The organism is Vibrio sp. 10N.261.46.E11 (assembly GCF_041472735.1).
Lineage (GTDB): Bacteria > Pseudomonadota > Gammaproteobacteria > Enterobacterales > Vibrionaceae > Vibrio.
This window is the reverse complement of sequence record NZ_JBFRQW010000003.1, coordinates 1-47,683: the sequence shown is the minus strand read 5'-3', so window position 1 is coordinate 47,683 and position 47,683 is coordinate 1. Positions and strand designations below refer to the sequence as shown.

General features: G+C 43.0%; 44 protein-coding genes and 1 pseudogene. 23 read left to right on the top strand and 22 right to left on the bottom strand.

Annotation, left to right across the window (positions count from 1 at the left end; all coding sequences use genetic code 11):
* Positions 1-131: 131 nt before the first annotated feature.
* On the bottom strand, positions 132-1,664 hold the full coding sequence (locus AB4407_RS02060; protein ID WP_017097047.1) for a DUF3612 domain-containing protein: 1,533 nt from the start codon (positions 1,662-1,664) through the stop codon (positions 132-134).
* 170 nt (positions 1,665-1,834) lie between these two features.
* Here AB4407_RS02060 and AB4407_RS02055 point away from each other — a divergent pair, with 170 nt between their 5' ends.
* The gene (locus AB4407_RS02055) at positions 1,835-2,437 is read left to right on the top strand and encodes a hypothetical protein (protein ID WP_372118121.1); all 603 of its coding nucleotides are present in this window, start codon (positions 1,835-1,837) and stop codon (positions 2,435-2,437) included.
* 218 nt (positions 2,438-2,655) lie between these two features.
* Here AB4407_RS02055 and AB4407_RS02050 read toward each other — a convergent pair whose 3' ends face one another.
* From AB4407_RS02050 to AB4407_RS02030, 5 genes are all read right to left on the bottom strand, one after another.
* Positions 2,656-3,672, bottom strand: coding sequence for a GGDEF domain-containing protein (locus tag AB4407_RS02050; RefSeq protein ID WP_372118119.1), 1,017 nt, complete (start codon positions 3,670-3,672; stop codon positions 2,656-2,658).
* Positions 3,673-4,128: 456 nt separating this feature from the next.
* Positions 4,129-4,341: a cold-shock protein gene (locus AB4407_RS02045; RefSeq protein WP_004730009.1), complete on the bottom strand. Its 213-nt coding sequence runs from the start codon at positions 4,339-4,341 to the stop codon at positions 4,129-4,131.
* Between the two features lie 360 nt (positions 4,342-4,701).
* Positions 4,702-4,854: a hypothetical protein gene (locus AB4407_RS02040; protein ID WP_372118127.1), complete on the bottom strand. Its 153-nt coding sequence runs from the start codon at positions 4,852-4,854 to the stop codon at positions 4,702-4,704.
* A 495-nt stretch (positions 4,855-5,349) separates the two neighbouring features.
* A complete protein-coding gene (locus AB4407_RS02035) occupies positions 5,350-5,814 on the bottom strand; it encodes an urea transporter (RefSeq protein ID WP_372118118.1) in 465 nt (154 codons plus the stop codon).
* A gap of 118 nt (positions 5,815-5,932) precedes the next feature.
* Complete coding sequence (locus tag AB4407_RS02030; protein ID WP_372118115.1) at positions 5,933-6,592, bottom strand: pyridoxamine 5'-phosphate oxidase family protein; 660 nt, start codon at positions 6,590-6,592, stop codon at positions 5,933-5,935.
* Positions 6,593-6,682: 90 nt separating this feature from the next.
* On the opposite strand from AB4407_RS02030, the gene AB4407_RS02025 reads away from it, so the two are divergent.
* A complete protein-coding gene (locus tag AB4407_RS02025) occupies positions 6,683-8,140 on the top strand; it encodes a PLP-dependent aminotransferase family protein (protein ID WP_372118112.1) in 1,458 nt (485 codons plus the stop codon).
* Positions 8,141-8,186: 46 nt separating this feature from the next.
* Here the strand turns inward: AB4407_RS02025 and yjeH are convergent, their stop codons facing one another.
* Positions 8,187-9,452: an L-methionine/branched-chain amino acid transporter gene (gene yjeH, locus AB4407_RS02020; protein WP_372118109.1), complete on the bottom strand. Its 1,266-nt coding sequence runs from the start codon at positions 9,450-9,452 to the stop codon at positions 8,187-8,189.
* Positions 9,453-9,695: 243 nt separating this feature from the next.
* On the opposite strand from yjeH, the gene AB4407_RS02015 reads away from it, so the two are divergent.
* From AB4407_RS02015 to AB4407_RS02005, 3 genes are all read left to right on the top strand, one after another.
* On the top strand, positions 9,696-10,157 hold the full coding sequence (locus tag AB4407_RS02015; protein WP_372118106.1) for an Lrp/AsnC family transcriptional regulator: 462 nt from the start codon (positions 9,696-9,698) through the stop codon (positions 10,155-10,157).
* Positions 10,151-11,098: a LysR family transcriptional regulator gene (locus tag AB4407_RS02010; RefSeq protein ID WP_372118103.1), complete on the top strand. Its 948-nt coding sequence runs from the start codon at positions 10,151-10,153 to the stop codon at positions 11,096-11,098. The genes AB4407_RS02015 and AB4407_RS02010 overlap by 7 nt, the downstream gene beginning before the upstream one ends.
* A gap of 100 nt (positions 11,099-11,198) precedes the next feature.
* Positions 11,199-11,813: a LysE family translocator gene (locus AB4407_RS02005; protein WP_009845685.1), complete on the top strand. Its 615-nt coding sequence runs from the start codon at positions 11,199-11,201 to the stop codon at positions 11,811-11,813.
* 108 nt (positions 11,814-11,921) lie between these two features.
* Here AB4407_RS02005 and AB4407_RS02000 read toward each other — a convergent pair whose 3' ends face one another.
* Both AB4407_RS02000 and AB4407_RS01995 read right to left on the bottom strand, forming a co-directional pair.
* Positions 11,922-13,085: an alpha/beta hydrolase gene (locus AB4407_RS02000; protein WP_372118101.1), complete on the bottom strand. Its 1,164-nt coding sequence runs from the start codon at positions 13,083-13,085 to the stop codon at positions 11,922-11,924.
* 53 nt (positions 13,086-13,138) lie between these two features.
* Positions 13,139-13,369, bottom strand: a complete 231-nt coding sequence (locus tag AB4407_RS01995) for a hypothetical protein (RefSeq protein ID WP_029222888.1) — start codon at positions 13,367-13,369, stop codon at positions 13,139-13,141.
* Positions 13,370-13,645: 276 nt separating this feature from the next.
* Between AB4407_RS01995 and hcp the strand changes: the two genes are divergently transcribed.
* Together hcp and AB4407_RS01985 are read left to right on the top strand one after the other, a co-directional pair.
* Positions 13,646-15,307: a hydroxylamine reductase gene (gene hcp / locus AB4407_RS01990; RefSeq protein ID WP_102360941.1), complete on the top strand. Its 1,662-nt coding sequence runs from the start codon at positions 13,646-13,648 to the stop codon at positions 15,305-15,307.
* A gap of 119 nt (positions 15,308-15,426) precedes the next feature.
* Positions 15,427-16,506, top strand: a complete 1,080-nt coding sequence (locus AB4407_RS01985) for a 2Fe-2S iron-sulfur cluster-binding protein (protein ID WP_372118098.1) — start codon at positions 15,427-15,429, stop codon at positions 16,504-16,506.
* 244 nt (positions 16,507-16,750) lie between these two features.
* Here the strand turns inward: AB4407_RS01985 and AB4407_RS01980 are convergent, their stop codons facing one another.
* Entirely contained in the window at positions 16,751-18,187 is a 1,437-nt protein-coding gene (locus AB4407_RS01980) for a glyceraldehyde-3-phosphate dehydrogenase (RefSeq protein ID WP_009845680.1), read from the bottom strand.
* 814 nt (positions 18,188-19,001) lie between these two features.
* Here AB4407_RS01980 and AB4407_RS01975 point away from each other — a divergent pair.
* Complete coding sequence (locus AB4407_RS01975; protein WP_372118124.1) at positions 19,002-21,593, top strand: ATP-binding protein; 2,592 nt, start codon at positions 19,002-19,004, stop codon at positions 21,591-21,593.
* A gap of 367 nt (positions 21,594-21,960) precedes the next feature.
* On the opposite strand, the gene AB4407_RS01970 is transcribed toward AB4407_RS01975, so the two are convergent.
* Entirely contained in the window at positions 21,961-22,275 is a 315-nt protein-coding gene (locus AB4407_RS01970) for a DUF496 family protein (protein WP_004730049.1), read from the bottom strand.
* A gap of 195 nt (positions 22,276-22,470) precedes the next feature.
* Here AB4407_RS01970 and AB4407_RS01965 point away from each other — a divergent pair, with 195 nt between their 5' ends.
* The 6 genes from AB4407_RS01965 to AB4407_RS01940 all read left to right on the top strand — a co-directional run bounded on the left by AB4407_RS01965 (position 22,471) and on the right by AB4407_RS01940 (position 28,134).
* Positions 22,471-22,671, top strand: a complete 201-nt coding sequence (locus AB4407_RS01965; RefSeq protein ID WP_009845676.1) for a hypothetical protein — start codon at positions 22,471-22,473, stop codon at positions 22,669-22,671.
* A gap of 63 nt (positions 22,672-22,734) precedes the next feature.
* Positions 22,735-23,391 (top strand): YceH family protein, encoded by a 657-nt coding sequence (locus tag AB4407_RS01960; RefSeq protein WP_139684368.1) that lies wholly within the window; start codon positions 22,735-22,737, stop codon positions 23,389-23,391.
* Entirely contained in the window at positions 23,392-23,706 is a 315-nt protein-coding gene (locus AB4407_RS01955; protein WP_372118095.1) for a GIY-YIG nuclease family protein, read from the top strand.
* A 306-nt stretch (positions 23,707-24,012) separates the two neighbouring features.
* Positions 24,013-25,107, top strand: a complete 1,095-nt coding sequence (locus AB4407_RS01950) for a substrate-binding domain-containing protein (protein WP_372118092.1) — start codon at positions 24,013-24,015, stop codon at positions 25,105-25,107.
* A complete protein-coding gene (gene luxQ, locus AB4407_RS01945; protein ID WP_372118089.1) occupies positions 25,107-27,680 on the top strand; it encodes a quorum-sensing autoinducer 2 sensor kinase/phosphatase LuxQ in 2,574 nt (857 codons plus the stop codon). Before AB4407_RS01950 ends, luxQ begins: the two co-directional genes overlap by 1 nt.
* Positions 27,681-27,783: 103 nt before the next feature.
* Entirely contained in the window at positions 27,784-28,134 is a 351-nt protein-coding gene (locus AB4407_RS01940) for a HopJ type III effector protein (protein ID WP_372118086.1), read from the top strand.
* A gap of 123 nt (positions 28,135-28,257) precedes the next feature.
* On the opposite strand, the gene AB4407_RS01935 is transcribed toward AB4407_RS01940, so the two are convergent.
* Complete coding sequence (locus AB4407_RS01935; protein ID WP_372118085.1) at positions 28,258-28,566, bottom strand: DUF1289 domain-containing protein; 309 nt, start codon at positions 28,564-28,566, stop codon at positions 28,258-28,260.
* Positions 28,567-28,725: 159 nt separating this feature from the next.
* Between AB4407_RS01935 and yegD the strand changes: the two genes are divergently transcribed.
* The 4 genes from yegD (at position 28,726) to AB4407_RS01915 (ending at position 33,622) form a co-directional block, all read left to right on the top strand.
* Positions 28,726-30,078, top strand: coding sequence for a molecular chaperone (yegD, locus tag AB4407_RS01930; RefSeq protein WP_372118082.1), 1,353 nt, complete (start codon positions 28,726-28,728; stop codon positions 30,076-30,078).
* Positions 30,079-30,746: 668 nt separating this feature from the next.
* Positions 30,747-31,802 carry a porin gene (locus AB4407_RS01925; RefSeq protein WP_372118079.1) on the top strand — a complete coding sequence of 352 codons (1,056 nt, stop codon included), beginning with the start codon at positions 30,747-30,749 and terminating at the stop codon, positions 31,800-31,802.
* Positions 31,803-32,206: 404 nt separating this feature from the next.
* A complete protein-coding gene (locus AB4407_RS01920; RefSeq protein WP_372118077.1) occupies positions 32,207-32,839 on the top strand; it encodes a fumarylacetoacetate hydrolase family protein in 633 nt (210 codons plus the stop codon).
* 150 nt (positions 32,840-32,989) lie between these two features.
* A complete protein-coding gene (locus tag AB4407_RS01915; protein WP_009845666.1) occupies positions 32,990-33,622 on the top strand; it encodes a LysE family translocator in 633 nt (210 codons plus the stop codon).
* A gap of 127 nt (positions 33,623-33,749) precedes the next feature.
* Here the strand turns inward: AB4407_RS01915 and AB4407_RS01910 are convergent, their stop codons facing one another.
* Complete coding sequence (locus tag AB4407_RS01910; protein WP_372118075.1) at positions 33,750-35,474, bottom strand: phospho-sugar mutase; 1,725 nt, start codon at positions 35,472-35,474, stop codon at positions 33,750-33,752.
* A 540-nt stretch (positions 35,475-36,014) separates the two neighbouring features.
* Between AB4407_RS01910 and coxB the strand changes: the two genes are divergently transcribed.
* Genes coxB through AB4407_RS01890 form a run of 4 tightly spaced genes read left to right on the top strand, consistent with a single transcriptional unit; the run spans position 36,015 to position 40,424 of the window.
* Positions 36,015-37,232: a cytochrome c oxidase subunit II gene (coxB, locus tag AB4407_RS01905; protein WP_372118072.1), complete on the top strand. Its 1,218-nt coding sequence runs from the start codon at positions 36,015-36,017 to the stop codon at positions 37,230-37,232.
* Positions 37,229-38,890, top strand: a complete 1,662-nt coding sequence (gene ctaD / locus AB4407_RS01900; RefSeq protein WP_048659081.1) for a cytochrome c oxidase subunit I — start codon at positions 37,229-37,231, stop codon at positions 38,888-38,890. Before coxB ends, ctaD begins: the two co-directional genes overlap by 4 nt.
* Positions 38,891-38,901: 11 nt before the next feature.
* Entirely contained in the window at positions 38,902-39,510 is a 609-nt protein-coding gene (locus AB4407_RS01895; RefSeq protein ID WP_372118069.1) for a cytochrome c oxidase assembly protein, read from the top strand.
* A gap of 29 nt (positions 39,511-39,539) precedes the next feature.
* On the top strand, positions 39,540-40,424 hold the full coding sequence (locus AB4407_RS01890) for a cytochrome c oxidase subunit 3 (RefSeq protein ID WP_372118067.1): 885 nt from the start codon (positions 39,540-39,542) through the stop codon (positions 40,422-40,424).
* Between the two features lie 19 nt (positions 40,425-40,443).
* On the opposite strand, the gene AB4407_RS01885 is transcribed toward AB4407_RS01890, so the two are convergent.
* Positions 40,444-40,674, bottom strand: a complete 231-nt coding sequence (locus tag AB4407_RS01885; RefSeq protein ID WP_372118064.1) for a DUF2909 family protein — start codon at positions 40,672-40,674, stop codon at positions 40,444-40,446.
* A gap of 1 nt (position 40,675) precedes the next feature.
* On the opposite strand from AB4407_RS01885, the pseudogene AB4407_RS01880 reads away from it, so the two are divergent.
* Positions 40,676-41,257: pseudogene (locus tag AB4407_RS01880) on the top strand (SURF1 family cytochrome oxidase biogenesis protein); the annotation flags it as partial.
* Positions 41,258-41,262: 5 nt separating this feature from the next.
* Here AB4407_RS01880 and AB4407_RS01875 read toward each other — a convergent pair.
* The 8 genes from AB4407_RS01875 to AB4407_RS01840 form a co-directional block, all read right to left on the bottom strand.
* Complete coding sequence (locus tag AB4407_RS01875) at positions 41,263-42,945, bottom strand: tape measure protein (RefSeq protein WP_372118062.1); 1,683 nt, start codon at positions 42,943-42,945, stop codon at positions 41,263-41,265.
* A 50-nt stretch (positions 42,946-42,995) separates the two neighbouring features.
* Positions 42,996-43,898 carry a Mu-like prophage major head subunit gpT family protein gene (locus tag AB4407_RS01870; RefSeq protein ID WP_282387390.1) on the bottom strand — a complete coding sequence of 301 codons (903 nt, stop codon included), beginning with the start codon at positions 43,896-43,898 and terminating at the stop codon, positions 42,996-42,998.
* A 2-nt stretch (positions 43,899-43,900) separates the two neighbouring features.
* The gene (locus AB4407_RS01865; protein WP_372118058.1) at positions 43,901-44,725 is read right to left on the bottom strand and encodes a phage protease; all 825 of its coding nucleotides are present in this window, start codon (positions 44,723-44,725) and stop codon (positions 43,901-43,903) included.
* 110 nt (positions 44,726-44,835) lie between these two features.
* Positions 44,836-45,207, bottom strand: coding sequence for a 6-phospho-beta-glucosidase (locus tag AB4407_RS01860; RefSeq protein WP_102558703.1), 372 nt, complete (start codon positions 45,205-45,207; stop codon positions 44,836-44,838).
* Positions 45,208-45,591, bottom strand: a complete 384-nt coding sequence (locus AB4407_RS01855; RefSeq protein ID WP_102558702.1) for a Mor transcription activator family protein — start codon at positions 45,589-45,591, stop codon at positions 45,208-45,210.
* 2 nt (positions 45,592-45,593) lie between these two features.
* Positions 45,594-46,064 carry a hypothetical protein gene (locus tag AB4407_RS01850; RefSeq protein ID WP_372118055.1) on the bottom strand — a complete coding sequence of 157 codons (471 nt, stop codon included), beginning with the start codon at positions 46,062-46,064 and terminating at the stop codon, positions 45,594-45,596.
* A gap of 193 nt (positions 46,065-46,257) precedes the next feature.
* Positions 46,258-46,587, bottom strand: coding sequence for a phage protein Gp27 family protein (locus AB4407_RS01845; protein ID WP_372118052.1), 330 nt, complete (start codon positions 46,585-46,587; stop codon positions 46,258-46,260).
* A 1-nt stretch (position 46,588) separates the two neighbouring features.
* On the bottom strand, positions 46,589-47,041 hold the full coding sequence (locus AB4407_RS01840; RefSeq protein ID WP_372118049.1) for a hypothetical protein: 453 nt from the start codon (positions 47,039-47,041) through the stop codon (positions 46,589-46,591).
* Between the last annotated feature and the right edge of the window lie 642 nt (positions 47,042-47,683).

The following is a 47,683-nucleotide window of genomic DNA, read 5'->3' as shown; positions in this document are numbered from 1 at the left end:
CCGCGATGAACCTTTTTTTTGCCTGAATTTTGAGTTCTACTTGTTGGTATTACTTATTATTAAGTGCAGTTAGATCAAGCAAAACAAGCAGAGCACGACAATTTATTAATCATGCTCATACCATTCTTGCGCTAACACTCACCACACTTTGAGTAACAGCTTGGTTGGCGCGGGCATTCTCCACCTCGGGAGCAGATAAGCCTAGCCTCTGTCTCAATCCCACGTTCAATCCAATTTATATTTAGAATCTTGGCTATTGTCGTGAGATCTTTCTTGATGTTACGCGGGATTACCACCGAGCCACCATTGTTAACGCATGATGCTTTAAGTTGCTCTGCAATGTCTCTTGAATTACCGCCTTGTGCATCAATTGCAGGGTTAAGGTCTATGCCTGCACACAATACGCGATTGTTACCTGCAGGATCCGTCATATTGATTGATTCACAGCAGTAGATTCTTGGCTCATCACCCACATTTAAAATAGATATTTGAGCCGAACTCCCTGCGCGAGGTTCTGATAATCGACGGAACACTGCCCAATGTTGACATGGGTCGGCGACCGTTCTCATATTCCCCCAAGGCAGTGGAATCCCGTTCCCGCGGTATACCGCCTTGAGTTTCCCAGGCCCATAAGCATCAAAGTAGTGCCAGTGAGGGTAGGGCGATACTACCGTCATTCGACGCATAGCAACAGAGGGGGAAACCCCCGCTCTTTTGTGAACGTCGATTTCGTAACCAGTGCGGTCAAGCAACTGTCTAAATGGAACTTTCGGGCAAAGAAGTGCGCCAGCAAAGAAGCTAGATTCAAAGTCTCGCCATGCTTGAAGAATATCTTGAGAATTAAGTTGCGAAGAGCCTGAAACCTGGTTGTCGTCCCATGTGTTGTTGTTGCCGACCGACAACACACTCTTTAAGCCTTCTTTGCTATGCAGAATACAATGGCCAATATAGACCGATAAATCGTATTTCAGACGAGTGGGGTACTCTTTCAGGATTTCATTTAAGAAGATTGTGCTAGGAGGTTCAAAGAACGAAGTGACTAGCTGTTTGGCATTAATTCCGAGTTCATCAACAACGTCTTTCGGTGTGCGTGTTACCCAACGGATGTTAATTCCTAGGCTTCTAGCGATGTCTATAAGGTCTTCTACGCTCAGGTTAAGACGTTTCAAGCCAACTTCTTCCGCTGCGCGCTCAAGGTCAGGGAAGTGGTTCTGATTGCTTTCTTGGTGTGCTCGAATTAAGAGGTGTGCAAACTGGCGGCCTGAGATCCCCGTTTGCGATAGCATCTCTGGAATTGCAATTTGCAGGATGTCGTTGGAGAAAAGAAAGCTAGGCTCGAGTGCCATGCCACTTATCCCACCACGATTCCCTTTATCAGGAGCAATGGCTTGTTGTTCAGATTCGTCGTCAAGGAACCAGGTTGGGTTCTTCTGAAAGACCTGCGCGATTACTTCTAGCATATCGATGCTTGGGACGCGCTTTCCACGTTCAATCATTGAAAGGTAAGAAACGGAAGGTGCGTATTCTGGGTTGATTCTAATACAACGCGCAGACAGATCTTCCATCGTTAAATGGTTACGTTTTCTTAGGTTACGTATTTTCGTACCTAGGAAATGAGACTGACGAACTAAACTTTTTGACAAGGCCATATTTGTAAAATTCACATTGTAAAATTTTTGTTGTGAAATTGTAGGCAAAAAAGCGCTAGTCTACAAACTAAGCAATTCACAAAATGACAAATAAGTTAAACGTTAGTTTGGAATAATTGCTCTAGGACACATTTTTGCTATAAAAATCGGTGAATGTTCACCGGGTTGGTCAAGAGGGAAAGACTATGAATATGCTGACATTCGATAAAACAGAAATCCAAAAACAAACAAAACCATTTATCGCTGAAGCTGTCTTTGCCGTGGAGACTATCAGTGCCAAACAGCAAACTGAGAAGCAACTCAAAGCGAAACAACTGCTAGATAGATTGTTTCCATTAGAGAACGGATCACATCAAGATGTAACGAGCTATGTAGTTGATTACCGTCATATCATGGCTTATTTCAAAGATGGCCAACACAGTGGTCTAAAGCATCCTAAGCAGTTTGTAGCTTACATGGGAGAGAAGAATGACCCAGACTCAATCTTGTTTCGAGATAGCAGTGGAAGCCATTTAGAAGTGATGTTTGGTTGTCATAAAGGGACGGGGTGTATTGAATTGGTCGATATCGATGATATTCAGTTAGAGTCGTGCACCACGTTTGGCCAGTTGCCAATGGAAGCGGTACAAACGAATACTGAGCGTCAAGGAATCACTACAGCAATACGTCACTGGATCAGCTTAGTTCAAGGTGATGAGAAGGGTAAACCAAAAGCATGCAGCGAAGACAAAGAGTTCAGAGCAAAGAGTGGTGAAGATTACTGTCTTAACTATTGCTACGCCCTTTAATGCAACCGCTACATCTTTGGTATTTATGAAGGATGTAGAACCAGTGTAGTGTTAAACACTCTGAATGTATTTAGCATTAAACACTGACGACTATACATAAACGACAAAGCCCCAAAGTTTAACTCGTGAGTGAGTCTTTGGGGCTTTTAGCTTTCTTTACCAACGTGCATCGACTTATGTTTTACCCGCTCTAATGGAGCTAAGTCTGTGATGAAGCGTTACAGAGGCATTACACGGTTACGACCCAGTGACTTCGCTTCGTAAAGTAGCTTATCAGCGCGTTCGATCAGTGATTGTGCCGATTCACCGGGTTCAAGTTCAGCTACCCCAAATGATGCTGTGATATTGCCAACCTGTTGCCCGCTACGACGATCTTTAATCGATAGCTTTTCTAGAGAGCGGCGGTTGGTGTCTGCAAGCTGGCGTGCAATGCGTAATGATTTGTTTGGCACGATTATCGCGAACTCTTCACCACCAAATCGGTAAGCAGAAATACCTTCACGGCACATTTGTTTTAATTTGCGCGCAATGCCTTTAAGGACCATGTCGCCAAATAGGTGGCCATAAGTGTCGTTGAAGTTTTTGAAATGATCGATATCGAGAAGAATTAAACACAGAGATTGTTTCGCTTCACATAAGGTCTCTATATCAAGGTCAAAAGAGCGGCGGTTATAGAGTGTCGTTGTACTGTCAAAGAGCGCGTCTTTCTGCACTTCTATCAGCTGAGATTTTAGCTTGGTGATTTCTGATGTTGCAGAGTTCAACTGAGAGTTCAAAAATTGAGTAGAGTGACGAATATGACGAGATTCCGAAACTAACTGACGAACTAAAGACATGACTTCGTCGATCGATAAACTTTCATTATCAACGCGAGCCAAGTCCTCGAAGTTTTTATCGATCATGTCGGAAAAAGCGGAGGTATCGGTCAATGTATCATTCATCGAATTTGAAACTTCCGAGACTAACAATTCTAAATTGGCGCGGAGGTCATTGATATTCGTTTCAGATTTACTCGCAACATAATTATTGTAAAGTTGCTCACCAACGGCTGGGGGACAAATGCCATAGTGTTCCAAAATACCATCCATGTCTTTAGTCAGCTGTGGGATAGCATTATCAACATAGGTATACCAAAGTGCGTAATTCGCAGGTGTGGTAGACACTCTGTTCTTCATCATAAGAGGCACCGCTTTTTTTAGATTTGCGGTGGATTTTTGAAATTCGTCTTTGTTCATTATTTTTACTACAGATACCAAACTAACTTAAGCTACTGTGAGTAAGATTAGCGGATTTTACCGAACTTTGCTTTAAAAATTATATAATTAATGGATGAGGGTTGGGTAAATAACTCATTTTCATTATGGAAATCGATTGCATATTTATATCGAATAATAAATAGGGTGTTATTTGACCAAAGAGGAGAGATCCTGTTTGGGGGGAATACGGCTGTTGGTGAGGGTTGGCTGTAATACCAATCGCGGTCAATAATGGGTTAGCCAAGCTAGTTCAAACACTGAGCTTGTTAAAGCATTTAGTCTGTTAAAACGCTTAGCTTGTTAAAACACGCAGCCGAAAAATGGGTAATACGGGTGAGTGTGGAAGCGATAGTAACTCAGTGGAAGTTTTATTTCAGGCATAAAAAAGCGCCGATAAAAATCAGCGCTTTAAAATTCTTTTTAGCTAAAAGCTAATTATTGAGCAACAACGTTTGCTGCTTGTAGGCCTTTTTGACCATTTTCAACTTCGAAAGAAACCTTTTGGCCTTCTTTCAGAGTTTTGAAACCTTCTGAAGCGATTGCACGGAAGTGTACGAATACGTCAGCACCGCCGTTGTCTTGAGAAATGAAGCCGAAACCTTTCTCTTCGTTAAACCATTTTACAGTGCCAGTATTTGTGTTAGACATAATTTGTCCCTTATTCATAAATTTTCTAAATTGTTGATTGCATTACAGCAATGCGCTGATAATTGAATTATTTAATATTGCTAAGAAATAAGGAAAAACTACTTACAAAAACGGGTAACGATTTTACATGTCATTTTTTACTATTTATCTAACTTAAATAACTCCGGCTAACAGAGCGAGTGCATGTTAACACAGTCTTTCCGGTTGTACACTCATTGATTGAGAAATCAGCGAGTTTTTTTGTCATGTTGTGCTCGTTAACAAAACCAGCCTTAATAGCTGATAGTTTTATAAAGTTACACACCATGTCAAAGTAAAAAGGAAGCCTAAGCCTTCTTTTCTTCATTAGTATAGACGATATTATCGTTTGAAGTTGATCTCTTCTGTCTTATCTAAATTAATTTTAGTCTTAGCTGGTTGCGTTTCAGCGATTATTTTTCCGTGGCGAATAGAGTACTGCACTGGAACTTGAAGCATATTCGCTGTACCTAGTGGGTACCATGGGTCAAACACATCACCGTGGCGACACACACATTGATTATTAAGTGCGTGAGTGGATGTCTGTATATTGGATGGACGATGTTTCTTAAATTTCAGGTAAAAAAATGGCCAATCGCAATACTTGCAATTGGCCTATATATATCGTGAACAAGAAAGGTTCACTAACAACGTCAGTTGGCTAGGTGACCCTCGGCTTAAGAAGGGTCAATATGTACAATGCAGTTAGTGTGCCAACTTTTAAGATCGCGTAAAATGGTAGTTTTATAGCAATTCGGTGCGTATTTGAACGGTTTTTTTTGCATTTTGGAAGTTAATGGTTGCGTTTTGCAATTGCATTTTGCGATTTGTGGTGGTTGTTATTAAGGAATAAACGATAAAAGTGAATACTGAATGTTGCTTAGTTTTTTGATTTTTGCTGCTCTGTCTGCAACTAACGGTAAAATAGATAAAAAGCCCGTGCGATCTCAGTTCACACAAGGGCTTTGTCTTGTTTACCTATCAGGCGTATTAGATAGAGTAGAAGAAGTACAGCTGAGACTTCATTCGAATGATGATCCCGCGTATTACGTCTAGGAACGCCATAAATCTGATAGGCTTATGACCGCTTACCCAAGCTAACCCTACAGAGCCGACGGGAATATCGTAACCTTCCGCTTCGTCAATAAAAGGGGCGGTAAGTAGGGCACCGAAGACTGTCACAGCGGCCAGTATTGGGGTGACCCCAAAGACGTTACCAATGAACAAACCGATCAGTGCGCCATTCAACGCATACATACCACTATTAAGATCATAAGTTGTTTTGCTGTTGCTGTTAATGCTGTTATGGGTATAGCGAGCTAATGTGTAACTGCAACTGGCACCAAGTAAAGTGAGACAAGCCAGTGGAATGGATTCAACAGAGATAGCTAACAGTAATAGAAGGGACGTTACGACAGATGGTGTGAAATAGACTTGCCCAATACCATTGAGCAAGCCTTGAAATGGTGGAATATCCTTATTCGTTCTGATCGTCTGACTACATTATTTTGCTATGTTGAATCTTTGTAGCTCAGATTATATGAAATTTTATAAAGTTGACCATCTTTGCGTATCAATTCTGATACCAGCGCTCACCATAGGCTTGTTGGTAATCTGGCTTTTCAATGAGCCCTTCCTGTTCTGGCACGGTTTCTAGTGGCCCAACAACGGTTCGGTAAGGCAATACGCCTGCCCAAACGGGAACGTCCATATCAGCTTTGTCATCATTCACACCATGCTTACCAATTTTTACCGATGCTTCGGTTAACGGAATCGCCAGTAACTCAGTGGCGGTGAGTTCTTTTTCGTTACTCAGCCTAACCTCATCGGTTCTCCCGGGTGCTATCTGCTCAATGAAGATGTTCAACAAGCGATCCTTTTCTTGATTGTCATCGATGACTGAAAAAGAGCCGAGTACCACTGCAGAACGATAATGCGCACTGTGATGAAATGCCGAACGAGCCAATACCCAACCATCGAATAGAGTGAAGGTTAAACAGGTTGGTTCTCCTTTCTTCAAGCTCTTCAGCAAGCGGCTGTTTTTGGCGCCATGAATATAGACCATGTCATCCACTCGCCACGCGAGCATCGGGATAACCATCGGACCGTGTTCGCCTTGCAATGCAATGTGCGCTATTAAGCTTTCATCAATGATCTGATGCAATTTCTCTTGTTCAAATACGGCTTTGTGAGCCCCTTTCTTAATCGTGGTTCTTTTCGTGTTAGATAACATAATCGCTCCTTAATCATTGCCTTTTGATTAATGTAGCGATTAACTGGTCTATTAAATATAGCCACTTTCAAACACTATTTGGATCCAGTTATGCAGCCTATTGATGTCGGTGACCTACAGTTAGATGATCAACACGACACGCGTCAAACTGCCTTGTTTCATGCGATCCGAGAGAAGAACGTTCAAGGTTTATGGAGTAAAGGCAGTAAGTTACCTTCAACACGCAAGCTGGCCGTAGAACTGACAGTAAGTCGAAACACAGTGATCTATGCGTATGAACAGTTGGTCACGGAAGGCTACATCGAGAGCAAGAAAAGTTCAGGCTTTTACGTGTCGGTTGAACAGCCGGAGCATTTTCTTAGTTTGTCTCAGCCAAACAGTGTTCAGGGTACACAGGTTAAGCACGTAATAAGTAAGTCGAGCGCAAATATAGTGACACCTAACGACATTAACCGCAGCTTTGCCCCCGGAGTCCCTGACTTAGATGCGTTTCCTTTCTCTAAATGGCATAGACTGCTGCAACGTCACTCTACACGTCAGAACATTGCGGGCAATCAAGAGGTTCAAGGAAGCTCAGCCTTGAGGGAAGCGTTGAGTGGGTATCTGGCAAGCAGTCGTTCAGTTCACTGCAGTGCCGACAGAATCATCATCACCGCAGGTGCGCAGCAAGCCATCTCAATTGGTTTGATGGCGACGTTAGCTATGGGGGACAAAATCCTTGTGGAAGAACCCGGCTATCGACAAGTGCATAAAATCATCGATCTGTTGAGGCTAGAGCTAGACGGTGTGAGTGTGCGTGAAAAGGTTGGATTAGATATTAAAAAAGTGTTGTCCAGTAATGCTAAGGCTCTGTACGTCACCCCAAGCAATCAATACCCAATGGGGACAACACTCAATACTGAGCAACGACTTAAACTGATCGATTGGGCCAATCAACATCAGTCGTGGATTATTGAAGATGACTACGACAGTGAGTTCCAGTTTGCTCATCGCCCTTATACCAGCATGCAAGGGTTAGCGGGTAAGTTAGGGTTCGATGATCGCATCATCTATGTCGGATCCCTGAGTAAGGTGATGTTCAATGGCTTGCGACTAGGTTATTTGGTGGTGCCAGAAAGTCTGGTCGCGAAGTGTCTTGAGATCAAAGACGCGCTCACTGGAGACACGGCGTCCCACACACAGGAAGCTTTGGCAGATTTTGTTCGAGAAGGCGATTTATTGCGTCATATTAGAAAGATGCGCCGGTCATACAAACTCAAGTATGAAGCGATGATAGAAGCGATTGAAAGCGAGTTTAACGGTGATCTTGAAGTGATCAGTCAGGCTGCAGGGCTACATGTGACAGTGAAGTGGTATCAAGGGATATCTGAGCATGAGTGGAGCCGTAGGGCAGAGCTTGAAAATATCATCATTCGTCCTTTTGACTTTTATGAATATGGATCAAGTGATGCTCGTGATTGGAGTGGTGCAGTGCTGGGGTTTGGTAATATCCGACTGGCTGACATAAAGCCGAAGATCAAACAGATCGCTCGGCTTTTTTATCAGTAATATTGGTAGGGCTTGTTTACAATTTTCTGATTCATCACTAATCGAGTTACAACTTGTCGATAGAGACGGTGGGTTTACCCAACCATTTGCGCCAAGGAAGTGACAATGTCACAAAAATAGTCACAGCATACAGCATCGACCAGCTTAGGCAGATAAACACCAAGGTACAGATCACCAGTGAGAGCATGGCAATGTATTTAGATGCGCCAGTCAATAATCGGCAAGCCGCTAACATCGCAAGCAGATAAACCAGAACGAAAATACCGTTGGCAAGTTTAAGAAAGAATTCGAGATCCAAGTTAGATAACTCGCCAATCACACATGAGATAAGCGCGATAAAGCCAATCGCTAAAGTTGGGTAAAGAGGCACACCACGGCTATTAAGTTGTGCCATTTTACTTGTTGGGCTGTGCTGGCGAGCTTGAGCCCAAATCATGCGAGACAAGCTTTGGGTGTAAAGGTTTAGGCTAGCAAAACAAGCAAAGAAGCCAAGTACACTGATGACGGCTTTAAAGCCATTGCCAAACAATTGCTCTGTCACCCATGGGATAGAGGCAGCATCAAATTCTGGTGAACCATAAGCGCCTAGCTTTATAATGACCACCGAACAAGCCCAATACACCAAGCCTGCGACGAAACACCCGGCAATGATGGCGATGGGGAAGTCACGCTGTGGATTCTTAAATTCCTCTCCCATGTGAGCAAAGGCTTCGATTCCTACAAAGCACCAAAACATAACCGCCAGTGCTGCACCAATAGACCACATTGAATCGGATGTCATAGTCGGAACTGCGATGTCAGCTGCTGTGATGTCGGCTTTCCAGACAAAAGCGCTGACTAAAGCAAAAATCGACAAGGCAATCACGGTTTGCAAGCGGCCTGAAGACTTACTGCCCATCAAATTGACGGCAATAAGCAGAGCGATGGTAAAGGATTGAGCACCTAATGGTGTGTCGAGTGGTGCTGGTAACAGTTGTTGAGCAAAGCCTCCTGCCAATGCAATCGCAGCTGGAATACCGACAGGAATAACACTCACAAACAACCAAGCCACACTGGTTTCTAATCGCTCGCTGAATGCTTGGCGCACAAAATAGGCCGTGCCTCCTGCATTGGGGTAGCGTTTCCCTAATGCTGCGAAGGTTAGTGCAATCGGGCAAATGGCGATAAACAGGATTAACCATGCTAATAGCGATAACTGCCCTGCAATGCCTGCTGCGATCGCAGGGATCATAAACAATCCTGTGCCAAGCAAGGTCGTAGAGAGTTGTCCAATTCCTGAAATAAGCGTGATTTCTTGTTTGAGTTGCGTCATTCGCTGTCCTTGCTATTGGCTTTGATATTGGTTTTATGGTGCAGTCTTGTGGGGCTGAGATTGAAAGCATACATTGTCGACATCAATAATACAGCTAGCGAAACGTCTTAAGACACCGTCAATTTAACGGTATTAATTTGATTAAGCGTGAAAGTGTCGGCTGTCATAATGGCTGTTATAAGTAAGAAAGTTGTGTCAAATTAGGCGTTATAAATAGAACAATAAATGGAAAGAATCAGAAGCATGGATAAATTTGATCGCCAAATTTTAGATATTCTAAAAATTAACGCTCGATGCTCAGTGAGCGATATCGCAAGAGATGTCAGCCTGTCTCGCTCTGCAGTGAACGCCAGAATCAAGAAACTGGAAAGCGACAAAGTGATTACGGGTTATTGTGCTCAAGTGGCAGAGCCCAACCAAACGAAGAATGTGTGCGCTTACATCTTGTTGAAGTTCGACATGTCGAGCAGCGACCATAATTGTGAGTCTTACGCGACACGAATCCAGAGTATTGATGAGGTGCAATGGTGCCACTCTATTAGCGGTGAGACAGACATGATGCTTTATGTTGAAGTTGAAAGCATGGAACGTTTGAATCAAATCCGCGACCATCTGCAAAGCTACCCAGAACTTCGACACCTCATGACTCATACGGTTTTGACGGAGTTTTTTAACAAACAGAATGCGAAGGTGCATTCATGCTAGGCAACATCAACTTAAACCTACTGCGCTCTCTGCATGTGCTTCTTGAAGAGTGTCATGTCAGTCGAACAGCTCAGCGTTTGCACATCACGCAGTCGGCGGTGAGCCGTCAACTGGCTCAGCTTAGAGATCTATGCGGTGATCCTCTTCTGGTTCGTGATGGGAACAAACTGGTTCCAACCAACCGTGCTTTGTTGCTTAAAGGCAAGCTTGACGACTTGCTGGGCGAGTTTGACCACCTATTAGATGATAAGCCATTTGATCCACAAGACTGGCAAGGTGAATTGGTGTTGGCTTCGAGTGATTATGTTGCTCAGTATATCTTGCCCATTATTGTGTCCGAGGTGTCGAAGGACGCGCCTCATATCAACTTGGCTTATCGTCTATGGCAGCCTAACTTCCTTGAAACGCTCAATGAATCGGGTATTCACTTGGCGTCGAGTATGTTCCCTAAAAAGCCGGAACATGTCTCAAGTATCAAGCTCGGAGAGGATAAGTCCGTGTGTTTGATGAGAGCCTCTCATCCGCTGGCTAAGCAATCAGCCATAAGCTCGGAAGACATCGTGAATTACTCACATATCAAAGTCACGGGTGGGGGAGACAAAGATAGCTATTCAGATATTGCGTTAAAGAAACAGGGACATAAACGCAGAATCGCATTGCAGGTACCGTTCTTTTCATCGGCGGGAAACGTGTTAATGCAAGACGACTACTTGATGATTGTGCCGGAGCATATTGCTTATAACTTGGGTCGACATCTCGATGTCGCTTACTTTTCGTTGCCGTTTGAGACAGAACTGCATACCTATTGGCTGATGTGGCATCCTAAGTATGACAACGACTCTGCCCATAAATGGGCTCGAGAGAAAGCGTTTAAAGCCATTCAAAAGTCGAGTTACAATATAAGTATGATTTCAAATCATACTAGTAATGATAATCTTTGATTTCAAATAATACCTGCTGCGGCATATTGTAAGCGCTAAGTATTGAGTATTAATTGTAGAGTGTTCAGTTGGAACGCTTTGTTTTACTAGGAATGGAATGATGACAGTAACAATTTGGTTTTCTTTATTAGCTATCTGCTTGTTGGGTGCAATGTCTCCGGGCCCAAGCTTGGCGATGATCGCTAAGCATAGTTTGGCTGGTGGCCGTATGAACGGACTTATCGCAGCTTGGTCACACGCTGCGGGCATAGGTATTTACGCGTTCGCAACCATTGTCGGTTTAGCCGTTGTGCTTGAGCAATCACCAATGCTGTTCAAAGGGATCAGTTTAGCGGGTGCAGCGTATCTGCTTTACCTTGGTGTAAACGCGTTGCGTTCGAAAGGTGGTGTTGCCGCGAAATTGGAAGCGGGTGAACAGATGAGCTACATGCAGTCTGCTCGCGAGGCTTTCTTGATCTCAATCTTGAGCCCTAAGATCGCGCTGTTCTTTATCGCTCTATTTAGCCAATTTGTGGCGTTAGGTAATGAACTGAGCAATCAAGTGATTATTGTCTCAACGCCACTGATTGTTGATGGCCTTTGGTATACCTTTATCACTTTAGTGCTCTCTAGTCCGTTGATCGTAGAGCGCATTCGAGCAAAAGCGCAGTTGATCGATCGATTATCAGGCGTGGTTTTAATCCTCCTTGCCGTTCGTGTGGTGTGGACGATATAGCGGTAGTCGATATACCGGCAAGAAACGACATTCATTAAAAAGGCTCACTAGACGTTATCTAGTGAGCCTTTTGACTTCTATGGATTGGCATCGACAGACTTGAGCTTGTTAGCCTTCCGAATTCAGAACCGCATCGAGCTTTTCCATCGAGATGGAGAAGTGTGGGTTGTAGGTCAAACGCGCATGGTTTTTACCTTCTTCACGATATCCCCATGCTGAGTACCACACTTCACTTGTCGCGTTGCACTGTGCTTCAAAACCTTCCTCTTGACCATTGGAGCAGATCTTCTCGCTACCATTGATTCCGTAGTAAGGGTTGCTTGGTGAGAACAGTAAGCCCATGTGAGAGCCGTTCGAGATACGCTGATCTGGAATTTTCATGCTGTACTGAACAGCGCGAGGATCCTCGAGTGTCGTTTCTCCTTGCCAAACCAACACATTGTTTGGATTCGGCATCGATTCAGTAAATGCTTGCTGAACGAAGTGGGTATCAATCACGCTGTCGCCTTCACTCATCATAATAAACACCGGCTTATCGAAGTGCTTATCTTCCAAGTCATTGCGAACCACTTCTGAGGTTTGGTAGTAAACCGAAGCACCATTCATTGGCAGTGAGTTATAGCGAAGTACATTGTCTTCAGGATCTTGATCCGCCCAAGTGACAAAATAGCCTGCTAGCTCCGCATATTGAACTGCAGAAGAGCTCGGTTGAAACGCTGGAGAGAACAACAGTAACCCAGAGATCTTAGGATCGTTCATCGCCTGTGAAGTCACGAGGTTTGCGCCGGTCGAATAACCGCCAAGCCACACAGAATCATACTCTTGCTCAAGTAACTTCGTATGATGAGCTACAACACCTTGCCAATCTTCTAAGCTTGGCTGCATTAAGTCACCGACACGACTGCCGTGGCCCGGTAGCAATACCGTTCTCACTAGGTAGCCTTGTTCTGCTAAGTGTGTTGCGATGTCTTTAAATGAGTAGGGTGAATCACCTAACCCATGTACCAATAAAACTGCCTTACCGTTAGGTGTCGCAGGTTTGTATTCGGTGGGTGAATTGAGTCGAATCTCTAGCTGCTTGTCTTTGGTCATGAATACACGGTTTTTCAATAACCAATCTTGAGTTTCATTGACGTAGGCATCAAAGCTGTCTTGCTGATATTCAGGCAAGTTTGGAGATGTTTCGTAAGCAGGTATCGATGTCTCGTTGGAACAACCAACGAGACTTAAAGTCGTTAAGGCGAGCAGCGTTAGAATGGTATTTCTATGCATTTTTTGATGTTGTCTCTGTTGTTCTTTTACTATGTCTGAAACTGAAGTTTAGATTACTTTCTGCTTGAAAGGTCTTCGTATTCACCTTCAATAACACCGGCATCACTGGTAGATGATTGACGTGTGTTCATGTGAGCTCCGAAACCCTGTTTTTTCATTTGATTCTGAATGCGCTTGCCAGTGATTAAAGCTGCAATAGCTAAAGGAATAGCAAGAATCAAGCTCGTGAATAACGCCAATAGGCCAGTAAACAACGCAACAATCGTAACTAATATATTTTTCATATTCATTCCTCTTTTCTCTATGTTGTTACTATATCGCTTCCATTCTGAACGAAACATGAACACCGTTAATAAATATCAGAGAGTCACTATGACACAGGTGTGTGTGGATTGAGAGTTTATATGTAGTCATAATCACGCACTAAAATTATGGAATAACAGTAAGTTCCATAAAATCAATAACTTAAAAGTTGGCACGCTTGATGCTCTATAGGGGTTGGAATAAGTCACTGTAAGCAAAGTACTTACAGCTAATAAAAAATTACTGGAGCCCCTTATATGTTCTGTATTCAATGTGAACAAACAATTCAAACCCCAACCGTAAAAGGCTGTTCTTTCGCACAAGGCATGTGTGGAAAAACCTCGGAAGTATCCGACCTTCAAGACGTGTTGGTGCATTCTCTTCAAGGCGTTTCTTTTTGGGCAAGCCTAGGTCGCGCTTGCGATGTTATTGATACAGAAGTTGATGAGTGGGCGCCAAAAGCGTTCTTCGCAACACTGACTAACGTTAACTTCGACCCTGCTCGTATTATCGAATTCGCACAACAGTCTCATGAATTCAAGCAGCGTTTAGAGCAAAAAGTTCGTGCAGCAGCAACATTGATTGGTTTTGAAATTCCAGAGCTTTCTGCAGCAGCACAGTTCGATCTTCCAACAGATTCTTCAGAGCTATTGGCACTTGCGCCTCAAGCTGCTGTAAACCGTGGTCACGACTCTCAACACGAAGATGTGATTGGTCTTCGTCTTCTTTGCCTATACGGCTTAAAAGGTGCGGCAGCCTACATGGAGCACGCTCGTGTTCTTGGTCAAACTGATGACGCTATTTTTGCTGAATACCATGAAATCATGGCGTTCCTAGGAACAGATCCATCAGATCTAAAACAGTTACTTGATACATCAATGCAGATTGGCTTGATGAACTACAAAGTAATGGAAATGCTAGACAAAGGCGAGACAGATACCTTCGGTCACCCGCAACCAACAACCGTGAATGTGAAGACTAAAAAAGGTCACTGTATTCTTGTTTCTGGTCACGACTTGCATGATCTAGAAAAGATCCTTCAACAAACCGAAGGCAAGGGCATCAACGTTTACACTAACGGTGAGATGCTACCAGCACACGGTTACCCAGAGCTAAACAAGTACCCACACCTTGCGGGTAACTACGGTAGCGCTTGGCAGAACCAGCAAAAAGAATTCGCTAACTTCCCTGGCGCAATTGTAATGACGTCTAACTGCCTGCTTAACCCTGATGTAGGTTCTTACGCAGACCGTCTATTTACACGCAGCATCGTGGGCTGGCCGGGTGTTGATCACCTTGAAGGCGATGATTTCAGCGCAGTAATTGACTGTGCACTGGCGCAAGAAGGTTTCAAACACGACGAGATCGAGCAGATGATCACTGTTGGCTTCGGTCGTAACGCACTGATGGAAGCGGCTCCAGCGGTCATCGAGCAAGTGAAAGAAGGCAACATCAAACACTTCTTCCTAGTGGGTGGTTGTGACGGTGACAAATCTGAACGTAGCTACTACACAGACTTCACAGCTCAAGCGCCAGAAGATTCAGTAATCTTAACGCTGGCATGTGGTAAATTCCGTTTCAACAAAAACCAATTCGGCGACATTAACGGTATCCCACGTCTGTTAGATGTTGGCCAATGTAACGATGCTTACTCTGCGATTCAACTTGCTATCGCACTGTCTCAAGAGTTTGATTGTGGCATCAACGAACTTCCGTTAACGCTGGTTCTATCTTGGTTCGAGCAAAAAGCGATCGTTATCCTGCTTACTCTGTTCGCTCTTGGTGTGAAAGGTATTTACACGGGCCCAACAGCGCCAGCTTTCCTAACAGAAAATCTACTAAAGATTATGCAAGACGAGTTCGATATGCGTTCTATCTCAACGCCAGAGCAAGATCTTAAAACAATCTTAGCGGCTTAATCTAAGCCCACTTTAAGCCCCGTTGTTGTGACGTTTTTCTAAAACAGACAACGGCGGGGCTTTTTCGATTTAAATCTTTAGTCATTTAATCATCTAGTCATTAGCAAGGTACACGAACTATGTATGCATGGTCGGATAGCGATTCAATCAATTTAGTGTGTTTAAAGAAATGGTATGAGACGCCAGATACGGTCAGCTTTGAGCTTGGCAGCGTTCCACAAGACTTACATTTCAATTTTAAGCCTGGCCAGTTCATCACGTTGGGTTTGGATATGCCGACGAAAACGGATTACCGTGCTTATTCTGTAGCGTCTTGTCCTGAAGATAACCGCCTGAAACTGACGGTAAAGCGTGTGGAAGGTGGCTTGGTTTCGAACTTTATTGTTGATGAACTTGATGAAGGTGATGAGGTTTCTGTATTGAAGCCGGCTGGTGCATTTAACTGTATTGATTGCATGCCAACGGAAACAAAGAAAGTGACGCTAGTGAGCGCAGGTTGCGGTATTACACCTGTGATGGCGATGGCAAAATATTGGTTGGCTCAAGGCAGTGATATTGAGATCGACTTCGTCCACATGGCACGCAATAAGCGTGAGACCATTTACTTTCAAGAACTGCATCAATTAGATGATGCGCACAGCAACTTCAATCTTAAATTGCTGCTGAAAGATAACGAAGGAACAACAGTACCTCAAGGTCGTCTAGATAAGAACTGGTTGGTCACACTCAGCCCAGATATCTTAGAAAGAACGGTTTATCTGTGTGGGCCTGTAGGCTTCATGCAAGACATAGAAAACTACCTGAAAGAACTTGAGTTCAACATGGATAACTTTTATCAAGAAAGTTTTACTCCAGCAACTCAAAGTAATAATTCACTAGCCAATAGCAATACTGCTTCAGAAGAATCACAAGCGGAAGCGTCTGCAGATTCAAATGGTGCCGTTAAGGTGTTTGTTCCTGCCTTTGGCGCAGAAGTAGAAGCGGAGGCGGGTACACCACTTGCTGATTCATTAGAGAAAGCTGGTGTTCCGATTATTATTGCTTGTCGTAGCGGTATTTGCGGTTCATGTAAGTGCAAAGTAACCAAAGGTTCTGTGGAATCAAGTAGCCAAGAGACTTTAACGGCAGAACAAATTGAGCAAGGTTATGTCCTTGCGTGTTCAAGCACGATTCAGTCAGATGTTGAGGTAGAGCTGTAACAGATGTGAAGTCTAGCTTTGTTAGAACGGTAAAAACAAAGTTGGCGTAATAGAGACCAAAATAAAAGTAACAGATGTAAAAAGGCCACTTAGATCAGATAGAGAGAGCAGATCTAAGTGGCAACCTTCCTGTTTATACGGGGGAGTAAAACAAGAAGGGTTGCGAAGCCCATAATAGACTTCGCAGATATAATTATTATGTTGTGGAGCCGTTTGCGCTGAGTTAGTTACAAGATCGAAGTCGTTAAACTTCAGGGTATGTCTTGTAACGAACACCCATCATCTGTTCCATACAGTGAACAACTTGGCAGCTGTAGCCAAACTCGTTGTCGTACCAAATGTAAAGAACAGCGCGGTTGTCTTGCGCGATAGTTGCAACACCGTCAACCACACCTGGGTGGCGAGAACCAACCAAATCGGTAGATACAATCTCGGTTGAGTCGGTGTAATCAATCTGTGCAGATAAAGTCGAAGATAGCGCCATCTCACGCAGGTATTCGTTCAACTCTTCTTTGTTTGTGCCTTTCTCAAGGTTTAGGTTTGCTACTGCCATTGAAACGTTTGGCGTAGGTACGCGAATCGCATTACCTGTTAGCTTACCTTCCATTTCTGGCATCGCTTTTGATACCGCTTTAGCAGCACCAGTCGATGTCAGTACCATGTTCAATGACGCAGCACGACCACGACGATCACCTGAGTGGAAGTTGTCGATAAGGTTTTGGTCATTGGTAAATGAGTGAACCGTTTCGATGTGACCTGATAGGACACCAAACTTGTCGTGAACCGCTTTTAATACTGGCGTAATTGCGTTTGTTGTACAGCTTGCAGCAGAGATGATCGTGTCTTCTGGTTGAATGTCATTTTGGTTTACACCAAATACAACGTTCTTGATTTCACCTTTGCCTGGCGCAGTCAGTAGAACCTTCTTCGCACCATTACACGCAACGTGTTGGCTTAGGCCTTCAGCGTCACGCCACACACCTGTGTTATCAACCACAAGTGCATTCTCGATACCGTAAGATGTGTAATCCACTTCTGCTGGCTTGTTTGCGTAGATAACTTGGATGAAGTTACCGTTAACAATGATCGCTTTACGTTCTTGATCTACAACGATGCTGCCGTTGAATTGGCCATGAACAGAGTCACGACGTAGCAAGCTTGCACGTTTTTCTAAGTCACCATCTTTGCCGCCACGAACAACAATTGCACGTAAACGCAGTGGGTAACCTGGGCCACTTTTCTCGATCAATAGACGAGTGAGCAAGCGGCCAATACGACCAAAACCATACAAGACAACATCGCGAGGTTCTGTCATCGCCTCGCCTTCAAGCGATTCTAAAAGTGCAGTTTGTAGGAAATCATCCAACCCGTGTGTGTCTTCGCGATCTTGCCAGAATGTATGAGCAAGGCGACCAACATCGATACGACATGGAGACAAGTCCATAGAGAGAAGGTGTTGAATGATGGGTTGAGTCTGTTCTGCGGTAAGCGGAGAACCTGTGTAACGTTTTGCGATGCGGTGAGCTTTGATGATGTCGATAGTTGTTGCGTTAACCAGTGTTTTACCGAAGAGGATAACTTCAACGCCTTTTTGGCGATACAACTGACCTAAAGTAGGAGCGATTGATTCAGCAATAGTTTGACTAGTTTGCCAGTCTAGGAGGTGCTTTTCGGGACTCATCTTTACTCGGGACCTTTCACGTTAATTTCTGCAATCATAGCGAATGTAGGGTAGCCATGAGTGCATGGGGGAGTTGAGCTATCTAAGCTTTGGTGGTCTTTAACGCCACTTAAATTTGCTTGATATGCCTTGTGTGTAATTTGTAATTTTTATGTGGCAGGATTGTAAGGTACGACGAGTTATTCTGCTAGGAAAAATAAACATAGACTAATTGTCTGAAAATTGGCTTTTAATTGGTCATAAATTAAGGTTTTAGTGTCAAGAAAGGCTATTGACTTTAACAGTCTGTAGCACTTAATTTTCGCCAAAAAATACTCAGATCAAAACATGATGTGTAATAAAGGGAATTGCGATCATTGAAGATGTGATCATTAGCACTAGTTACACTTAAAAAGTAAACGACAGATAAGGTATTCAGCGAGTTTTCTTGTTCGACCTTTGAATAAGCTGAGTTTGAGTACAGAAAGTTCGTTACGCAAACGATTAGATCTCACAAATTTGACTTAACTTTGGTGTTTATTGGTTTCTAGAGCCGTGACTTGCTGGCATCTAGAGGCATAACCTTATCCTTTCACTTGTTTAAAACAGATCTTCCTCCTTAAATCCTGTATGTGGATAACGACTGACGCCAATTCCCTATGATTAGCTCATAATGTCATTTGTTAATATTCAATTTGATCAATAACTCCTGTTAATGTCCTATTCTTATATTGGGCTAGGTAAAAATACTATCGGGAAAGGAGTCGTTATAAAAATGATAAATATGTCAATTAGATGGCGTCTTATTTTTCTTTCAACAGTTTCTGTATTCATCATGTTTGGGTTTACAGTCAATGAAGTGCTCAAGAACGATAAGAAGATGAATCACCTTGAAGCAACGCGAATTAAGGTGGAAGCGCTTCAATCTTTTAATGCTGTTTCAAGTAGTGCTTATCAATGGTTAGTGCTGTCTAAAGACTCGCCAGAGAAAGGTCCGTTGTTTTTAGAGCTGCAAGCGGAAGTGGATAGGCTTGCTCATTACGAAATACAACTTCAACAGTTCGACAACAGTTGGACTGTCGAGCCGCAGTTGATTGAGTTAAAGAGTGTGTTAAAGAATCTCACGCGGGTAACCACTAGTATTGACAGCGACGCATCACAGATTACTGTCAGCAACGCACAGCAAACGGAACGAGCCTTTGACCTGTTAAAAGGCGTGTTAATGGAGCTGTCTGAATATCGTGCCAATATAGTGGACGAAAAGATCAACCAAACAGATGCGATGTTTATCAATCTTACTCACTACGTGTTCTGGACTCAGCGAGAAGCGTGGCTGAGTTACCGCTTGTATCGTTCTCCAGAGCTGATCGATAAATATTTATTGAGCTATGTTGGTGCTTTAGAAAGGCAACAACAGCTGTTAGGTACGTTTTTACGATCAGACAACCACTCGCTGGAAATTAGCAAACTGTTAAACATGTTCTCCCAAGATGAATTTCAAGACCGATTTACTGCTCGGCTTCTCAAAGGTGACTTCTCGGCACCTGAAATATATGAACATGTGGAAAACTTAGAGCGAAAGAAACTGGCGATCTCAAAGGCGGTTGGTGCTTATACCGATCAATTAAAGTTTGATTTGACAAAAAATATAGCGCTACAGAAAAGGCAAACGGCGGTTGTGACATTGCTTATCCTTGTTGTTTCAGGTGCTTTGTTATGGCTTGGTGTCGCGACATCTTTGCGCTTAAATAGAAACTTATCGATTATCTTGAAAGGGGTGTCTGAATGCGCGGATAGTTACGGCAAGCCTAAGGTGATTCATATTCAAGGTAACGATGAACTTGCCGAGTTCACTGAAACCCTCAATCGAGTGATGGAACGTAACTATCATCACAACAAAGAGTTGATAGAAGCAAAAGAAGATGCGATTTCTGCGAATAAAGCCAAGACTGCATTTTTAGCGAACATGTCCCATGAAATACGTACGCCGCTTAACGGAATTATCGGTATGGCGGAAATTTTATCTCAGAGCCAACTGAGCGCTAACCAACAAGAGGTACTTGAAGATATCGAGTCGTCTTCACATTCGTTGTTGGTGTTGCTCAATGACATTCTCGATCTTTCTAAGATAGAGTCGGGTAACTTAATGTTGTCGCCGCATAATGCCGATTTGCGAGAAGCGGTTTACGACTCTGTGAGCGTAATTTTGTCGAAAGCGATCAGTAAAGATATTGAACTCGATATCAACATTGATGCTCAAACCCCAACACAGCTGTTTTTCGATGAGTATCGTGTTCGACAAGTGCTGACCAATTTGCTGTCAAATGCTATTAAATTTACCTCAAAAGGCACGATTACAACGGATATTGCTTATACACCGATGTCTTTGGGGCGAGGTAAGCTTGAATGCAGTGTGTCTGATACCGGTATTGGGATTGAGCCAGAGAAGCTAGAGTCCATTTTTGAACCCTTCACTCAAGAAGATGGCAGTATTACTCGCCAATTTGGCGGTACAGGGCTAGGGCTTGCGATTTGTCGGCAGCTTGTTGACTTGATGGGCGGCTATATTACCGCGCGCTCAATGAAAGGAGGAGGCTCTACATTCACCTTTTGTTTGTACGTAGACACGGTCGAGGCTCACGCTGAAACGTTCGATAATCTAAGCCGTGCGACAATTATTTCCAATTCTTTCAATTACCTTGAGCAGTTGGTGAAAGAGTGTGAACGCTTGAATATTCGCTCCGACGTTGTTTCATCCGTTAGTACCGTTGATGAAAGTTTAACGGAGAGTGACTTAGTACTTTATTGTCACACGCTGCATCATTCTATGAGGAAAGATCTTGAGGCGTTAAAGGCGTTGTATCCGCTGACTCGCGTTATTGTGTGCCAGCATCACCTATTTAAAACCAATCTAATCACAGAAACGGTTCACTCGATTCATACATTACCATTTTTGGGTAGACGCTTCTTAAACAGCCTACGATCGCTTGATGCCGGTGAAGTACAATCACCGACTGTGGAAGTAAAAGATGAAGAAGTTCGTTCTCTGAATCGACGTATTCTGATTGTTGAAGACAACCTGATGAATCAGAAGATAGCGAGCTTCATCCTTGAGCAAGCGGGCTATGAATATTTGATTGCCAGCAATGGCCAAGAGGCGGTAGATGTCATCACCCAGGGCGCTCAGTTTGATGCCATTCTAATGGACTGCATGATGCCAGTTATGGATGGTATAACGGCGACTCGTGTGATTCGAGAGTGGGAGACAGATCAACAAGCCCCACCACTACCCATTATTGCTTTAACCGCTAGTGTCTTAGAAGAGGACATCAAAAATTGCTTTGAAGCAGGCATGAACGCCTACTTGCCGAAACCTTATAAATCCCACCAACTTTACGACTTGTTTAACAGCTTAGATATTGTGTGAGGGAAGCTAATTTTAAAGCTAAATCACTCTGCTAGGCACAAAAAAACCCACTACAAAGAGTGGGTTATGATGGCGTGTTGACCTTTCGAGCTGGTTTTTGCAGAGAGTTGCTGGGTATTTATACAAGACAGAGGCGTCGATGTGTAGCTAGCCTACATGAGAAGCCGATAACGCAGTAGAAATGACCAGCAAACGCTGCCAGAAGGGTTCGGCTAAAAGCGCTTTACTCTTTGTTGAGGGAGATTTGCTTAGAGTGACTAGGCTATTTCCCCCTCGCCGCGATTAAAACGCTTTTATCTCGAACAAAATTTAACCTCGAAAGGTCAACACGCCCTAACATTGTTACAAGTAAATTCGTTAGGTTAGATTACTTCTTACCTTGAGTTTGCTTGTCTTCTTCTGTTAGTTCACGAATACGACGGCTGATGTCGCGACGAGCTTTAGAGATCTCTGCACTCTTGATGATGTGATCATCAACGCGGTCTTCGTAGTCAGCTTTCATGTTTTTGATAATGCCTAGGATCTCGTCGTGAGTCATCTCTGGCTTGATGTAATCAAGTAGGTTATCAAGAAGGTCGACACGCTTGCGGTTGTCACGAACTTTCTTTTCGTTGTCTAAAAGTTCACGCTTAAGTTTGTTCTTACGTCGTGCTTGGTTAACAATTTCAAATACGCTGCTCATAGATTCCTTTTCCTAATCGTCAAATACGTTGTCTGGTTCTGATTAAAGCACATCAATTGATGATGTAACAGTATTTAGATCAAAGGAAAAGTAAGGTTGTTTAATTATTCGTCACTCTCTCTAACGTGTGATTGTTTTTATCTTACCGTTCAAGTTAGTATCCCATCTAGATACTGCATTGATACGACATGTGAAATGAATCAACAACAATTGGAAACAGAAGATTTGGGCGACGATGTCGTTGAATCTTCGGCAGAACAAAACAAGCTTCGTGATGCGTATGTACAAGAGCGCACTAATTTGGAAGTCGTGGAAATAGAGCTAAATCGTTCTAAGATCATAATGATTGATGAACAAGGCAGAAAGAAACGAGTACCGATTTTGTCTGAGCATTAGCCATAACTGGCTGCATTGTTAAATGTTGAGATGGAATTATCAAAATAATAAAAAGGAAAAACGATGAACACAGTACTTTCCCCAATTGAAGCGAGAATTATCGGTTGTTTGATCGAGAAAGAAGTGACGACTCCAGATCATTACCCACTGACACTAAATAGCTTAACAACGGCTTGTAATCAAAAGAGTAACCGTGAACCTGTGCTCTCTCTGTCTGAGTCAGACGTTTTAGATGCTGTTGATGGTTTGATCGGACGTCGTATGGTGAGCGATGAAAGCAGCTTCAACAGCCGAGTTAATAAGTATCAGCACCGTTTCTGCAACACTGAATTTGGTGATCTGCAATTTACAGAGCAAGAGCGTGCAATCATCTGCTGCATGCTGCTTCGTGGGGCCCAAACCCCAGGTGAACTTCGCACTCGAACTGGTCGCCTAGCGAATTTCAGCGATGTAAAAGAGGTGGAAGCGACACTTGATAAGCTAGCTGCAAGAGAAGCGGGCGCATTAGTGGTGAAGCTACCTCGTGAAGCGGGTAAGCGTGAGTCACGTTATCAACATCTGTTGAGCGGTGAAGTGGATGTTGAAGCGTTTGCGACGGCATCGATAAGTGCGGCAGCACCTTCTGCATCGAATGAAAAGTTTGAAGAGCTTGAGTCAGAAGTCGCGAGCCTACGTGAAGAAGTGGCAGAGCTTAAGGCTCTGGTTGAATCACTGCTTTAAATGTCTAAACCTGATAAAAGTGCGGATTGGGTCGTGTATTTGATCCGCAATCGACATAACGCCCTTTATTGTGGAGTGACGAATAACTTAGAACGTCGACTCGAACAACATCAAACGGGCAAAGGTGCAAAAGCCTTAAAAGGTAAAGGCCCACTTAAGTTGGTTTGGAGTATTGGTGTTGGGTCAAAAAGTGAGGCGTTAAAAACCGAATACGCGATCAAACAATTACCCAAATCTCGTAAGGAAAAATTAGTATCACTCAAACTAATCATTGAGTGGCAACAAGACAAAATTCAGTATATTCCAGTATCGTAACTCATCGTTAGAATTCTAATTCTCGGCTGAATGTTAGTCACGTGAATTGTTGTAAGGGAATCGATTAAGTTATTGATTAAATAGTGGTATTTTTATTTTTAATTGAGTTGGCTTTATCTTAGGAGTCATTAATCTTAATCTCCATTCCAAATTTACACACTGCACATTTAGAATGACATTCCAATTAGTATTAGACGCTATCATTTATCCTCGTTGTCCTACATAATATCTTTCAGCCATACAAAGAGATGGTGTCATGCTAGGTTAAAAAATGAGCCAAAGTAGCTCATATAAAACGAGAAAAATATGAAACGTTTACTTATATTATTGGGAGTTGCCGTGTTTTCTGCGTCTGCTCTCTCCCACGGTACCCACGTCCTGAATGGCTATTGGGAATATCAGGATTACCTCACTAAATTTCCAGAGCAAAAAGCATTGACCGATAAAATGGTTGAAGCTGTGCAAAATCCCCCTATGCCGTTGAGGCAAGTTCAGGATGAACCTATCACGATTTCAGTTGTGTACCCGGGGCAACAGATCTCCGACTATTGGGTTCGTAATATCCAAGCCTTTGAGAAACGCCTAGATAAATTGAGAATTAATTATCAAATAAATCAGGTTTTTACTCGTGATAATGCTAACCCCACTCAGCAGAGTATCTCTTTGCAAGAAGCGATTGAAAATAAAACGGATTATTTGATTTTTACGTTAGAGACGACGCGACACCGTAAGTTTATTGAACATGTGTTGAGCTCAACGGACACCAAATTGATTTTGCAAAATATTACCACGCCAGTACGTGCATGGGCCGATAGGCAGCCATTCATGTACGTGGGTTTCGACCATATGACGGGGAGTTTAAAGCTAGCGGATTACTTCAAACAAGTGAGCGAACCGGACAGTAAGTATTCTGTGTTATATCGTTCTGAAGGTTATATTAGTGATGCTCGTGGAGATACCTTTATCCATGATGTGAATTCGGATACTAACTTTGCTCTTAAGTCGTCCTTTTACACTAAATCAAATAAAGAGAGCGGTTACCAAGCAGCTAAAATCAGCCTTGCTAACGATAAGGATCTAAACTTTATTTATGCATGTGCAACTGATATTGCTCTGGGCGCAGCAGAAGCCATTCGAGAATCTGGTCGAGATGTCTTAGTTAATGGCTGGGGAGGCGGCTCTGCAGAATTGGAAGCTATAGCAAGGGGCGACTTAGATGTTACGATCATGCGCATGAATGATGATACGGGTATTGCCATGGCAGAGGCGATTAAATGGGATCTTACCGGGTTGGAAGTTCCTACCGTTTATTCAGGTGAGTTTGAAATTGTGACTAAAGAGGATTCTCCAGAACGTATTTTAGAACTTAAGCAGCGAGCATTTAGGTACTCAGACCAATAATGAATAAAAGCTACGCCATCACACCAAAGAACACTTTAGCCAAATTAATTACGCGTATCATTATTTTAGTGATAGGCGTGATGGCACTTGGCGTACTTATTCATAACTACGAAACAAGCAGTAGGATCGTTAAGCAAGAGACGAATAGAACGGTTAAGCAAACTTCTAGCTTGATCCAAAACATGTTCGATTATCGTTTATCAGTGCTGCAAATCCATCAAGACAGTAGCTCACACAGTGAAACTTTACGAGGGTATTTTGATACCAACAATGAAGAGGCTCTGAGCTACTTTTTTTATGGTGTTGACCAACGTGAGCCTGATCATGCTCCCGACTTACGCTTTGTTTCTACCTATAACGGTTTGGCTTGGGAAGATGGCAATGGTCAGTTCTATGGTTTGGATGAATCCAGTTTAAAACATATTTCTGATGAGGTCGCTTTTAGCAGTAACTGGCACTTCATCCAGCTGACTACGGATATCGGTAAGCGTCATTTGTTGGCTCGACGAACGCCTATTGTTGATAACAAGACTGGTGAAGTTCTAGGGCAGCTTTATGTTGCTATTGTTCTAGACAACAACTTTCCATTGGCTGAATCTATCCAGCAAGGCAGTAATTGCGAAAATATCGTCATTGAAGCGCATGGTACTCCGGTGACATCGACATTCAGTGGCGACGAAAGCTATACGATAAAAGACGTCCTCAGTTATAAAACGTATGAGCAACTACCTCGTCATTTCGTCACTATTGCAACCATTAAGATCAATGCTGTTGAAACTCCTCTAACCATTCGCGCGATCCAGAAAAACACGAATCTCATTGCACTCGAAGACAATTATGAACGTACCATCATTGTTATGATTGTGGTGATCATCATCATGTCTTTCCTTGCGCGAGCTTGGATTCAAAGAAGAGTCGCGGCAGAACTTGATAAATTAATGGAATTCACTCGCTCTGCAAGTGGCAATGAAGAGTTCAGCAAGTTTGATGGTTCAAATATTTTCGAATTTCACCACATTGGCTGCACGTTGGAAGACACGTTTGAGCGCTTATCTGAGCAACACCAAAAATTTCAAGATCTGTTTAATTTTGCGCACTCTCCAATTTTGGTTTGGTCCGAAAAAGGTGACTTAATTCAGATGAACCCAGCGGCTCGTATGGCGCTATTTGATGAAGATGATAACTATGGTGCAATGGCTCGAGAGTTTGAGCTCCGTATGTTGCCGAATATCCAGATGGTGGTTCAAGGCTCTAAACTAACGGGCATTAACGTGCCAATCGGCGAGAAGGTTTTTCGCTGGAACATGTCTGCAATCCGAGTTGAACACGGCATCAGCGGTGTGGTGGTGCAAGGTCAAGATATTACTAAACTTATAGAAGCAGAAAGACAGGCAGATCGAGCGCGTGAAGAGGCAGAGCATCTTGCCAGTGTGCGTGCAGACTTCCTCGCTAAAATGAGTCACGAAATTCGTACGCCACTGAATGGTATCCTCGGTGTCTCTCAGTTGCTTAAACGTTCAATATACAGTGAGGATAACCGTGATCAGGTTGATGTACTTTGCCATAGTGCAGAACATCTACTGGCGGTACTAAACGATATTTTGGACTTCTCTAAGATAGAGCAGGGACAATTCAATATTCAGAAGAAAGATTTCCTTCTAGGAGAGTTGGTTAACACCTTAGACAGCATCTATCGCCCACTTTGTGAGGATAAATCCGTCGAGTTTACCATTGTGAATCACTTGCTTGATGACATCGAAATAAACACCGACCAGGTTCGCTTGAACCAGATCATGTTTAATTTACTGAGCAACGCCCTTAAGTTCACTCATCAAGGCAGTATTTCCGTAAGTTTTGAAATCGAAAGTATCTTGAATACTGATTTCGCTAGCTTGATTGTTCGAGTAAAAGACAGTGGCATCGGTATTGACGAGAGTAAGATCGATGCTATTTTTGAACCTTTTGTTCAAGCAGAAGAAACGACGACTCGGGAGTATGGCGGTTCAGGACTTGGGCTTACGATTGTAAAGAACCTTGTCGATATGCTGGAGGGAGACATTCAAGTCCGAAGCGTTAAAGATCAGGGGTCTGAGTTCATTATAGAAATCCCAGTGGAGTTACACTCCAAGCCTCTGTTTGTCGACGTTAAGAAACAAGCCCACATCGAGCCTGAGGCATTGTTTAGTCGTTCGTTGAAAGTGCTGCTAGTGGAAGATAATCACACTAACGCCTTTATCGCACAGGCATTTTGCAAAAAGTATGGGATGGTGGTTACTTGGGCAAAAGGTGGCTTGGAAGCGATAGAGCTAGCAAAAAGCACGGTTTACGATCTTATCCTAATGGATAACCAACTCCCTAACCTTGGTGGAATTGAAACCACTCATCAACTAAGAGAGCAAATTGGTGTAACAGCTCCGATTTATGCTTGCACTGCTGATGCTCAAGAGTCAACAAGAGACAGGTTCATGGCTGCTGGAGCAAATTACGTGATCGTAAAACCGATAAAAGAAGCGTCGTTGCACAAAGCTTTTGTTCATTTCAAACAATTGTACTGGGATGATATTGAGCATTAAGTTGAGGTTAAAAATGAACCTCACCTTCGAGTAAACAACGGCTTACTCTTGCTGAAAAACAAGATACACTGCTTCAGATATGTACTTGATGGAGAAATATTAAATGGAACTGAAAACCTTATTGAATACTCTGGCTGATGCCCCAGAAAGCGTGCAATTTGAAGACACAATCCAAGTGATAGAAGCTCATTATGATTTTGCTGAGAGTGAATTTCGTAATGGTGATGTAGTGAATGCCGCTGGGCAGAATAATGGTTCGTGTAAGATTTTTGCTTTTGGTTTAGATCAAGGTCTATCTGCAGAGCAAACATTGGCTTGTTTTGGCCAATTTTATCGTGATGACGTATTAGGTTTTCCAGAGAACACTGACCATCAAAATATTCGTAACTTCATGACTCATGGTTGGAGTGGGGTAGAGTTTTCTCAGCGTGCATTGGTTTTAAAGGCTAAGTAAACTGTTTTTAAGGATTAAGTAAATAGGTTTAAAGACGAAGTAAACACTTACTAAGCAATAAGTATTTTGAAGCGAGACAAATCATATCTCGCTTCTTTAACTGCACAAGAACAGGCGTGCGGATTACTGAATAGGCAAGGCAGACAGGCATTTACGGCACATGCAAGCACCAGCTTTTGGAATATTGCTAGTATCACGCTTCTCTAACTCAAAGCACCAACACGTCTTTTTACCCGCACTGATATCGCATTGAGCTGGCTCATGACACTGCGGACATTGGTGAGTCGAACTCTCGCCACTAAGGTTATCCATGACTGACGTTCGTTCGTCTTCAGATAAGCCTTTCCAACCTATAATTTCATCCATTGTTCGAAAGCAGCCACTGCACATTCCGCCATTATTTTTACAAGCCGCTCGGCAAGGTGTTTTCATCTATCTAACCCATGATTCATTTGGGCTGAAATGTAGCATATTTGTTTGTCTATTAAGAGCCGTTAGGCTAAGAAATTACTCAGTTAAATTTAGAAATGACCTCGTAATTTAAAGGCTTTTCATGTAGCATCTCGCCCCTTTTGTTGAGTGGGGGATATTATGTTTATTGGATTTGATTATGGAACAGCGAACTGTTCTGTCGCGGCAATGGTTGATGGAAAACCAAGCCTGTTACCGCTAGAAGGTAACAATCACTATATTCCCTCAACCGTGTTTGCTCCTACTCGTGAGAGTGTTTCCGAACATCTATTTCGCCATTTGAATATCAAACCGAGTGATGCGGTTGGTGAGCAAGTGTTACGACGTGCTATTGCTTTGAATCGAGAAGAGAGTATCGATTTGGTACCAGAAGATATGGCGTTTGGTCAGGCGGCGTTGGACCTTTACTTAGAAGACCCTCGCGATGTTTATTACGTAAAATCCCCTAAGTCTTTTCTTGGCGCAAGCGGGTTGCATGATGTTCAGGTGAGTTTCTTCGAAGATTTAGTGTGCGCCATGATGGCCAATATTAAACACCAAGCAGAACTCACGACTCAAGAGCCGATCAAACAAGCTGTTATTGGCCGACCAATTAACTTTCATGGTCGAGGTGGTGAAGACGCAAACAGACAAGCAGAAGACATCCTTACTCGCGCTGCTAAGCGTGCTGGCTTCCTTGATATCGCCTTTCAATTTGAGCCAGTAGCCGCAGGCCTTGATTACGAAAGCACCCTGACTGAAAACCAAACGGTATTGGTTGTGGATATTGGCGGTGGTACCACCGATTGCTCATTGCTAGAAATGGGGCCAACTTGGTCGGGTAAAGCGAACCGAACCCAGAGTTTGTTAGCTCACAGCGGTCAAAGGGTAGGGGGTAATGATCTCGATATCTATCTAGCGTTCAAACAGCTGATGTCACCTTTCGGTATGGGTAGTAAAGGGATCTCTGGTATTGATATGCCATTGACTCAATTCTGGAACCCTATTGCGATTAACAATGTAGAAGCTCAAAAAAACTTCTATTCTCGTGAAAACCTTGCAGCGTTGAAGTTACTTCGTAAAGAAGCGTCAGAACCTCAAAAGTTAGATCGCTTGATGAAGGTTTATCACGACACTTTAGGTTACAGCATTGTACGTCGGGCGGAAGAAGCCAAGATTGCATTGGCAGAATCCTCCCAATATCGAACAGCAATCAATGTTGCATCAGATCTGATTGAAGTGGATATCTCCGTTGAGCAGATGATTGAAGCGATTGAAACGCCAAAATCTAAGATGATTGAATTGGTCAAAGAAGCGATTCAACAAGGTCAGAAAAAGCCAGATGTCATCTATATGACGGGTGGTTCAGCTCGTTCTCCTATTCTTCGAGAAGCAGTACAACAAGCCGTACCGAATGTGCCAATCGTGAGTGGTAACTATTTTGGTTCCGTAACCTCAGGCCTAGCACGTTGGGCTGAGGTTTGCTTCAAATAAGAATGTACTAATACCAATCGTAGTAAATAACTGGTCACCCTAGCTTGCTAAAACGCTCGATAACTGCGTTAGAATTTTTGATAGTAGAATAACTACTTATCGAAAAATTCTGCCTTGTTCTCAAGCCTTTTCCCTACGCTATTTTTGATCACTTACTTACTGTGATTGGTATAACTTGTATTAGGGCAACCAGTCACGGATTGGTTGCCCTTTTTTTTGTATTTTCTCTAGTGAACGTTCAATAAAGCAATAACCAATAAAGCAACTTTTGCTAGTTCAAATTGGGAATTGTTTCACAAGGCTAAATATTTCAGCACAGCTCATTGTGTTACAGGATGTTTCTAAGTTAATGGTATGTCGCAGAATGGTCTGGAAAGTCGTTTGTAGCCTAAGTGTCTAATGCTGTTTTTATGATTGAAAAATCAAAAAATTGAAGGTTTTTTATATCAAAATATACCAAAAATTAGCTTGAAGTTTGTTTTTAATGGTTTGTTTTTAATGGTATTTTTTGTTTTTATAGCGAGATTTTTTTTATTTTATATATTTTAATGCAACTTTTTTGTCAGTCGTATATTAGTGTTTTCCCACTTGTTAAATGCAGGTAACAACCTCTCCGTAAGCACGAGGTTGTTATGGAATCACTCTCCCAGTTACAAATGGATATGACAATGAATAAGAAACTTTTAGCGCTAGCAATTTCTGGTGCAGTATTTGGTACACAGGCAGTTGCGGTAGAGCTTTATAACGAAGACGGTACAGCCTTCTCTGTTGGTGGTCACGTTTCTGTAAACCTGAATGGTTCAGAGAAAGGCGATACGGATGTTGGTACAAACTCACCACGTATCAACTTTAATGCTACGCAAGAATTAGGCAATGGCTTCACAGCTGACGCTAAAGGCGAATGGGCGCTTAATTACCTAAACGGTGGTGATGAGTCATTTACTACTCGTCTTGGCTATGTTGGCTTATCTCATGATGAATTAGGTCGTGCTGTTGCAGGTACGCAGTGGGCGCCATACTACGATGTAGCTTCAGCAACAGATATGCCGATCGCTTTCGCGAATGATTTCTTATACGACAACCACGGTGCACTAGGTACTGGTCGTGCAGACAAAATGGCAAGTTACCGCAACGGATTCGATTTTGGTGAAGCGGGTGAGCTTAGCTTTGGTTTAGGTTGGCAGGGCAGCAATGATGTAACAACTGACACTGAAAATGTTGTTGGTGGTGTTGTAATTACTCGTCGTTCAACTGCGTCTTACGACGATCGTATTCAAGCGACTCTTGGTTACTCAATCGCTGGTGTTAAATTGGGTTATGCCTTCAACACTGGTGACTTCAAAGAGGGTGGCGTTTCTAAGACAGCTGAATCTCACCTAGTTTCTGCTGCATACGGTTCTTACGGCTCAGGTTTATACCTAGCAGGTATCTACGCTTCAAACGAAAACATGAATGTAGGCCTTGAAGAAAGTGATGCATATGAATTGCTAGCGGCTTACGCTTTAGCGAACAGCTTAAACTTAAGCGTTAACTACGAAGTTGTTGAAGGCGAAGCGACGAAAGGCGCGGCAACACAAACTGACCGTGAAGAGCTAGCTCTACAAGCTGAATACAACTTTACGAGCAATGTTGTTGGCTACACTGGCTATCAGTTTGATCTAAACGATGCAGACAACAGAAAAACTGACGACAAGTGGACTATTGGTGCTCGTTTCTACCTATAAGTCGCGACTCATTTAGTTTGACCACTATTATGCATAGTGTTTACTCCTTAAATTTACCTTTTTGGATACTGTCCTAGACACTATGCTAAGCCCTCTCAAGCCTTTGGTTTGAGAGGGCTGCTTTCGTTCTATACGCATCTGTTTTAGCTTTTCCTTCGTGTTACCCAGCCATTCATTTCATCTACGTAGCTATGATCTGCGCAGGGATTATCTACACAGCTATGATCTACGTAGCTATGACTCTTGTCATTAGTTCTTATACGTCGCGATCTTCGAATAAAAGTATTTAAATCATTTAATTGAGCTAAAGATCAGAATTTAGATATTGGTAACCATCTTGTCGAAGATTCTCTTTTAATGATGCGGTAAACTCTGCGCTCTAAAAAACAGTTTAGGGACAAACTATGAGCAGCGTTGTAGATCAGGAGCAATTGATGAATTCGAAACGAACAGCAACACCCAGCAAAGTACTGTGTATTGGGCGCAATTATGTTGATCACATCGAAGAGCTTAATAATGTTATCCCTGACTCTATGGTGGTGTTTAATAAGCCGAGCACTAGCGTTACGTCTTCTCTATCATCTTTCCATCAAGAAACGTTACATTATGAAGCTGAAATCTGCTTCATTGTTGAAAACGGTGAATACTCTGCCGTGGGGCTAGGTTTAGACCTTACCAAACGCGAGTTACAAAGTAGTTTGAAGGCGAAAGGTCTTCCTTGGGAGCGTGCTAAAGCTTTTGATGGTTCTGCTGTTTTTAGCCGCTTTGTTTCCATAGATAACTTGGACCTCTCTGACTTTAACTTAGAGTTATTTATTAACTGTGTCCGCGTTCAAAAAGGGCATGTTGAACAGATGCTTTATTCCCCACAGACCATCCTCGAAGAGTTATCTTCTTATACGACTTTGCTAGACGGTGATGTTGTGATGACGGGCACTCCGAAAGGTGTTGGAGAGGTACATCAAGGTGATATTTTCCTTGGTCGTCTAAAGTGTGGTGAAACCACTGTGATTGAGATCGAGTGGGTAGCACGTTAATTAGTCTTTTGTATTTAGTTAATAAATTGGTTTTACTGTTTATTAATGGTGTTTAATTCGATTGATTTAACACCTAGCAACTGATTGCATCTGGAAGGGTGTCGGTAATTGATATAAAATTCGTCTCCATTTTTATCAATACTGAAACCCATGATCGATTTAACCATCCTACCTGTTTACCTGACGGCCGTTGTAGCTCTTCTCCTTTTACCAGGCCCTGATATGTTACTCATCGCAAGCTCAAGCATGAGCTATGGCCGTAAAGTCGGTGTGTTTGCGAGCTTAGGTAATGCGACTTCTGGAATTATCCTGACAGTATTGGCAGCAATGGGCGTTTCAGCATTGATTGCGATGAGTCCAGTGGCTTTAAAAGCCCTTCATCTATTAGGCGGTGCATACTTATTAAAGATGGGGTGGGATTGTCTTCGAACAGAACAGGGTAATGCACCTGAGTTAAGCGATAACCGTGCTGCAAAAGCCTACTACCAACGAGCACTTATTAGTAACCTGCTTAATCCTAAAGCGTTGGTTTTCTTCGTGATGTTCTTACCGCAGTTTGTATCGACGAGTATTGAAGCGACTTCGGGCGAGCAGATGCTCGTTCTGGGTTTATTGCTGAATGTGCTAGGTTTGACGTTCAACTTTTTACTTGTGGCGTTAGTGGGTACTATTGGTAAATCTTTGGTAGAAAATGCTAAGTTTCGCACCTATCAGCAAAAAGTGATGGGCGGAGTTTTCATCGTGTTAGCGGTGTGGATGTTGTCTTCCTTCTTTACCTCGTAGACTGCAACTCAAACAGTTTATCGCGGTTAGCCGCCGATACAAAAATGGACGCTTCGAGCGTCCATTTTTTATGTCTATCAGTTACATATTGTACTTCATGGAACTGATTTTTTGAAAGAATGATGATCTAAGAGTTCAACTCCTTCTGGTGTTGTTCGATGAGCTTATCCATGTACTCTTCACCGCGCTTGCGAGTATCGTCATAGGTTTCTGTCCCTTCGAACTTTGTTACCGTCTCATAATAAACCTTAACTTTTGGTTCTGTTCCTGAAGGGCGGACGATAATGCGTGAACCATCCTCGAGGTGATAGATGAGTACGTCACTTGCAGGCAGGTTAATGGCTTCAGTATTGCCTCCAATGACGAAGCGTAAAGAAGACTGCAGATCTTCAATCACAGAGATAGCGACACCGTTAATCGCTTTAGGCTGTGCTGAGCGGAGCTTAGAACCAATCGATGGTGAATCTGGGTCTAGGGCAATACTTCGCTGCGCGTTGGTATGAACCCCATGTTCAAATGAAATTTGAGCGAGAAGATCCCAAACGGTTCGCCCTTGAGATTTTAACTCCTCAACCAGTTGAGCAAACACGACGATAGCAGACAGCCCATCTTTGTCTCGTACCTGAGTGCCAATTGTGTAGCCTAACGCTTCTTCATAGGCGAACAAGAACTCGTTTTTCTCATCTTCTAATTGCATGCCAATATTCGCTAACCATTTAAAGCCAGTCAGTGTTTGGAAGTAAGTCGCACCGTGAGAATTAGCCACTTTCTCAAGTAGAGTTGAAGATACGATACTGTTACCAACTAACTGGTTTTTAGTGTGTGGCTTTGATAGCAAGTAGTGCGCGAATAACACACCCACTTGGTCACCCGTGAGCATTTTATAGGAAGCATCTTCAGTTCTGACTTTATCATCGGTTCGAACGGCAACCGCAAATCGGTCTGCATCTGGGTCATTAGCGCAAGCGATGTCGGCATCGACACTTTTTGCTAAGTTAACCACAAGATCCATCGCGCCTTTTTCTTCCGGGTTGGGGAAGTTCACGGTTGGGAAGTGACCATCTGGCTCTCTCTGTTCGGCAACACTGAACACCTTATGGAATCCAGAATCATGAAGTAGATCTTCCGCCATTTGTGCGCCGACACCATGCATAGCGGTATAGGTGATGGTGGTGTTCGCCGATTCGATCTCTTTACTCACGTGTGGGCTCTGGTTGATCGCAGCGCGGTACGTTTGATAATAGCCTTCAGTTAACCATACCAACTTACCTTGTGTTTCAGCGTCACTAAGGCTCATCAATGGGATGGCCTTGGTCGATGCTATGTCTATTTCAGCAGCAATGCCTGCATCATGAGGGGGAATGATTTGAGCGCCATTCTCCCAGTATACTTTGAAGCCATTGTACTCCGGCGGGTTGTGGCTCGCCGTCACGACAACAGCCGCCGCCGCGTTGAAGTGCTCGATACCAAAGGCAACGATAGGTGTCGCTGCAACATTCGAAGTTAGGTAAACCTTAATACCTAAAGCAGTGAGTACAGAAGCTGTATCAATCGCGAATTGCTTTGAATCTAAACGGCCGTCGTAGCCAACCACTACACCACGCATAGAGGCATTTTCGACATGTTCAATTAAATAGTGGCCAAGGCCTGTGGCCGTTTCTTGTATGACCAAGCGGTTCATTCTATTTGGGCCGCATCCGACTTTGCCGCGCAGTCCCGCCGTTCCGAATTCTAATCGTTGAATAAAGCGGTCTTCAAGTTCGTCGTGCATTCCCTCATCGATAAGGTATTGAAGCTCTTCACGAGTTCTTGGGTCTGGGTCTCTCGCTAACCAGTTCATTGCATCTTGCATAATCACTAAACCTTTTAATATCGGGGTGTCTTTCTGTTGATTTAATTTAAATGATACTGATTATCATTTCCATGAAAGCAATCGTAAAACTCGATTTAAAATAAATTCCAACAGTAAAGGAAAGGCATATGGGGAAAGCCACTTCAAATAATTGACTGTTTAATAAGTAAACTTACCTTGAACAATTGGGTATCACTAACTAGCCTTTTACATAAATATAACAAAACTTAACAAGTTCGTCGTTTTTGAATCTTTAGTGGAAACTTCCAACGCTTATGATCCGTATTGGTTCTTAAATTGAGATGAGGTCAGCAGCCCGTTTACAGGCTAGCTCCATGTGAGTGGTAGATTGAGATTCAGCTTTTCATGTGCAGCTGGAATAACAATGAATGTTGTCTGGCTCGGAATGACACATAGCTCGTAATGACATGTAGTTCGTAATGAAACGTAGCTCGCAACGAATATAGCTCGTAAAGAAACAGAGCTCGCAACGACATTTAGGTCGCAAGTATCCAATTAGGAAGGATAAGGAGAGATCTTTTGAAAAGATTATTGGTTAGGCTAGTGTGGCTTTTGAAGAGTTTTGTTTTGATTTTAGTGTCGCCTTTAGTGCATGCAAGTAGTGAATACAACATGACAAGAGGTGTGACTGAGATCAGCAGTGAGGTTTATGAACTTCATATGCTTATCTTCTACATCTGCTGCGCAATTGCCTTCGTTGTTTTTGGGGTGATGTTCTATTCGATTTTGAGGCACCGAAAGTCGAAGGGAGCGGTGGCGGCTCACTTTCACGAAAGCACCAAAGTTGAAATCCTCTGGACCATCATTCCAATTATTATTCTTATTGCTATGGCGATACCCGCGACCAAAACCTTGATTGCTATGGAAGACACCTCTCAATCAGATCTGACCGTTAAAATCACTGGATCACAATGGAAATGGCATTACAGCTATTTTGGTGAAGACGTCGAATTTTTCAGCCTTCTAGCGACCAGTGACAAAGAAATCGAAGGCATTGAAGTGAAAGGGGCTCATTACCTGCTAGAGGTTGATAAGCCATTAGTTCTTCCTATTGATAGAAAAGTTCGCTTCTTGATGACCTCTGACGATGTGATTCACTCGTGGTGGGTTCCTGCCTTTGCCGTTAAGAAAGACACTATCCCGGGGTTCATTAACGAAGCGTGGACAAAAATAGATAAACCCGGTGTGTATCGTGGCCAGTGTGCTGAACTGTGTGGCCGAGCACATGGCTTTATGCCGATAGTGGTGCATGCCATGGAAGAAGACGAGTTTGATGCATGGCTGGCGGAACAGAAAGAATTGGCGATAGCCGCACAACAGGCGGCTCAAGATGCATTAGACGCGTCACTTTCTTTGGAAGAGCTGAACACCATCGGTGAAGAGGTTTACAAAACTCGATGCGCGGTCTGCCACCAAGCGAACGGTGAGGGTATTCCTGGTGCATTCCCAGCTATTAAAGGTAGCCCAGTTGCTCTAGGAGATGTCGATGTGCATATCGACACCATTGTTTATGGTCGTGGAGGCTCGGCAATGCAAGCCTTCGATAACCAGTTAACCGAGAAAGAGATCGCTGCGGTCGTCACTTATCAAAGAAATGCATGGGGTAATGACACGGGCGATATTGTTCAGGCTTCAGATATTAACGCTTACAAGGTTAAACAAGAAGGCGGAGCCCAAGCACCTGACGAACAGGGCTCAACGGATGAAGCACAAAGTGATGCTAAGGAGCAGCTATGAGTTCACCAATCAATAAGCCGGTGAAATCGGCGCCTGCAGAAGATCAGGCCTTGAGCCATTCTGTGGAAGGCACATTGGACAGCAATGACTTGTCTCTGGATGATCACGATTCTCACGCCGCTCCAAAAGGGTGGGCACGTTGGCTGTATTCAACCAATCATAAAGACATAGGCACATTATACCTGTGGTTCAGCTTTGCGATGTTCTTAACTGGCGGCGCGATGGCAATGGTGATCCGCGCTGAGCTATTTCAACCGGGCTTGCAGCTTGTTGAACCAGACTTCTTCAACCAAATGACCACAGTGCACGGCTTGATCATGGTGTTTGGTGCGGTAATGCCTGCATTCACGGGACTCGCTAACTGGATGATCCCTATGATGATCGGGGCGCCAGATATGGCGTTGCCTAGAATGAACAACCTCAGTTTCTGGATTCTGCCTTTTGCCTTCTTAATCTTAATTGGCTCTCTGTTTACAGAGGGAGGTGGCCCGAGTTTTGGTTGGACATTCTACGCGCCGCTGTCAACGACTTACGGCCCTGATAGCACGGCGCTGTTTGTCTTCTCTGTTCATATTATGGGGATCAGTTCGATCATGGGGGCGATCAACGTCATTGTGACCATCGTGAACATGCGAGCACCGGGTATGACTTGGTTTAAACTACCGATGTTCGTATGGACTTGGTTAATTACTGCTTTCTTACTGATAGCTGTGATGCCTGTTCTCGCCGGAGCCGTGACCATGGTGCTAACTGATAAGTACTTTGGGACAAGCTTCTTTGATGCGGCTGGTGGTGGTGACCCCGTTATGTTCCAACACATATTTTGGTTCTTTGGGCATCCCGAAGTGTACATCATGATCTTACCGTCGTTTGGTATTGTCTCTGCCATCATCCCAGCCTTTAGTGGTAAGCGTTTGTTTGGTTATCATTCAATGGTGTATGCGACCTGTAGTATCGCGATCTTGTCTTTCTTAGTGTGGGCACATCATATGTTCACTACGGGGATGCCGGTTTTTGCTGAACTGTTCTTCATGTATTGCACCATGTTGATTGCGGTTCCGACGGGAGTGAAAGTCTTTAACTGGGTAGCAACCATGTGGCGAGGCGCGTTGACCTTCGAAACACCAATGCTTTTCACCATCGCCTTTATTGTTCTATTCACGATAGGCGGCTTGTCAGGATTGATGCTCGCTATTGTTCCTGCTGATTTCCAATACCATGACACCTATTTTGTAGTGGCTCACTTCCACTATGTTCTGGTTACCGGTGCGGTGTTCTCGATAATGGCCGCAGCCTATTATTGGTTACCTAAGTGGACCGGGCATATGTACGATCACAAACTCAGTCTGTGGCATTTCTGGACTTCAGTAGTCTCAGTGAATGTCCTTTTCTTCCCGATGCATTTCTTAGGCTTGGCGGGGATGCCACGTCGTATTCCAGACTACGCTATTCAGTTCGCTGACGTTAACCAAGTAGTGTCGATTGGTGGCTTTGCTTTTGGTTTGTCTCAATTGATTTTCTTATGGTTAGTCATCAAGTGCGTAAAAGGCGGTGAGCCTGCATCAAGCAAGCCTTGGGATAGAGCTGAAGGACTTGAGTGGACAGTACCAAGCCCAGCACCTCATCACACCTTTACTCATCCACCTAAAATCGATTAGAGGGATGCACAATGAATGATAAGCAAAGCGAGATAGATAAAAAACAACCTAAGCGATCTACCAAGAAGCTGACGGGCTACTTGGTATTGAGTGTAGTGGCGATGTTTGGCTTCGGTTTCGCTTTGGTTCCGCTTTACGATGTGATGTGTGAGGCGTTGGGAATCAACGGTAAAACTAATACTGTTTCTGCTGTTCAACCTCAGGGGATGCAACCGGACTACTCTCGTGCGATCCGAGTGGAATTCATGTCTCATATTAAGCCTGATATGCCATGGACGTTTTCGCCTGAAGTGCGTGTTCTAGAGGTTCACCCTGGTGAGGTGGTTCAAACTAACTACATTGCCAAAAACCTATCTGGAGCCTCATTGGTTGGCCAAGCCGTACCATCGGTGTCTCCAGGTATGGGGGCAACTTACTTCAATAAAATGGAATGCTTTTGCTTTAATCAGCAGCCACTGGACGGGTTCAAGAGCGCTAATATGGGTTTGATATTTTATATAGAGCCAGACATTCCAGACTCGATACACACGCTGACGCTCTCTTATACGCTGTTTAATATCACGAGTGAGGTGGTCGGGGAATCAAGCAGTCCCGAGCCTAATGTAATCGCGAGTAACTAGGAACCAGAATCAACAAAAGGAGTTGAGCGATGAGTTCTAAAAAGGAAGTTTATTTCGTTCCACATCAAAGCCACTGGCCATTAGTCGGTGCCGTTGCGCTGTTTCTTGTTGCTGTTGGAGCAGGGTTAACCGTGCAAAACATGGGGACTGATGCTGCTGGTGGCGTGTTCGGCAAAGCGGTGTTGTTAGTCGGATTTGCTGTTCTTCTGTATATGCTTGCGGGTTGGTTTAGCAACGTAATTACGGAATCATTGAGTGGTGTTTATTCCGAGCAGATATCTCGCTCCTTTAGGCAAGGCATGAGCTGGTTCATCTTTTCTGAAATCATGTTCTTCGGCGCTTTCTTTGGTGCGCTTTTCTATGCTCGTATGATTTCTGTTCCTTGGATTGGTGGTGCGGGCAACAATGAAATGACCCATGAAGTCTTGTGGCCGATGTTCCAGTCTATGTGGCCACTGACCACGACACCTGATGGCGTAACGACACAAGCTATGCCTTGGCAAGGTATCCCTCTAAAGAACACCATAATTCTGCTGCTTTCCTCTGTGACGCTGCACATGGCACATATCAGTCTTGAACAAAATAAGCGTATGGCTTTGATCGTGTGGCTAGAGATAACCATTGTTCTGGCTGGCTTCTTCCTGTTCTTCCAAGTTGAAGAGTACCTTCATGCTTATCAAGAGATGGGATTGACACTTCAATCTGGCATCTATGGCAATACCTTCTTCTTATTGACCGGATTCCATGGTTTGCATGTCTGTTTGGGAACGATTTTTTTGATTGTGTTACTGGCAAGGGTTGCCAAAGACCACTTCACTCCGAAAGATCACTTTGCGTTCCAAGCGGGCAGTTGGTATTGGCACTTTGTTGATGTGGTTTGGTTAGGTCTGTTTGTGTTTGTGTATGTGCTCTAACTGCTGAGCCTATTGGGAATTAATAGGGGCGAGGGTTGGGCGCTATCACTCCTGAACCTAAAGCCAGTAATAACAGTAACACGACAACAGCTGACCACATGACTCGACGCCCTAAAAAGTGACTCAGCCTTTTGCCATTGTGCGTGCCAGAAGCGATTTGTATTAGCCCTTTCATTAAGTTGAAGGCGATGAAAAACAGTAGAGCAACCAATACAACTTTGAATAGCAAGATAAAGGTAGATGACGCCATAGTGATAACTCCAAACGGTTTGAATCATGATGAACGAAAGTTCCGCAGTAAAGGTTTTTGGGTTGCGGTTGTTTTAACTTTGGTTTCAGTCGGCATTTTAATCAAGTTGGGTTTGTGGCAGTTAGAGCGAGGTAACGAGAAATTGCGTTATGAGCAGCAACTATCAGAAAGAGCGCTGCAATCGCCACAATCTTTAGGTGTCATTGTTTCTGAGTTGCGAGGGCTAGGTTTATCTGGTCAAGAGTCATTAAATCCTCAAACCCTAAATGGGTTAAAGGCTGATGTCGAATTAGTAAATACGAGTGGCTTGATACTCTTGTTGGACAACCAAATCAACCAAGGAACGGTGGGGTATGTGATTTACATGCTCGGTGAGGTTCAAACACAAGATGAAAACAAGTCTTTAGTGGCCGAAAAGCAGTTGTTAATCGATCTTGGGTTCGTTGCGGCAAGCCGTGACAGAAGAGAGCTACCGAAATTAGGAAACATCACACTACCAACCAAACTGTCAGGGCGTTTGTGCAGCGTCGCGCGTTTTGAACACTTGCACCCTACCAAAATGAACAATGCTGAAATGTTAAATAATTGTTAATTTACACCTGTGTCAGGGTCTACCTTGATTGACGGTGAACTTGTCTCTATTGACGTTTCAACACGGTTGTCACTAACGTCAACTTTAACCCTTAAATCGCCACCCATTGGGTAGTTAGATTGAGGTTGGAATTGATTGTAATTACCCGTTACATAGGCAGGTAATTGCTGTTCAATTTGCTTCCTCAGCTTATCACCTGTTGTTTCTGACTCTTTTGTATTGGAATCGAACACACTGGGGAAAACATCAGCAAGTGTGGTCTTCTTCATTTTCTGTGCAATTTCGGTATCACCAAAAAGAGCTTCCATAGCAAAGCCGACAGCAAAAGCTTCCCCTGCGATATCGATCACCTTACCAAACTTATTTGCTTTTCTGCTCTTAGGGTTATTAGAATCTGGGCTTAAATCAGGAATCATAGGTGCACCAAAACCGCCACCACCAGGCCAGTTTGTAACGAATACTGGCGTTGCACTCAAACTAGATAAACCACTCGCTAAAGCACCATGACCTTTCTTTTTGCCCGATGCTTTATCATAGATCCAACCACCTGCGGCAGCACCACCTTTAAGGATTGGCGCACTTATCGAAATAGCCTTGTTCAACGCGTAGACCGACGCTAAGATTTTCGCTAAATTGCCGTAACCGCCCACTGCATCACTAATAGCCTGTGCACCCGTCCCCACGGCTTTTAATATTGGTAGTAAACCATCGCCTACATCTTTTAGCCCCTGAGCAGCTTCTGCGGCAGTTCTAAATGAGTCAACTAGATTTTGACCAACTGTTTCTACAAGCTCGTCATACTCCCCTGTAGACTTCATTTGTTCGAGCATACCTAAGAACTCCCCAAGTTCATCTTTGAGCAAGTCAAATGTACCGCTATTCATGACATCTTTTTGAAATAGAGACCAGTGATCGCCCATGTTTGAAATCATGCCGTTCCATGTTTTCATTTGTAGCTCTGCTGAGCCTTTTGTCTCTTCTCCCATGACACGTATCAAGTCTTGAATTGCAGACCTTGTTAATTGGCCTTTGCTAGCCATATCTTGAATTTGGGCGGTACTAAAGCCTTTTCCAAAATTTTTACCTAGGTCTTTACTCGCTTTTTGCAAATACTCATAAACGGGTACACCTCGCTCAAGCATTTGGTTCATTTCTTCCGCTTGGAGTTTCCCCTTTGTCCATGCTTGACCTAATGCCGTTGCGATACCCTCGACTTGTTCAGCACTCCCCCCCATTTTAGAGGCTTGGTCAGCGATTGCCTGCATTGTCCCATCCATTGGATCAAGTCCGTAGGCTTTTAGTCGAATAAAGGATTGGGTAACTTCATCCAATGCGTAGGGGGTTGATTGTGTGAAGTCTTCAATCCAGCCAAGAGCACTAGCAGCACCACTTTCTGAACCCATAATGCTTTGCATCGAAGCGGCTAGGGTTTCAAAATTAGCGGCAGTCTTGATAAATGTTCGTTCAAATGCAAACCCCGCAGCACCAAGGCCAACAATCGTTCTATTGCCAAGTGAGTCTATACCGCGACTAGCTGCTCTAACCGATTGATTCAACATAGCCATGGCTTTATCGCTTTTCTTGGCAAAATCAGACATAGAGTTACCATATCGCTTTGCTTTGTCCGATAAATTACCAGCAAGATCTATACTGATTTCGGTTTTTAATTTCTGTGCCATAAAAGCCTCAAACTAATAAGGGCTAGTCAATGCTAGCCCTTTTTTTGATGTTATAAATCTTGAGAGACTAGAATCTCAACCGCTTTATAGTTGGTGTTGTCTTCCCCGTTCTCAAGAGTACGACGCAAGACGATCTTCTCAGCGGCAGAACGATAAGCAACGGGAACGACTAGTACAGTAGGTTTAACCTTTAACGACCTTCCTTCACTGTCTTTCTGTTCCATCATTTTGGTCATCATCAACTCAAAATTAGCTTCTGTTAAAGCAGCTTTAGAACCAAATGCCATTTGCCAGAATGTATAGCCAGCGTTACCACGAGCACGAGTACCGAAAGCGTAATTATCGGTAGTGAAAACATTGTAATCAGTTGAGTCAGTCACCGACTGGAATTCTGGCTTTAAACGCTCTTGCCAAACTAAAGGTTTAAGAGGGCGACTAGTGTCTAACATGTACCAGCCTTGACCTGTATCCGTATCAGGATCACCAATTACATTTGAAAACGTATTTACGCCATCTTCTGACGGGTGGTCAGCATCAAAGAACGGCTGTCCGTCATAACAAATCTCTGTAAAGCCATTTTTTAGCAAACCAAAGACATGTTCATCTGGGTACATTTCGGCATCGTAACCCATCTCTTGAAAGATGATGCCATAGCGACCATAGTCATTATCTTCATAGTCAACACGGGGAATTTCTACTGAGGATTCAAACATCTTGTTTACGATGTTATAACCGTGTTTTTTAAGGTTCTTCATTTGGCGAGAACCGATCCATTCTTTAAGGCGAGGGAAGTCCCCCAACCAACCGTAGCCAGTTGCGCCAGCTGAGGAAGGAAGAACAGTAGCAATCATAGGGTAATCAGGCTTTGCACCTCCTTTGCCTGCGTCAAAGCGACCAGCAAACGCGGTTTTAGATTCAATGACTACATTACTAATATCGATTGGATTTGGCATTGTTAAACCTCTTTATTCTTTACATTTAAAAACTGTTCTTCGGAAATTCCAACATTTCGACAGACAGCTAACTGTGTTTCATTTAATGACGATGAATTTTGCTTTGTTTTATGTGGCGTATTGGTACTCTTATTTAAATAAGAAAAACCAGACGTGCTACCAGCAAACTTTTTAAACTCATCAATCCCTTGGCTACGGCAGCAAGCAACTAAAAAATCACGCTGTGCGGGAGTAAATACGGCATCACTTACATAACCATCAACTAAGGATTCAATTTCCTTTTTCTCGGCTTGACTATCGCGAGAGTTTAAAGCTGACAATAATTCATCATCAGAGGTGACATTAGAACCAAGGGCTTTTGATAGCTTTTCCCACTTATTATCTGGTTCGTCCTGTCTGCTATTTAAAGCTTGCATTACTAGGTTTGGCTTATTGGTTAAACCGACACTAGATAACGAAATAACTTCTTTGCTTTCGTTATAATTGAATGCAGGTGATAAAAAACGATACTCACGCGAGTTGATTGCACTTGCGGCTTTCTTCGTCCAATCCGCTTTAGCCCATATTTCACCATTGCGAATTTCTAACTCTTCAATCCAACCAGCAGCAGGAGCTTCTTCCCCTTTTGTTGCCTTTAGCTCTTGACCATGTTCGTAGTCAATAACCATAGGGACTTTCATGTTTTTAAAGGCGTGTAAGATAGCTTTAGGATTTCTCAAAACCCAACTGCGACCGTCCAAACCTTTGATGTCAGGGCCGCTAGGTAGAATCTGTACCCACTGACTCGCTTTTTCGTCTAATTCTTTACATAACGCTGTAACGGGCATAACTTTAGCCTCATACCATGTTTAAACTACGTTTAAATCGCTCTATATTGATTTAAACATTTTCTTTTGAGCCAATGCTCAACCAAATCGGAAAGCTTCAATACAACGCGCTACGCGAGCATTTTCCCGTTATTTCCTGAATGCAATTCTGAAACCGCCATACTTGCAGTTAAAATTACATTCCAGTCTTGAGCCGTTATCTTGTAATCGCAAATATCATCATATGTAAAAGAGACTCGATACTTGCCAAGACAACTAATAGAAGCAGCTGCGTTTTCATTAAGAAGCATTAACCCCTTAATCGCTAGAGTATGCTTGTCATTGACAGGCTTGAACTCGGGCATGTTAACTAGATGCTGGTGTTGAGCATCAACTAAATCGACTACGGTATTTCTAGATGAATTTGATAATGGCTCTATTGATACTGTCTTAACCAGTTCGCCATTAATAAGAACGCCGTCTATTAGATTGTGTAAATACATTTACTTAATTCCATCCATTGCTTTCCTAATTTCAGCATCAGCCTTTCTACAAGCCTTAATGACTCTTTGAATTGCAATAACAGACATTCCATATTTTCGAGATAGCTCATTAGCATTGTTACCTTTGAACTCTTTATAAATAAGTCTATATATCACCGCTTGCTTAAATGTATCATCACTAGGTAAATATATTTGACTACCACCAAATACAGAAACCATTAAGCAAATAAATTTAACAGTATCTCTTTCATCAAGATTGAACTCTTTTGAGCGAGATAGAAACTCATCAAAAACTTTTGTTTTAGATGGGTTCATTTTAATTAAATCCATGACAACATCTAAGGCTGTATCTTTTTTTGCTATATCTAACCATTCAATCGACATTGTTATTTAACCTTTAATATTTCTTTTACTGTGGTTTCTCTAATATTTTTATTCAGAGCTATATCTTTAATTGAAACTCCGTCGGCATGCATTAACCTAATTAACTCATGCTCAACTGTTCGATGATAGAAAGCGAAGCCATTGACAAGTCGAGTTACTTTCGTAGGTTTGCATTTGTGCTTCTTTAAAACCCGATAGACTGATTGGGAACTCATGCCGAACTCACTAGAAATGCTTGCCACTCCTTTTCCAGCCAAACAATCTTTAACGATCATTAACTCGGTTACATTAGCCTTGAATGTTTTTAGCTTGCCAAAATAAATCTGGGCTGTTTCATCAGCTTTAGTACCTGAGAACATGGATAGCATATCTTCTTTTAATGCCGCTTCTAGCTCTGGTGTTGGTTGGATACCAAAAAAACGATCAAGCAAGAAACCCATCATCAAGATATTCTGATTTATTTCACATGCCATTATGGAAGTCCGCGTTTGCTTTGATAAATCCATATTAATATACATACCTAATAAATACGGAGTAACGCGGATTATTTAAAAATTGTTATAGTGGGAGGGGCTTTTATAGATATGAAAAAGCCCCTTTAAAGGGGCTTTGAGTTTCATCGACAAGATGAATAAATGTTACCTGCGTATTTAATGTAAGCGATATTTATTGGTTTGACAAGCTCGGATATATTTCCTCGTTCAGGAAACGATTAAAAGCGGTTCGAGAGATCTTAAACTTATCTGCTAACCCTCTATGCTCAACTTCATTGTTCACATAAGAAAGAATATCTTTTTGAGTGTACCGCCTTGATGAAAGCATTACCGCTATTCGCGCTCTAATATCAGTTGGTAGCTGTTGAACCTTATAAAGCCTCTTTGCTTTTTTCGGTGATGCTGCTTTTCTAAGGATCAACAAAACATTTTTAACACCAATATTACGAACCAAGTTAGCCAGTTCGTAGCTCTCAGCCGCTGTTAGTCTAGAAACCGTCATATCACATAGCCTTCTGTAGGTGTTTTTTCATCAGATTAATTACTTCTGAAGGTGATACACCTAACTCTTCTGACAGGCCAATTAACTCAACTTGCTCAGTTATCGTTAACGGTTGAGATTCAGGAAGAGATCTATCATTTTTACAAGCTTTTGAAATGGTGTTGAATTGTGATGATATCAGGTTTGAGCGCATCGTCATTTCCATAACAACGGTGTAATCGCACTTTGTATGACCTTTGATCCAATGATTGTATAGAGAGAAAAAACCGTTCAAGTTACCAGCTAGAGATTCAACGTCTTTATGAACCTTCTTTCTAAAATCGGCACTTGGGATATATTGATCTATATCAGAGTGATTTGGGTTGTAAGGCGCGAGTATCTCAATAGACTTACCGTCAATAGTGACGAGTAAAGGGGAATTGACGCTATTTTCTTGAGGAAAATTGTTAGGCATGATGGCCTCCTTGGATATTTTATATATCGCCATCAGGAGGTTCCAATCTCACTGGTGGCGAACTGAGCAGGGTTGGAACTACCGTATCCAAGAAACGGCCTAACCGAAGTTAGCCCTACTCAGCTCACCATTGTGAGCTTACGCACAAACAAAAAAACACGCATAGGCGTGCATTGTGCGCCTCGGATAATAACAGGGTTCCAATCCTGACGCTAGATTTTGCTAGCGTGTTTTCATCTTAGATTGAAGATTGCACTTCGTCAACAACTTTCGAGACTACCAAAATGAGCAATAAAAATTACATATGTAATCTATCAACTCGATAGCGACTAAGTGATGATTTAGTCAATTTAGAGCTATCAGGAAGACCTTGCTCTTCTATTAGTTTATTGACAGCCTTTAAGGCTTCTCCATGGCTCAATGTTCGAATCAATTTAATGACTCGATTTCTAACTTCAAAAGGTAGACAATCTACTTTGCTAATTCGCCCCATTTTAAACCCTCAATTGGCTTTAGATTTAACCAATATCGAACTAATTCACCTATCAATAAAAATAACGGCATTTGCTTTAAAACCACTAATTTAAATTTAACATGTAGTTAACATTTGGCTTTTATTAGATCCTTTTCCTCTTTCAACTT

Coding starts and splice junctions, on each gene's coding strand:
- AB4407_RS02055 (WP_372118121.1), top strand. CDS start 1,835: ATGAATATGCTGACATTCGATAAAACAGAAATCCAAAAACAAACAAAA.
- AB4407_RS02050 (WP_372118119.1), bottom strand. CDS start 3,672: ATGAACAAAGACGAATTTCAAAAATCCACCGCAAATCTAAAAAAAGCG.
- AB4407_RS02045 (WP_004730009.1), bottom strand. CDS start 4,341: ATGTCTAACACAAATACTGGCACTGTAAAATGGTTTAACGAAGAGAAA.
- AB4407_RS02030 (WP_372118115.1), bottom strand. CDS start 6,592: ATGTTATCTAACACGAAAAGAACCACGATTAAGAAAGGGGCTCACAAA.
- AB4407_RS02025 (WP_372118112.1), top strand. CDS start 6,683: ATGCAGCCTATTGATGTCGGTGACCTACAGTTAGATGATCAACACGAC.
- yjeH (WP_372118109.1), bottom strand. CDS start 9,452: ATGACGCAACTCAAACAAGAAATCACGCTTATTTCAGGAATTGGACAA.
- AB4407_RS02015 (WP_372118106.1), top strand. CDS start 9,696: ATGGATAAATTTGATCGCCAAATTTTAGATATTCTAAAAATTAACGCT.
- AB4407_RS02010 (WP_372118103.1), top strand. CDS start 10,151: ATGCTAGGCAACATCAACTTAAACCTACTGCGCTCTCTGCATGTGCTT.
- AB4407_RS02005 (WP_009845685.1), top strand. CDS start 11,199: ATGACAGTAACAATTTGGTTTTCTTTATTAGCTATCTGCTTGTTGGGT.
- AB4407_RS02000 (WP_372118101.1), bottom strand. CDS start 13,085: ATGCATAGAAATACCATTCTAACGCTGCTCGCCTTAACGACTTTAAGT.
- AB4407_RS01995 (WP_029222888.1), bottom strand. CDS start 13,369: ATGAAAAATATATTAGTTACGATTGTTGCGTTGTTTACTGGCCTATTG.
- hcp (WP_102360941.1), top strand. CDS start 13,646: ATGTTCTGTATTCAATGTGAACAAACAATTCAAACCCCAACCGTAAAA.
- AB4407_RS01985 (WP_372118098.1), top strand. CDS start 15,427: ATGTATGCATGGTCGGATAGCGATTCAATCAATTTAGTGTGTTTAAAG.
- AB4407_RS01980 (WP_009845680.1), bottom strand. CDS start 18,187: ATGAGTCCCGAAAAGCACCTCCTAGACTGGCAAACTAGTCAAACTATT.
- AB4407_RS01975 (WP_372118124.1), top strand. CDS start 19,002: ATGTTTGGGTTTACAGTCAATGAAGTGCTCAAGAACGATAAGAAGATG.
- AB4407_RS01970 (WP_004730049.1), bottom strand. CDS start 22,275: ATGAGCAGCGTATTTGAAATTGTTAACCAAGCACGACGTAAGAACAAA.
- AB4407_RS01965 (WP_009845676.1), top strand. CDS start 22,471: ATGAATCAACAACAATTGGAAACAGAAGATTTGGGCGACGATGTCGTT.
- AB4407_RS01960 (WP_139684368.1), top strand. CDS start 22,735: ATGAACACAGTACTTTCCCCAATTGAAGCGAGAATTATCGGTTGTTTG.
- AB4407_RS01955 (WP_372118095.1), top strand. CDS start 23,392: ATGTCTAAACCTGATAAAAGTGCGGATTGGGTCGTGTATTTGATCCGC.
- AB4407_RS01950 (WP_372118092.1), top strand. CDS start 24,013: ATGAAACGTTTACTTATATTATTGGGAGTTGCCGTGTTTTCTGCGTCT.
- luxQ (WP_372118089.1), top strand. CDS start 25,107: ATGAATAAAAGCTACGCCATCACACCAAAGAACACTTTAGCCAAATTA.
- AB4407_RS01940 (WP_372118086.1), top strand. CDS start 27,784: ATGGAACTGAAAACCTTATTGAATACTCTGGCTGATGCCCCAGAAAGC.
- AB4407_RS01935 (WP_372118085.1), bottom strand. CDS start 28,566: ATGAAAACACCTTGCCGAGCGGCTTGTAAAAATAATGGCGGAATGTGC.
- yegD (WP_372118082.1), top strand. CDS start 28,726: ATGTTTATTGGATTTGATTATGGAACAGCGAACTGTTCTGTCGCGGCA.
- AB4407_RS01925 (WP_372118079.1), top strand. CDS start 30,747: ATGAATAAGAAACTTTTAGCGCTAGCAATTTCTGGTGCAGTATTTGGT.
- AB4407_RS01920 (WP_372118077.1), top strand. CDS start 32,207: ATGAGCAGCGTTGTAGATCAGGAGCAATTGATGAATTCGAAACGAACA.
- AB4407_RS01915 (WP_009845666.1), top strand. CDS start 32,990: ATGATCGATTTAACCATCCTACCTGTTTACCTGACGGCCGTTGTAGCT.
- AB4407_RS01910 (WP_372118075.1), bottom strand. CDS start 35,474: ATGCAAGATGCAATGAACTGGTTAGCGAGAGACCCAGACCCAAGAACT.
- ctaD (WP_048659081.1), top strand. CDS start 37,229: ATGAGTTCACCAATCAATAAGCCGGTGAAATCGGCGCCTGCAGAAGAT.
- AB4407_RS01895 (WP_372118069.1), top strand. CDS start 38,902: ATGAATGATAAGCAAAGCGAGATAGATAAAAAACAACCTAAGCGATCT.
- AB4407_RS01890 (WP_372118067.1), top strand. CDS start 39,540: ATGAGTTCTAAAAAGGAAGTTTATTTCGTTCCACATCAAAGCCACTGG.
- AB4407_RS01885 (WP_372118064.1), bottom strand. CDS start 40,674: ATGGCGTCATCTACCTTTATCTTGCTATTCAAAGTTGTATTGGTTGCT.
- AB4407_RS01875 (WP_372118062.1), bottom strand. CDS start 42,945: ATGGCACAGAAATTAAAAACCGAAATCAGTATAGATCTTGCTGGTAAT.
- AB4407_RS01870 (WP_282387390.1), bottom strand. CDS start 43,898: ATGCCAAATCCAATCGATATTAGTAATGTAGTCATTGAATCTAAAACC.
- AB4407_RS01865 (WP_372118058.1), bottom strand. CDS start 44,725: ATGCCCGTTACAGCGTTATGTAAAGAATTAGACGAAAAAGCGAGTCAG.
- AB4407_RS01860 (WP_102558703.1), bottom strand. CDS start 45,207: ATGTATTTACACAATCTAATAGACGGCGTTCTTATTAATGGCGAACTG.
- AB4407_RS01855 (WP_102558702.1), bottom strand. CDS start 45,591: ATGTCGATTGAATGGTTAGATATAGCAAAAAAAGATACAGCCTTAGAT.
- AB4407_RS01850 (WP_372118055.1), bottom strand. CDS start 46,064: ATGGCATGTGAAATAAATCAGAATATCTTGATGATGGGTTTCTTGCTT.
- AB4407_RS01845 (WP_372118052.1), bottom strand. CDS start 46,587: ATGACGGTTTCTAGACTAACAGCGGCTGAGAGCTACGAACTGGCTAAC.
- AB4407_RS01840 (WP_372118049.1), bottom strand. CDS start 47,041: ATGCCTAACAATTTTCCTCAAGAAAATAGCGTCAATTCCCCTTTACTC.